The sequence below is a fragment of the Streptomyces sp. NPDC059355 genome (genome assembly GCF_042752335.1).
GTDB lineage: Bacteria > Actinomycetota > Actinomycetes > Streptomycetales > Streptomycetaceae > Streptomyces.
In genome coordinates this window covers 1-41,348 of record NZ_JBHYXN010000040.1, presented here as the reverse complement: position 1 = coordinate 41,348, position 41,348 = coordinate 1, and the positions used below count along the sequence as shown (strand labels likewise).

Here is a 41,348-nt window from a genome sequence, read left to right as displayed (position 1 = left end):
GGGCTCGTTGTGGCGGCACCGTTTGTCTGTTTTGTCACCACACAACCTACCCACCCCAGGGGCGGGGCCGGCCACCACACCCACCGCCCCCACCCCCGGGGTGGGGGGGGGGGCTGCCGGCCCCCCCCACCACAGGTGTCACGCCAGTGTACTGACCGGGCGTCAGCCGCCCGAGCCGGGGGAGAGCCGTCAGGGAGCCTGGCCCACGCCGGCGGCTCCGCCCGCGTCGACCTCGGCCACGTCCCCGGCGACGACCGCGCCGGTGCCCTTCCGCGACTTCCGCATCCGGCCTTCTAGCCAGGAGGCGAAGGTGGTGAGCGTGAAGTTCACGGCGATGTAGATCAGGGCGATCACGACCATGGTCGCGATGGTGTTGCTGTAGTTGGCGGAGATCTGCCGGTTCATCGACATCAGGTCGGCGAAGCCCAGGGCCGCGCCACCGAGTGCCGTGTCCTTGAGGATCACCACGAGCTGGCTGACCAGGGCGGGCAGCATCGCCGTGACGGCCTGCGGGACCAGGACGTACGTCATGATCTGGCCCTTGCGCATGCCGATCGCCTTCGCCGCGTCGGTCTGGCCGCGCGGCAGCGTCAGGATGCCGGCCCGGACGATCTCGGCGATGACCGAGGCGTTGTACAGGACCAGACCGGTGACCACCGCGTACAGGGGCCGCAGGTCGGAGCTGACCGTACCGAGCATCACGTACAGCGCGGAGCTGAAGAACATCAGCATCAGGACCGGGATGGCGCGGAAGAACTCCACGACCGTGCCGACCGGGACGCGGATCCACGCGTGGTCGGAGAGTCGCGCGATGCCGAGGAGCGCGCCCAGAGGCAGCGCGATCACCATGGCGATCAGGCCGGCCTTGAGGGTCTCGCCGAGACCCGGCAGCAGGAACGTCGTCCAGATCTGGCTGTCGGTGACGAACGGGGCCCACTTGTCGGCCTCAAGCTGGTTCTTCTCCGCCATGAGGGAGAGCGCCCACCACAGGGCCAGAGCGAGAACCACCAGGAAGATGCCGGTGTAGACCCAGTTGCGGGTTTTGGCCTTGGGGCCGGGGGTGTCATACAGAACGGAGCTCATCGCTTCACCGCCACTCGCTTGGCCACCCAGCCCAGCAGCAGGCCGGTGGGCAGGGTCAGCAGGACGAAGCCGAGAGCGAAGACCGCGAAGACGGCGAAGATCGCGTCCGCCTCGTTCTCCAGCATTTCCTTCATCAGCAGGGCCGCCTCGGCCACACCGATCGTCGCCGCCACCGTGGTGTTCTTGGTGAGGGCGATCAGTACGTTCGTCAGCGGTCCGACGACCGCACGGAAGGCCTGGGGAAGCACGATCAGGGTGAGCACCTGGAAGAAGCTCAGCCCCAGCGCGCGGGCCGCCTCGGCCTGTCCCACGGGCACGGTGTTGATGCCCGAGCGGATCGCCTCGCAGACGAAGGTTCCGGTGTAGGCGATGAGCCCCAGGATCGCGAGGCGGAAGCCGATGTCCTTGGAGCCGTCGCCGCCGAGCGTGATGCTCAAGGTCTGGTACAGGCCCAGTGAGCAGCCGAGGATCAGCAGAGTCAGCGGTGTGTTGCGCACGGTGTTGACGTACGCGGTGCCGAAGGCCCGCATCACCGGGACCGGGCTGACCCGCATCCCGGCCAGGAGGGTGCCCCAGATCAGGGACCCGACCGCCGAGTAGAGGGTGAGCTGAACCGTCACCCAGAAGGCTCCGAGCACGTCGTACTGCCCGGAATTAAGAAAGTCGAACACGTTGCCCTGCGCTCTCCCCAGGATGGCCGGTGAGGTGCGCCGCCGTCCGCGGCAGGCGGACGGCGACGCTCCTCACCGATGAATCAGCTGCCTTCGGTGATCTGCGGAGCCGGCTCGGCCTTGTAGTTGGCGGGGCCGAAGTTCTTCTCGACGGCCTTCCCCCAGGAGCCGTCCTCGACCATCTTCTTCAGCGCGGCATTGACCTTCGTCTGGAGGTCCTTGTCGCCCTTCTTCAGGCCGATGCCGTAGGGCTCGTCGCTGAGCTTCAGGCCGGTGAGCTTGAACTTGCCCTTGTTCTTCTCCTGCGCGGCGTAGCCGGCGAGGATCGAGTCGTCCGTGGTCAGCGCGTCCACGGCCTTGTTCTCCAGGCCGGTGAGGCACTCGGAGTAGCCCGGGAACTCCTGCAGGTCGGCCTCGGGGGCCAGCTTGGTCTTGACGTTCTGCGCGGAGGTGGAGCCGGTGACCGAGCAGAGCTTCTTCTTGTTGAGGTCCTCGGCCTTGGTGATCGAGGAGTCGTCGGCGCGGACCAGCAGGTCCTGGTGGGCCTTGAAGTACGGGCCGGCGAAGTCGACCTTCGCCTTGCGCTTGTCGTTGATCGTGTAGGTCGCGACGACCAGCTTCACGTCACCGTTGGCGATCAGGTTCTCGCGCTCGGCGCTGACGGCCTGCTTGAACTCGATCTGGTCCGGCTGGTAGCCGAGCTCCTTGGCGACGTACGTCGCCACGTCCACGTCGAAGCCCGTGAACTTGCCGTCCGGGGTCTTGAGACCCAGACCGGGCTGGTCGAACTTGATGCCGATGACGATCTTGTCCTTCTTGGCGCCACCGGACGCGCCGCCGTCACCGCTCGCCTTGTCGCTGCCGCCGCCGCAAGCGGTCGCCGTCAGGGCGAGGACTGCGGCAACGGCTGCGGCCGCACCGGCCTTGAAAACCTTCATGGTGAACTTCCCTCGGATGAGACGTTGTTGGACGACGAGCGACACGCGTGCTCTGAGCCGCCAGGGGATCACTACCAGAGCAGGACCGTCAGTGGTGCAGGATCTTCGAAAGGAAGTCCTTCGCTCGGTCACTGCGCGGGTTGCTGAAGAACTGCTCGGGCGCGGCCTCTTCGACGATCTTTCCGTCGGCCATGAAGACGACCCGATTGGCCGCAGAACGGGCGAAGCCCATCTCGTGCGTGACGACCACCATCGTCATGCCCTCCCGGGCGAGCTGCTGCATGACTTCCAGCACCTCGTTGATCATTTCCGGGTCGAGCGCCGAGGTCGGCTCGTCGAACAGCATCACCTTCGGGTCCATCGCCAGCGCACGGGCGATCGCCACGCGCTGCTGCTGGCCGCCGGACAGCTGCGCCGGGTACTTGTCGGCCTGAGAGCCGACGCCCACCCGGTCCAGCAGGGACTTGGCCTTCTCGAGCGCGGCCGCCGAGTCCGTCTTGCGGACCTTGAGCTGACCGAGCATCACGTTCTGCAGCACCGTCTTGTGCGCGAACAGGTTGAAGGACTGGAAGACCATGCCCACATCGGCGCGCAGCCGGGCCAGTTCCCGTCCCTCCGACGGCAGTTCCTTGCCGTCGACCGTGATGGTGCCCGAGTCGATCGTCTCCAGGCGGTTGATGGTCCGGCACAGCGTGGACTTGCCCGATCCCGAGGGACCGATCACGACGACGACCTCACCGCGGGCGATGCTCAGATCGATGTCCTGAAGCACGTGCAGCGCGCCGAAGTGCTTGTTGACGTTGCTCAGTACGACCAGGTCGTCCGCGGCCGGGGCCGCATCCTGCGCGTCCTTGGTCACTGATACTCCGCTCATCGGCTTCTTGCTCCGTCCTCCTCGGTTGGGAGGACAGTAGTGACGTCGTGCGCACACCGTCATTACATCTGAGGGAGAATTGAGCATAACGAAACGGCCTCGCTCCGATACGCTCCGTGCGCACCACGGCTACCGGGGCAGGATCGCCCGTACCGGGTGCATAACGGAAGACGCGCCGGACCGGAACCCCCTTGACGTGGGCCTCTTCATCGGCGTGGATGCAGGGTGGCCCTGACCGCGGGCCCTGATCAGGAAAACAGGAAAGGGGGACGCAATGAGACTGCTGCTCGTCGAGGACGACGACCACGTCGCCGCCGCCCTGTCCGCGATCCTCGCCCGACACGGCTTCCAGGTGACCCACGCCCGCAGCGGCGAGGAGGCCCTGCAGGCCCTGCTGCCCGCCGGAGCTCCCCCCTTCGGTGTCGTCCTCCTGGACCTCGGGCTGCCCGATCAGGACGGGTACGAGGTCTGCGGCAAGATCCGGAAGCGCACTTCGACGCCCGTGATCATGGTGACCGCGCGCGGCGACGTACGCTCCCGCATCCACGGCCTCAACATGGGCGCCGACGACTACGTCGTCAAGCCGTACGACACGGGTGAACTCCTCGCACGCATCCACGCCGTCGCCCGGCGCACCGGCGCCTCCGAGGAGGCCGCCGCCACCGGGACGGCTGCCCCCGACGTGGTCCGGCTCGGCCCCGTCAACATCGAGCTGGCGACCCGCCGGGTCAGCGTCGACGGCGCCGACGTACCGCTCACCCGCAAGGAGTTCGACCTGCTGGCCCTGCTCGCGCAGCGCCCCGGGGTCGTCTTCCGGCGCGAGCAGATCATCAGCGAGGTGTGGCGCACCAGCTGGGAGGGGACCGGGCGGACCCTGGAGGTCCACGTCGCCTCGCTGCGCTCCAAGCTGCGCATGCCCGCGCTCATCGAGACCGTCCGCGGGGTGGGCTACCGGCTCGTCACCCCGGCCGCGCCCTAGCGGGGCCCCGCCGTGCGCGCCCGCCTGCTCCCCCTGCTCGTCGTCCTCATGGCGGGCGTGCTGCTCGCCCTCGGCTTCCCGCTCGCCGTGAGCCTGGCCGCGGGGCAGCAGCAGCGCGTGGTCGTCGACCGCATCGACGACAGCGCCCGCTTCGCCGCCCTCGCCCAGTTCGTCATCGACGCCGAGGGGTCCGGCTCCTCGGGCGCCACCGAGCGCCGGGAGACGCTCCAGCAGGAACTCGCCCGCTACCAGCAGCTGTACGGCATCCGCGTCGGCATCTTCCTGCGCGACGACAACGCCATGGCCCGCGCCCCCGGCTGGTGGGAGCTTCCGGCGACGGAGGACGGCCGCCGCGCCTTCTCGGAGGCGCTCGCCGGGCGCCGCAGCCACGACCCCGCCCAGGTGTGGCCCTGGCAGTCCCACGGCAAGCTGCTCGTCGCCTCCCCGGTCGTCCTCGACGGCGACGTCGTCGCGGTCGTCGTCACCGAGTCACCCACCGACCAGATGCGGGCCCGCATCCTGGACGGCTGGCTGATCATCATCGCCGGGCTGGCGGCCGCGATGCTCGTGGCCTTCGGCGCCGCCCTCGTGCTCACCCGCTGGGTGCTCAAGCCCGTCCGGACCCTCGACGCCGCCGCCCACGGCATCGCCACCGGACGGATGAACTCCCGGGTCGCGGCGGCCGGCGGGCCCCCGGAACTCCAACGCCTGGCACATTCGTTCAACGAGATGGCCGACAACGTCGAAGAGGTCCTGGAGCAGCAGCGGGCGTTCGTCGCCGACGCCTCCCACCAGCTGCGCAACCCGCTCGCGGCGCTGCTCCTGCGGATCGAGCTGCTCGCCCTCGAACTGCCCGAGGGCAACGAGGAGATCGCCTCCGTGCGGACCGAGGGCAAGCGCCTGACCCAGGTCCTGGACGACCTGCTCGACCTGGCGCTGGCCGAGCACACCTCCGCCGAGCTCAGCCTCACCGACATCGCCGGGCTGACCGCGGAGCGGGTCGCCGCCTGGCGCCCGTACGCGGAGGAGAAGGGCGTACGGGTCACCGAGACGGGCCGGACCGCCGTCACGGGCTGGGCCGACCCGATCGCGCTCTCCAGCGCGCTCGACGCCGTGATCGACAACGCCCTCAAGTTCACCCCGGAGGGTGAGGAGGTGGAGGTGTCGGTGGCCTCGGCCGGGCCCTTCGTGCAGGTCGTCGTCGCCGACCGCGGCCCCGGGCTCACCGACGAGGAGCTCCTCCGCGTCGGCGACCGGTTCTGGCGCAGCGGCCGCCACCAGAACATCAAGGGCTCGGGGCTCGGCCTGTCGATCTCCCGGGCACTGCTCGCCGCGGGCGGCGGGTCCCTCGCGTACGAGAAGAACCCGCCGCACGGGCTGCGGGTGACGGTGGCGGTCCCGCGCAGCGATCCGCATACGTCCTGAGCGCCTGAGCGCTGAGCCCGTGAGTTCCTGAGCCCGTGAGCCCGGCCCCCCCGCCGGGGTCCGGTCGGGCGGTCAGGCCCAGGGGAGCGTCGTGCCCGCCGGGGCCGAGGCCGCGTACAGCTCGTCCACGGCCCGGACCTCGAACGCGGCCGCGGGCTCCCGGCCGGCCCGGGCGACGGCCGGGAGGTGCAGGGCCGTGCCGCAGGTGCCGCCGAGGAAGCGGCGGGTGCCGTCCGGGAGCAGCCGGTACAGCTCGTAGTGCCGGACCGCACCGGCCGCCCGGCGCCAGGACAGCCGGACGGAGGCCTTGCCGTCCTGCTGGGCCGAGGCGTCGACGGTCAGTGCACCCGGAGTCGCCGGGCGCCGCCGCGCGGTGTCGTCGCGTACCGATATCGCGCCGAGCCGCCAGGACACGGCTCTGCTCCCCTGCGCCGTGATCCGTACGGCAAGCCCGTACGCGGTCTTGCCCGCCAGGGCCGAGAGCCCGATCCGGGAGGTGTGCCAGGCGCCCTGGCCGGAGCCCGGCGCCCGCGTCTTCAGCCAGGTGTACGGGACGGGCTCGCCCGGGGCGGCCGGCTCGCGTGTGGCCACGCCGACCTCCACGGTGACCGCGCCCGCCTCGGTGGCGTGCACCAGCTCCAAGGCCGCGGAACCGGTCAGGGGCAGCCGGGTGCAGTGCAGGCCGACGACGGCCGGGGCGCTCAGGCCGCCGGACACGAGGACGCTGGAGCCGCCGCGCCAGGCCTTCGCGAAGTCCAGGGTGACCGACGGACGCGCTCCGGAGGACTCGACGGCCCAGCGGCGGCCCGGGAGCCGGTCCTGGAGCCCGAGGTGGTTCCACGGGGTGTCGGAGGTGACCTCGCCGTCCTCGTACCAGCGCTCCCCGTGCCCGGTGTTGAAGGCGCAGGCGAACGGCAGCGCGGTGACGGTGGACCGGTCCGCGACGGCGGTGGCGGGTGCCCGCCAGGTGCCCTCGGGCGCGGGGTGCGCCGGGTCCAGGGACTCGCCCGTCCAGAACCGGTCGTCGGCACGGTGGAAGGCGCCGGGGGAGCGGTCGGTGAGGTGGTTGCGGGTCCACTCGGGCCGGTAGAAGCCGAAACTGGCGACGTGGGCGCGGTCGCGCGGGATGATCGCGTCCCAGCGGACGCCGGAGTCCCAGCCGCCCGACTCCACGTCGAGTGCCGCCCACAGCTCGTGGCGGGAGCGGCCCAGCCGGTCGGCGAGCGCCCCCGAGGAGGCCAGGGTCTGCCGGGTCCAGCGGAAGTCGACGAACATCGTGTCCGCGACCCGGCCCGCCCGGTCCTCGAAGAACTCCTGGTTGAGCTGGTTGAGCGCGCCCTGCCAGCCGACCCGGCCGGTGCTGTTCATGGCGTCGTACCAGGTGATCCGCAGGCCGTACGGGGCGCCGGCCGCCCGCAGCGCGCGCAGGAACTCCCGCATCCGGGCGGCGAGCGAGCTGTCGCCGCCGTCGGTCTCGGCATTCACGAACCAGCCGTCGAACCCGTACGTCCGCGCCACCAGTACGAGCTTCTCGGCGATCGGGAACCGGCCGAGCGGGTCCCGCTGGACGAGGTCCCGGGTCCACTGGAGGTCGCCGCCGTACGCGACGGGCGGCAGGAAGATGTTGCCGAGCACCGGGACGCCGTTGCGGTGGGCGGCGTCGACGACGGGCGCGTTCGGGGCGAGCACGATGCCCTCGCCGGAGGAGCCGCCCCAGAACACCAGCTCGTCGAGGTACGCCCAGTGCGTGAGCGCGTAGTGGTCGGCGGTGGCGGAGCCCTGCGAGGGGTTCTGGGCGGTGGGCCCGAAGGAGACGAGCGAGGCGATCCGGGCCTGGCCGCCGCGGGCCGTCGCGTTCGGGGGCACGGGGGTGAAGCGGGGCGCGAGGGGCACGGTCGCGGTGTTGTACGCGAGGTCCCGATCGGACTCGGGGGTCCACTGCTTGAGGGAGCGCCACGTGATGCCGGTGCCGGGGGCGCCGTGGGGAAGCGAATCGGGGAACCAGTAGGAGGCGTACGGGGCCAGGTCGGCGGGGGCCGTCGGGGAGGCCGGTGCCGGTGCCGGGGCGGCCTGCGCGGCTCGCGCCGTGGTGGCGGCGCCGGTGATGCCGAGCAGTGCGGCGGCCCCCGCTCCGGCCCCGGCGGCGAGGACGCCGCGGCGGGCGGGCGGTGCCGGTGGCGCCGACGGCGCCGTGCGTAACGAGCGGGCGGTGCGTATCGAGCGGGCGGTGCGAGGGTCGGCGCCGTTGTCGGTCTCGGACATGCGGGGCTCCTTGGTGACGGGGGACGAGCGGTCGGGTTGCGGGTGGTCAGGTGACGTCGGGCACGCGCAGCACCTCCGTGATGCCGCGCGCCGACAGATGGGCCGCGTCCTCGGCGAGCTCCGCCAGGACCACCGCGGGGCGGACCCCCTGGGCCGTGAGCGCGGCCCAGGCCTCGAAGAACGCGCCGCCCGGGGCGCACACCGAGCGCCCCGGCGCCGCCTCCGCCCCGCCGACGTCCACGGCCAGCGCGGTGGACCGGACGGCCGGGCAGTGCTCCCGGCCCCGCCACTGCGCGGCGATCCGGGCGACGGCGGCCCCGGCGGGCTTGGCCCTGCGGTCGTTGGTGAGCAGACCGAGCCCGTACTCCAGCTCCGGGAAGTCCGCGAGCTCCCGGGACACGTCGTGCGAGCACCACCAGGTCACGCCCCACAGGTCCGGGCAGTCCAGCACGTTCGCCACCGTCGCCTCGGTGAACGCCGCCGCGTGCTCCGCCGGGATCAGCGGCGCGGGCGCCCCGACCTCCTGGAGCCACACCGGCCGGTGCGGGTCACGGGCCCAGGCCTTCGCCAGCTCGACCAGGTACGCGGCGTGGTGCTCGGTCGCCGTTCCGGCGCGGCCGTGACGCTGCGCGGTGCCGTTGAACACCCAGGAGTGCACGGCCGTGGCCGAACCCAGCCGGGCGGCCTGGGCCGGGGTGAAGGGGTGGCCGTCCCGGTACCAGGCGGCGTCGTACTCGGCGTGCACGTGGAAGCGGTCCGGCGCGCCCTTCTCGCACGCGGCGAGCATCCGCTCCAGCCAGCGCCCGGCCTGCTCCCGGGTGATCCGGTCCGGGTCCGGATGGGGGGCGTCGGAGAACTGGTTGATCTCGTTGCCGACGGTCATGCCGAGGAAGTTGGGGCGGTCGGCGAGGGCGGCGGCCAGCGTGCGCAGGTACTCCTCCTGTGCGGCGACGACGTCCGGGTCGGTGAAGATGCTGCGCCGGTGCCAGGTCCCGGTCCACGCGGGCAGGAAGTCGAAGCTCGACAAGTGCCCTTGCAGGCCGTCCACGTCGACGTCGAGCCCGCGCTCGGCGGCCGCGTCGGCGAGCGCGACGAGCTGCTCGACGGCGCGCGGCCGGATGAGGGTCCGGTTCGGCTGGAACACCGGCCACAGCGGGAAGACCCGTACGTGGTCCAGCCCGAGCGCGGCGACGGAGTCGAGGTCGGCCCTGACCTCGTCGAGGTCGAAGTCGAGCCAGTGGTGGAACCAGCCCCGGGACGGGGTGTAGTTGGCGCCGAAACGGAGCGGACGAGGGGTGGATCCGTCGTGCATGAGGGCGTCCTGGAGTTCTCGGGAATTCGCCGGGTGACGGACAACCTGCCGGGTGCCGGGAGGGAAGTCAACAGGGCCTCCGATGCCGGTACTTAAGCGCTTCAGTCCCGTTGACAGAAGGGTTTCGGCCGCTCAAGCTGATCGAACTAATGCGGTTTAGTTCCGGCGTTGGAATGTGTACGGAAAACGACCGGAGGAAGAGGCAGGCACGCCATGGCCCGCAGGCCCACGATCAAGGACATCGCCCGACGGGCCGGGGTGTCCGAAAGCGCCGTGTCCTTCGCGCTCAACGACCGGCCGGGCGTCTCCAAGGACACCCGCGCCCGGATCCGCCGGGTCGCCGAAGAGCTCGGCTGGCAGCCCAACAGCGCCGCGCGGGCCCTGTCCGGGGAGCGCTCCGGAGCGGTCGGGCTGGTGCTCGCCCGGCCCGCGCAGACCCTCGGCGTCGAGTCCTTCTTCCTCCAACTGGTCTCGGGCATCCAGGAGGTGCTCTCCGCGGGCCGGGTGGCGCTGCTCTTCCAGGTCGTGGACGGCATCGACGCCGAATGCGCCGTGTACCGCCGCTGGTGGGCCGAGCGGCGCGTGGACGGGGTCCTCGTCGTGGACCCGCGTACGGAGGACCCGCGGCCGGAGCTCCTCGCGCAGCTCGGCCTGCCCGCCGTGATGATCGGCGGGACGGGCGGGGGCGGGGGGCTGTCCTCGGTGTGGGCCGACGACGCCAGGGCCATGGCCCGGGTCGTGGAGCACCTGTACGGGCTGGGCCACCGGCGGATCACCCACATCGCCGGACTGCCCGGCCTCGCCCACACCGCCCGCCGCATCGCGTCGCTGCGCGCCGAGGCCCAGGCGCGCGGGCTCGACCCGGAGCACGTGCGCTCGGTGGTCACCGACTACTCCGACGCCGAGGGCGCGGCCGCCACCCGCCGGATCCTCGCCGAGCCCGGGCCGCCGACCGCGCTCGTCTACGACAACGACGTGATGGCGGTCGCCGGCATCGCCGTCGCCGCCGAGCTGGGCATCGCGGTCCCCGGCCGGATCTCCATGGTCGCCTGGGACGACTCGGCGCTGTGCCGGGTCACCCACCCCCGGCTCACCGCGCTCGTACGCGACACCGCGGGGTTCGGCCGGCTCGCCGCCGAGGAGCTGCTCGCCGTACTGGCCGGGAGCCCGCCCCGGGCCCGGGAGAGCGAGCGGCCGCGGCTGGAGCCCCGGGAGAGTACGGCCCCGCCGGCGGCCGCATACTGATTCCGACCCCTTCCTGGAGCCGCTTCCGTGACGAGTCCCACCTCCGCACTGCCCGCACCGCAGGCCACTGCCGGCGCCGACGGCGCCGATCCGGCGGCCGGCCTCACCGTGGCCGTCGACATCGGCGGTACGAAGATCGCCGGCGCTCTGGTGCACCCCGACGGCACGATGACGGCCACCACCCGCCGCCCGACCCCGCGCGATACGGACGGCGACACGGTCTTCGCCGCCGTCGCCGAGGTCGTCGCCGAGCTCGCGGGCTCCCCGCTGTGGCCGTCCGCGGTCCGTTGCGGCATCGGCAGCGCGGGCCCCGTGGACACCTCGCGCGGCACGGTGAGCCCGGTGAACATCGGGGCGTGGCGGGAGTTCCCGATCCAGGCCCGGGTCGAAGCCGAACTGGCCCGGCACGGCGCGGCCCTGCCGACCGTGCTCGCCGGCGACGGCGTGGCGATGACCGCCGCCGAGCACTGGCTGGGCGCGGCCCGCGGGCACGCGAACGCCCTGTGCATGGTGGTCTCCACCGGGGTCGGCGGAGGACTGATCCTGAACAACCGGCTCCACCCGGGCGCCACGGGCAATGCGGGCCACATCGGCCACATCAGCGTGGCTTTCGACGGTGAGCCGTGCGTCTGCGGGAGCTGCGGCTGCGTGGAGTCCATCGCCTCCGGCACCGCCATCGCCCGGTGGGCCCTGGCCCAGGGCTGGACCCCGGCGGACCCGGACGGGGACGCCTCCGCGGCGGGCGTGGCCGCGGCCGCGGAGGCCGGGCATCCCGTCGCCGTGGCCGCCTTCGACCGTGCGGGGCGGGCCCTGGCCGCTGCCATCGCGGCCACCGCGACGCTGGTCGAGACCGACATCGCGGTGATCGGCGGGGGCGTCGCCACGTCGGGGGACACGCTGTTCACGCCGATCCGCGCGCACCTCGCCGACTACGCCACGCTGTCCTTCGTGAGCGGGCTGCGGGTGGTCCCGGCGGCCCTGGGGACGCACGCGGGGCTGATCGGGGCGGCCGCGGCAGCGGTGATGCTGCTGCACGACACGACCTAGGGCTTGACCGAGCGGTAGTAGCGCTGCGCGCCCTCGTGCAGGTCGAGCGGGTCCGTGTAGATCGCCGTACGCAGGTCCACCAGCTGAGCGGCGTGCACCTCGTGCCCGATCCCGTCGCGGCTGCTGATCACCGTCCGCGTGAACCGCTCCGTCAGCTCCGGGTCCGTCGCCTCGGTCGTCACCAGCAGGTTCGGCACGGCCAAGGTCGCCACCGACGAGGTGTTCCGGGCCCGGGCGTAGGCGTCCTGCGGCATCACCGCCGCCCGGTAGTACCGCGCCGGGGTCCCGCTCGCCTGGAGCGATTCCACCAGGTCGCCGAGCTGCACGAGCCGGATGTCGTACCGCTCCGACAGCTCGCGCACCGCCTGCGTCGGCAGGCCGCCGGACCAGAAGAACGCGTCGATCCGGCCGGCCTGCAGTTCCGCGGGCATGGTGTCGATGCCGATCGACACCGGGGTGATGTCCCGCGCCGGATCCAGCTTGGCCGCCGTCAGCAGCCGCTCCGAGATCAGGCGCACGCCGGATCCCGGCTGGCCGATGGCGACCCGCTTGCCCTTCAGGTCCCGCGCCGACTGCACGCTCGAGCCGGCCGGCACCACCAGCTGCACGTAGTCGTCGTAGAGCCGTGCCACGCCCCGCAGCTGCTCCGCGCCCGGCTTCCCGTCCACCCGGTACTTGGAGACCGCGTCCGCGGTCGCGATGGTGAAGTCGGCCTTCCCGGTGGCCACCCGCTGGAGGTTCTCCTGCGAGCCCTCGCTGGGCTTCAGCGACACCTTCACGCCGGGCATGTCCTGGGCCAGGGCCTGTTCCAGCAGCTGGCCGTAGCGGTGGTAGACGCCGGTACGGACCCCCGTGCTGAAGGTCAGCCCGCCTTCCGGCTCCGGCTCCCCGAAGGGCCTCAGCCACCAGGCGAGCACCCCGAGCACCGCCAGTACGGCCACCAGCCCCCACAGGGCGGTGCGCCTGCGGATGCGGGGCGGTACGTGAGCCATGCGGCGATCCTGCCACCGTGGCGGGGCCGCTGTCACGGCCGGGCCCCGGCGGGAGGGGGCCGGAGGGGTTCCGGGTACCGCCTACCCTTGTCGTATGACCAGCAGCAGCGACCGGAGCACGGCAGTGGACGTCAAGGGAACATACGAGGTACGCACCTACGGGTGCCAGATGAACGTGCACGACTCCGAGCGGCTGTCCGGTCTGCTGGAGGGCGCGGGCTACACGCGGGCGCCCGAGGGCTGCGACGGTGACGCCGACGTCGTGGTGTTCAACACCTGCGCCGTGCGGGAGAACGCCGACAACAAGCTGTACGGCAACCTCGGCCGGCTGGCCCCGATGAAGACCAAGCGCCCCGGCATGCAGATCGCCGTCGGAGGCTGCCTCGCGCAGAAGGACCGCGACACGATCGTCAAGCGGGCCCCCTGGGTCGACGTGGTCTTCGGCACCCACAACATCGGCAAGCTGCCCGTCCTGCTGGAGCGCGCCCGCATCCAGGAAGAGGCGCAGGTCGAGATCGCCGAGTCGCTGGAGGCGTTCCCCTCCACGCTGCCGACCCGGCGCGAGTCCGCGTACGCCGCGTGGGTTTCGATCTCCGTCGGCTGCAACAACACGTGCACCTTCTGCATCGTCCCGGCCCTGCGCGGCAAGGAGGAGGACCGCCGGCCCGGCGACATCCTCGCCGAGGTGGAGGCCCTGGTCGCCGAGGGCGTTTCCGAGATCACCCTGCTCGGGCAGAACGTGAACGCGTATGGGTCCGACCTCGGCGACCGCGAGGCCTTCTCGAAGCTGCTGCGGGCGTGCGGGCAGATCGAGGGCCTGGAGCGGGTCCGCTTCACCTCCCCACACCCGCGCGACTTCACGGACGACGTGATCGCGGCGATGGCCGAGACCCCGAACGTGATGCCGCAGCTGCACATGCCAATGCAGTCCGGATCGGACACCATCCTGCGCGCGATGCGCCGCTCGTACCGCCAGGAGCGCTTCCTCGGCATCATCGAGAAGGTCCGCGCGGCCATCCCGCACGCGGCGATCTCCACCGACATCATCGTGGGCTTCCCCGGTGAGACGGAGGAGGACTTCGAGCAGACGATGCACGCCGTGCGCGAGGCCCGCTTCGCGAACGCCTTCACCTTCCAGTACTCCAAGCGCCCCGGGACCCCGGCGGCGGACATGGAGGGGCAGATCCCGAAGGAGGTCGTCCAGGAGCGCTACATGCGGCTGGTCGCCCTCCAGGAGGAGATCTCCTGGGACGAGAACAAGAAGCAGGTCGGGCGGACGCTGGAGGTCATGGTCGCGGAGGGCGAGGGCCGCAAGGACGGCGCCACGCACCGGCTGTCCGGGCGCGCGCCCGACAACCGCCTGGTGCACTTCACGAAGCCGGAGGGGGAGGTCCGCCCCGGTGACGTGGTGACCGTGGACATCACCTACGCGGCCCCGCACCACCTGCTGGCGGAGGGGCCGACGCTGTCCGTGCGCCGCACCCGCGCCGGTGACGCCTGGGAGAAGCGCAACGCGGCTCCCGCGCAGCCGCAGGGCGTCATGCTGGGCATCCCGACCCTGGGCGTCCCCGCCCCGGTCCCGCCGGCCGCCGCTTCGGGCTGCGCCCTGCCGGCGTCTTCCTGACAGCCCCGCGCGGCCCCCGCCGGGGGCCGCGCGGGCTAGGGTGCGGATCATGCTTGTTGCCGCCGCCGTGTGCCCCGCCCCGCCCCTGCTCGTGCCCGAGGTCGCCGCAGGGGCCGCCCCCGAGCTCGCGGACGCCCGTACCGCCTGCTCCGACGCGCTCGCGGTGCTCGCCGCCTCCCGCCCCGACCTGCTGGTCGTCGTCGGCACCGCCGACCAGGATCACCGCGGGCCCTACCCCCAGGGCTCCCGCGGCGGTTTCCACGGCTTCGGCGTCGAGGCCGGCGTACAGCTCGGCGACGGCGAGGAGGGGCCGCGCCTGCTGCCGCCGTCCCTGGCCGTCGGCGCCTGGCTGCTCCGGCACGCCCGCTGGGGCGCCGCTCCCGTCGAGGGGCTCGGTGTCGGGGAGCAGCGCGAAGCCGCGCGGTGCCTGGAGGCCGGCCGGGGCCTCGCGGCCCGCGAGGAGCGCGTCGCGCTCCTCGTCATGGGCGACGGCAGTGCCTGTCGCACCCTGAAGGCCCCCGGCTACCTCGACGAACGCGCCGCCGCCTTCGACGCCGCCGCGGCCCGCGCGCTCGCCGCCGCCGACGTGGCCGCGCTCGGCGCCCTCGACGCCGAGCTCGCGTACGAGCTGAAGGCCGCCGGGCGGGCGCCCTGGCAGGTGCTGGCCGGGGCGGCCGCGGGCGCGGGCCTCGACGGGCGGCTGCTGTACGAGGACGCCCCGTACGGGGTCGGCTACTTCGTCGCCGCCTGGTCCTGACGGCCTGGTCTTGACCGCCCGGTCCTGACGGCCTGTCCTGACCGGCAGGGGCACCGCCGGGAACGAGGAAGGGGCCCGGGTTCCGCTGAACCCGCGCCCCTTCCGTCGACCGCGTCAGGCGGACGGCGCCGCCGGCGGCGGCGTCCGCCCGCCGGGGGCGTCCTTGTGCGCGATCTTGCCCAGGGCGTCCTTCGCCTTGCTCGTGCCGGTCTCGATGTGACCGTGGTACTTGCCCTTGGTCTTGGAGTCCACGGCCTTGGCCATCTTGTCGAGATTCTGGCCGATCTTCCCCTCGTGCTGCTGCGCGAGGTCGCCGACCTTTTCCTTCGCCGGTGCGAGCTTGGCCTTCAGCGTGTCCAGCAGGCCCATGGGTCACCTTCCAGTGGCGGTAGCTACTTACGGGCGCCTTCGCCGGCCTCGCTGTCCGCGGCCTTCTCCGCCGACTGCTGCTTCGGGATCTCCACGCCCTCCGGCGCGGCGCTCTCCGACCCAGCCGGCGACGCGGCCTCGACCGCGGTCTCCGCCTCGTTCCCGGCGACCGCGTCCTCTGACTCCGTCGTCAGGGCCGCGGCGGCGGCATCCTCCGTGCTCGCTTCCGCGGCCTTGCGGCGAAACCGACTAAAAACGCCCATGTCTACTCCCATAACGTTACTCGTGCGGGTGAAGTTCCGCCTTGTGCGGCCCGGCCTCCGCCCGGCGTGCGCCCGGCGGAACCTCGCCAGGGCAACGACCCCGACACCACCCCGTCACGTAACTCGATCGGGTACATGCCGCGGCGTTTGCGAGACTGGGGCGGTGAGCAATGCAGCCCCCGCTCCGCGGGTCATCGCCGTCGTCGGTCCCACCGCGGCCGGAAAGTCAGATCTGGGCGTAGCCCTGGCCCGCCGTTTCGACGGCGAAGTCGTCAACGCCGACTCCATGCAGCTGTACCGGGGGATGGACATCGGCACCGCCAAGCTGACGACCGAGGAGCGCGGCGGAGTCCCGCACCACCTCCTCGACATCTGGGACGTGACCGAGACCGCGAGCGTCGCCGAGTACCAGCGCCTGGCCCGCGCCGAGATCGACAAGCTCCTCGCCCAGGGCCGTACGCCGGTCCTCGTCGGCGGATCGGGCCTGTACGTACGCGGCGCCCTCGACGCCATGGAGTTCCCCGGCACCGACCCCGAGGTCCGGGCCCGGCTGGAGGCCGAGGTCACGCTGCGCGGCCCCGGCGCCCTGCACGCCCGCCTCGCCGCCGCCGATCCGGCCGCAGCCCAGGCGATCCTGCCCAGCAACGGCCGCCGCATCGTCCGGGCCCTGGAGGTCATCGAGATCACCGGGAAGCCGTTCACCGCGAATCTGCCCGGCCACGACTCGGTCTACGAGACCGTGCAGATCGGCGTGGACGTGGCCCGGCCGGAGCTCGACGAGCGGATCGCGCTGCGCGTGGACCGGATGTGGGAGGCCGGGCTCGTCGACGAGGTCCGCACGCTGGAGGCCCGGGGCCTGCGCGACGGAATCACCGCTTCCAGGGCGCTCGGCTACCAGCAGGTGCTCGCTGCCCTCGCCGGCAAGTGCACCGAGGACGAGGCCAGGGCCGAGACCGTACGGGCCACCAAGCGGTTCGCCCGCCGCCAGGACTCCTGGTTCCGCAGGGACCCCCGTGTGCACTGGCTCAGCGGGGCCGCCGCGGACCGGGGGGAACTCGTCGGACTCGCGCAGTCGTTGGTCGAACGAGCGGTCACAGCCTGATCACGTGATGGCATCGGGACGCCCCTCGTGCCCGTTCGGGGCCCTGAGCCGTGCCATCATCAAATTCCGCGGGTGCGGTCACCGGCGGTGAACAACGGCGTACGAAGTCCGAGTGGGGAGGGCGCGTGGCGATGGAGGCCGGCCCTCGCGACACCGGGCAGGACGGCACGAGGCAGGACGCGGACCTCTGGGACGGTGATCCCGCGGTCGCCGAGCCCGAGGCTCTCGGCCTGCCCGCGGATCCCGCACGGCTGACCCCCGACGGCCCGGACGCACCGGACACCGCCGAGGCGGAGGCCGCCGCCGGTCCCGCGTTCGAGGTCGAGCTGCGCCCGCAGCGCCGCCTGCGCATCTGGCAGATCGCGCCGATCGTGATGCTGGCCGCGGCCGGCTCCCTGATGTTCGCCTTCCCGCTCGCCTTCGAGTTCGGCGACGGCGGAGCCGTGGTCGCCATGCTCGGCTTCCTCATCTGCTGCTGCGCCGGCGGCTGGGGGATGATGGCCGCCCGCCGCGTCGGATACACCTGGCCCGGGCTCCCGGCCCGCGGCAGCGGCCGCCGCCCCGACTGGCGCATGGCCGGGCTGTACGCCCTGGTCGCGCTGGCCGTCGTGGCGCTGGCCGTGTACCGGGTCGCGCGGCTGCGGTAGCCGCCGGCCGCCGCCTCGGCCGCGGCTCGCGCCGGTGCCGCCGACCTGCCCGAACGCCCGCTCGGTACCATGGGCGCGTGACGCAGACGAGCCTCTCCTTCCTCAAGGGCCACGGCACCGAGAACGACTTCGTGATCGTCCCGGACCCGGACAACGCCGTCGAGCTGCCCGCGACCGCCGTCGCGAAGCTGTGCGACCGGCGCGCCGGCATCGGCGCGGACGGGGTGCTGCACGTCGTCCGGTCCACCGCGCACCCCGAGGCGACGCACATGGCCGACGAGGCCGAGTGGTTCATGGACTACCGCAACAGCGACGGCTCCATCGCCGAGATGTGCGGCAACGGCGTCCGCGTCTTCGCCCGCTACCTCCAGTACGCCGGCCACGTCGAGCCCGGCGACCTCGCCGTCGCCACCCGCGGCGGCGTCAAGCGCGTGCACCTCGACAAGAGCGGCGACGTGACGGTCTCCATGGGCCGGGCCGTCCTTCCCGAGGAGCAGGTCACCGTCAGCGTCGGCGAGCGCGCCTGGCCCGCCCGCAACGTCAACATGGGGAACCCGCACGCCGTCGCGTTCGTCGACAGCCTCGACCACGCCGGGAAGCTGCTCGACCCGCCCCCGTTCAGCCCGGCCGAGGTCTACCCGACGGGTGTCAACGTGGAGTTCGTCGTCGACCGCGGCCCCCGGCACGTCGCCATGCGCGTCCACGAGCGCGGCTCCGGCGAGACCCGCTCCTGCGGCACCGGCGCCTGCGCCGTCGCCGTGGCGGCCATCCGCCGCGACGGCGCCGACCCGGCCGTCACCGGCGAGCCCGTCACGTACACCGTCGACCTCCCCGGCGGCACCCTCGTCATCACCGAACACCCCGACGGGCAGATCGACATGACCGGACCCGCCGTCATCGTCGCCGCGGGCGAGTTCGACGCGGCCTGGCTCACCGAAACGGCTTTCGGCTGAGGGTTCCCTCTAATGGGTGATCCGTTTCACGCTGAGCGAGAGGCGGACTGCGCCACGTGGTGGGGTCGGTAGCATCAGGCACCGGCCCTGAGGGCTCACCCCATGCCCGCCACCGCCGGTCGAAGCCGCCGGAGGTGCCCATGAGTGCAGAGGCCACGAACCCCGAAGCACGTCCCGAAGCGCGCCCCGAACTCAGCAGACGGGGCCGAACCCGCCTTGACCTGCGACGACTCGGGCGCGCTGCCCTTCTCGGACCCGCATCCCGAGACCGGCTCCCCGACGCCATCGGCCACGTGGCCGAGGCGCACCGCGCCCACCACCCGGACGCGGACCTGTCCCTCCTGCGCCGCGCGTACGTGCTCGCGGAGTCCTCGCACCGCGGTCAGATGCGCAAAAGCGGTGAGCCGTACATCACACACCCGCTCGCCGTCACCCTGATCCTCGCCGAACTCGGCGCCGAGACAACGACCTTGACGGCCTCTCTGCTGCACGACACGGTCGAGGACACCGAGGTGACCCTCGATCAGGTCCGCGCGGAATTCGGCGACGAAGTCTGTTTCATCGTCGACGGCGTCACCAAGGTCGAGAAGATCGACTACGGCGCCGCCGCCGAGCCCGAGACCTTCCGCAAGATGCTCGTCGCCACCGGCAACGACGTCCGCGTCATGTCCATCAAACTCGCCGACCGGCTGCACAACATGCGCACCCTCGGCGTGATGCGCCCCGAGAAACAGGCGCGCATCGCCAAGGTCACCCGCGACGTCCTCATCCCGCTCGCCGAACGGCTCGGCGTACAGGCCCTCAAGACCGAGCTGGAAGACCTCGTCTTCGCGATCCTGCACCCCGAGGAGTACGAGCACACCCGCGCGCTCATCGCGGCCCACGCCGGCGAGCGCGACCCGCTCCCCGCCATCGCCGAGTCCGTACGCGCCGTGCTGCGGGAGGCCGGCATCGCCGCCGAGGTGGTCGTACGCCCCCGGCACTTCGTCTCCGTCCACCGGATCGCCCGGGGCCGCGGTGAGCTGCGCGGCTCCGACTTCGGCCGCATCCTCGTCCTCGTCGGCGAGAACGCCGACTGCTACGCCGTGCTGGGCGAGCTGCACACCTGCTTCACACCGGTCGTCTCGGAGTTCAAGGACTTCATCGCCGCCCCCAAGTTCAACCTCTACCAGTCGCTGCACACCGCCGTCGCCACGCCCGAGGGGTACGTGGCCGAAGTCATCGTCCGCACCCGCCAGATGCACCGGGTCGCCGAGGCCGGCGTGGTCGCCCTCGGCAATCCGTACGCCACCGCCCCGGCCGCGGAGCCCGCCCCGGACTGCGACGAGGAGCGGGTCGACCCGACCCGGCCCGGCTGGCTCTCGCGGCTCCTCGACTGGCAGCAGTCCGCCCCCGACCCCGACACCTTCTGGAGCGTGCTCCGCGCCGAGCTGGCACAGGACCGGGAGATCACGGTGTTCCACGAGGACGGCAGGTCCTCCGGCACGCTCAGTCTGCCCGCCGGGGCCAGCTGTATCGACGCCGCCTACGCGCAGTACGGCGAGGCGGCCCACGGCTGTATCGGCGCCCGGGTCAACGGGCGCCTCACCTCCCTGGCCTCCCGGCTCTCCGACGGGGACACCGTCCAGCTGCTGCTCGCGCAGGACGCCTCCTCGGGGCCCGGCGCCGACTGGCTGGAGCACGCCAGGACCCCGGCCGCCCGGATCGCCATCGGCAGCTGGCTCCAGGCACACCCCGACATCGCGAAGCCCGCCGCGACGCCCGCCCGGGCACCGCTGTCCGTGGTCGGCGCCCGGGGCGGCGGCGGCAATGCCGTCGCCGATCTGCCGGACGCCACCGTACGGCTGGCCGGCTGCTGTACGCCCGTGCCGCCGGACGCCGTGGCCGGGTTCGTCGTACGGGGCGGGGCCGTCACCGTCCACCGCATTCACTGCGCGTCGGTGGCCCAGATGCGTGCGCTGGGGCGGACCTCCGTCGCCGTGCACTGGCGGGCCACGGCGGACTGCCGGGTCACGCTGCTCGCCGAATCGTTCGGCCGCCCGCATCTCCTGGCCGACCTGACCGAGGCGATCGCCCGCGAGGGGGTCGAGGTGGTCTCCGCGACCGTGGAACCGCCCGTCGAGCAGCGGGTCCGGCACACGTACACCCTGCAACTGCCCGACGCGACCGGACTGCCGGCCCTGATGCGGGCGATGCGGGACGTACCGGGGGTCTACGACGTGCGCCGGGCGTAGGGGGTGTCCTGCCGATCAAGCCGGGCTCGCGGTCCGGTCGCGAGGGGCCCGGGACCGGGCCGGGACTACGGCGGAAGGTCCCGTTCGGGTGGACCCGTCGCGCGTCGTGCCCGGCCGCGAGGCGGGCGCTGGTAAGCGGTGGGGGATGCAGCTCTCCTCACCGCGCCTGCGCGCCGCCCTGCTGGCCGCGGCCTCCCTCACCCTCGTCGCCGCCGTGCTGCCCCCGCCGAAGCCGCTGGGCATCGGCGACACGCTGTTCCCGGAGCTCGGGAACCCCGGGTACGACGTCCTTTCGTACGACCTGTCCTTCACGTACAAGGACAACAAGAGCCCACTCGACGCGATCACCGTCATCGACGCCCGCGCGCTGGAGGCGCTGGAGCGGATCAACCTCGACTTCAGCCACGGCACGGTGGAGTCCGCCCAGGTCAACGGCGAGCCGGCGCACTTCGAGAGCGCCGGCGAGGACCTCGTGCTCACGCCGGCGCGCCCGGTCACGGCGAACGTGCCGCTCCACATCGAGATCCGGCACACCAGCGATCCGCGGGGCATCGCCGACGGAGGCTGGCTGGCCACCGAGGACGGCCTGGCCATGGCCAACCAGGCCGACGCCGCCCACCGGGTCTTCCCGTGCAACGACCACCCCGCGGACAAGGCGTACTTCACCTTCCGGATCACCGCCCCGGCCGGCCTGACCGCCGTCGCCAACGGGGTGGCGGGCGCCCTCCCGGCCCCCCGCGCCGCGGGCGCGACCACCTGGACGTACCGGACCCTGCACCCCATGGCCACCGAGCTCGCGCAGGTCTCCATCGGCGACTCGGCCGTGGTCGAGGCCACCGGGCCGCACGGGCTGCCGCTGCGCAGCGTGGTCCCGGCCGCGGACCGCAAGAGGCTGGAGCCCTGGCTGCAGAAGACCGCCGGGCACGTGCAGTGGATGGAGCAGCGCGTCGGCAGCTACCCGTTCGAGAACTACGGGGTGCTGATCGCCAAGGCGAAGACCGGGTTCGAGCTGGAGACGCAGACGCTCTCGCTCTTCGAGAACGGCCTGTTCTCCGGGGCGGGCTACCCCGCGTGGTACGTCGAGGCCGTGATGGTCCACGAGCTCGCCCACCAGTGGTTCGGCGACAGCGTCACCCCGCGGACCTGGTCCGACCTGTGGCTCAACGAGGGACATGCCACCTGGTACGAGGCCCTGTACGCGGACGGCCTCGGCAAGTACTCCATGGAGCGGCGCATGCGCGAGGCGTACCAGCGCTCTGACCAGTGGCGGGCGGCGGGCGGGCCCCCTGCCGCGCCGAAGCCCCCGGCCGCCGGCGAGAAGGTCGGGCTGTTCCGGCCGGCGGTCTACGACGGGGCCGCGCTGATCCTGTACGCGCTGCGGCAGGAGATCGGGGAGAAGGCCTTCGACCGGGTCGAGCGGCGCTGGGTGGCGAAGAACAAGGACGCGACCGCCGGCACGGAGGACTTCGTACGCCTGGCCTCGGAGGTGGCGGGGCGTGACCTCACGGCCTTCCTGAAGCCGTGGCTTTACGGGAAGACCACCCCGGCGATGCCGGGGCACCCGGAGTGGGGCGGCCCGAAAAGCGTGTGACCCCCGGGGAACGGGCATGTCACCATCGACAGGGCCGGTCGACGGAGCCGCACGCCGGGGGAATCTCCCGGCGACGTGACGCGTTGGACGTGACAGAGTTAGGCCTCTCTCATGCCCGGCCACGGCCGTGCGTGAGAGTGCCGCATTCGATATCGACGTAAGGATCCAATGACCTCCTCTTCTTCCCCTTCCCAGGACGCGCGGGACGCACGTGACGTGCCGGACTCGCAGAGCTTCACCGAGAGCCTTCGGGCCGACGCCCTGATGGAAGAGGACGTCGCCTGGAGCCACGAGGTCGACGGAGACCGGGACGGCGAGCAGTTCGAGCGCTCCGAGCGCGCGGCACTGCGCCGCGTGGCCGGCCTCTCCACCGAGCTCGAAGACGTCACCGAGGTCGAGTACCGGCAGCTGCGCCTGGAGCGCGTGGTGCTGGTGGGCGTGTGGACCTCCGGAACGGTGCAGGACGCCGACAACTCCCTCGCGGAGCTCGCCGCCCTCGCCGAGACGGCGGGCGCCCTCGTACTCGACGGTGTGATCCAGCGCCGTGACAAGCCGGACCCGGCCACCTTCATCGGCTCGGGCAAGGCCCGCGAACTGCGCGACATCGTGATGGAGAGCGGAGCCGACACCGTCGTCTGCGACGGTGAGCTCAGCCCCGGCCAGCTCATCGCCCTCGAGGACGTCGTCAAGGTCAAGGTGGTCGACCGGACCGCCCTGATCCTCGACATCTTCGCCCAGCACGCCAAGTCCCGAGAGGGCAAGGCGCAGGTCGCCCTCGCGCAGATGCAGTACATGCTGCCGCGACTGCGCGGCTGGGGTGCCTCGCTGTCCCGGCAGATGGGTGGCGGCGGCGGTGGCGGCATGGCCACCCGAGGCCCCGGTGAGACCAAGATCGAGACCGACCGGCGCCGGATCCGCGAGAAGATGGCGAAAATGCGCCGGGAGATCGCGGAGATGAAGACCGGCCGCGACATCAAGCGGCAGGAACGGCGCCGCAACAAGGTGCCCTCGGTCGCCATCGCCGGCTACACCAACGCGGGCAAGTCCTCGCTGCTCAACCGCCTCACGGGCGCGGGCGTGCTGGTGGAGAACGCGCTGTTCGCCACCCTCGACCCGACCGTGCGCCGGGCCGAGACCCCCTCCGGCCGGATCTACACCCTGGCCGACACGGTCGGCTTCGTCCGGCACCTGCCCCACCACCTGGTCGAGGCGTTCCGCTCCACGATGGAGGAGGTCGGCGACTCCGACCTCATCCTGCACATCGTGGACGGCTCGCATCCGGCCCCGGAGGAGCAGCTGGCGGCGGTCCGCGAGGTCATCCGCGAGGTAGGCGCGGTCAACGTGCCCGAGATCGTGGTGATCAACAAGGCCGACGCCGCGGACCCGCTCGTACTGCAGCGGCTCCTGCGCATCGAGCGGCACTCCATCGCCGTCTCGGCGCGCACGGGACAGGGCATCACGGAGCTCCTGGCGCTCATCGACTCCGAGCTGCCGCGGCCCGAGGTCGAGGTCGAGGCGCTGGTGCCGTACACGCGTGGCTCGCTGATCGCCCGGGCGCACGCCGAGGGCGAGGTGATCTCCGAGGAGCACACCCCGGAGGGCACGCTGCTGAAGGCGCGCGTCCACCAGGAACTGGCGGCGGACCTGGCGCCGTACGTGCCGGCGAAGCAGTAAGCGGCAAGCGGTAGCCGGCACGCGGCTACCGGACGAGGCGGAGGGCCCCCTGCGGTGCAGGGGGCCCTCCGTTTCTGCGTGTGCCAAGGGGTGTCCGCGAAGTAGCGCCGTGCGCCCGGAGGGCGGTCCCGCGGCGTTCGGTGCGCCGAGAGTGCGTGCCGGGCGTCGCGGGGCAGACGGGACTTTACGGACACCCCTAGGGCGGGACTACTTGAACTTGGCGCTCACCGCGTCGAAGATCCCCTTGGCTTCCGGGCCGAGCCGGGGTCCGGCCAGCCAGCCCGCCTTGGCGGGGCCGATCGAGGTGTTCGACACCAGCGCCGGTTTGCCGTCACTGCCCGCGGCCACCCAGCCGCCGCCGGAGGAGCCGCCGGTCATCGTGCAGCCGATCCGGTACATCACCGGGGAGTTCGCGACCAGTGACAGCCGGCCCGGCCTGTCGGTGCACTGGAAGGCCTTCTGGCCGTCGAACGGAGCCGCCGCCGGGTAGCCGGTCGCCGTGATGCCCGCGACCTTCGGCACCGCCGGGGCGTTGAACTCCACCGGGAGCGCCGCGCCGACGGTCTCCTCCAGCGACTTGCCGGTGCTCTTCTCCGGGGTCACGTGCAGCACCGCGAAGTCGTACGGGGCGCCCGCACCACCGGTCGGACCGCCGTTCGCGATCCACTGGTCCGAGGTCTGCGCCCAGTCGCTCCACCACACGCCGTACGGGGCCACCTGCTCGCGCGGGGCGCCCTTGAGCTGGGCGGACGGCTTGCCCGCGTTGTTGTACGACGGGACGAAGGCGATGTTGCGGTACCAGCCGCCGGACTTGCCCGCGTGCACGCAGTGGCCGGCCGTCCAGACCATGTTGGACTTGCCCGGATGGGCCGGGTCCTTCACCACGGTCGCCGAGCAGACCATGGAGCCCTCGGGGCCGTCGAAGAACACCTTGCCGGATACGGGAACGCTGGTGTGGTACGGCGCGTTGGCGGCCTTGGCCTGCACCGGAGCCGGGGTCGGGTCCGTGACGCCCTGGTCCTTGCCGGCGTCCTGGTCGACGGCCGGGGGCTGCGGCGTCTTGTCGGCCTCACGCATCCGGTCCGGGTTCCACAGGTCCTCGATGATCGGGTTGACGTAGTCGCCCGCCTCGCGGAGCCAGTCCTCCTGCTTCCAGTTCTTCCACGCACCCCCCTTCCACTTGTCCAGGTCGAAGCCGTGCTGCTTGAGCCTCTCCTTGAGCTGGTCCGGGATCTTGATGGTCCCGTCGGCCTCGGTCGGGAGGCTCGCCGCCACGGTCGGCTTGGCGTCGCCGCCGGCCTCCCCGTCGCCGGGTCCGCAGGCCGCGGCGGTCATGGTGAGTGCCGCCGCGCACAGGATCGCGGTGACCGGTCGGTTCGGGCGCATGTCGTGAATCCCCCTGGTGATTCCGGGTGTCAGACGCGGTGCAGTTGAGGTACTAGGGACACGCGGGGTGCGTGTCCCGAGTTCAGCACCCCACTATGCCGCTGCCGTTGGGGACGGCACAGCCCGGGGCCGCGGTTCCGGAACCGGGGGACACAGCGAAGCCCGGGCGAATCCGGGGCGAGGTCCCGGCGGGACAAGGATCTTGCGGCCACCCGTGATCCGCCGCCGCCACCGTCGTTGGTACGTACGGGGGATGGGGGGCGGCGTTCATGTTCGAGGCGCAATCCGATGGAGCACTCCGTGCGGGAGGTCCGAGAGTCGTGGCTTTGACCGAGCAGGGCGCGGCTGCCGCGCAAGTGCAGCCGCAGGTGCCGCCGCAGGGGAGCCGGGCAGTGGGGCCCGGTGCGGTGGAGGGCATCCTGCGGCGACAGGCGATGCGGGAGTCCGCGGCCCGGACGTACGCGCGCTCGCTGCCCATCGTCCCGGTGCGCGCGCGGGGGCTGACCATCGAGGGCGCGGACGGGCGGCGCTACCTGGACTGCCTCTCCGGAGCCGGCACCCTCGCCCTGGGACACAACCACCCCGTGGTGCTCGAAGCCGTACGAGACGTGCTGGACTCGGGGGCCCCGCTGCACGTCCTGGACCTCGCGACCCCGGTCAAAGACGCCTTCACCACGGAGCTGTTCGCCTGCCTCCCGCCGGAACTGGCCGCCGACGCCCGGATCCAGTTCTGCGGGCCCGCCGGCACGGATGCGGTGGAGGCCGCGCTCAAGCTGGTCCGGACCGCCACCGGACGATCGGGACTGCTGGCCTTCACGGGGGCCTACCACGGGATGACCGCAGGGGCCCTCGGCGCCTCGGGGGGAGCGCCGGACGTGCGGGTGACCCGGCTGCCCTTCCCCCAGGACTTCCGCTGCCCGTTCGGGGTCGGCGGTCCCGAGGGCGCGCGGCTCGGTGCCCGTTGGACCGAGAGCCTGCTGGACGACCCCAAGGGCGGGGTGCCGGCGCCCGCGGCGATGATCGTCGAGCCGGTGCAGGGGGAGGGCGGGGTCTTCCCGGCCCCCGACGCGTGGCTGCGCCGGATGCGCGAGATCACGCAGGCCCGGGGCATCCCGCTGATCGCGGACGAGGTGCAGACGGGTGTGGGCCGCACCGGTGCCTTCTGGGGCGTCGACCATGCGGGGGTGGTACCGGACGTGATGGTCCTGTCCAAGGCGATCGGCGGCAGCCTCCCGCTGGCGGTGATCGTCTACCGGTCGGGCCTGGACGTCTGGGCCCCGGGAGCCCATGCGGGCACCTTCCGGGGCAACCAACTGGCGATGGCGGCCGGGACGGCCACCTTGGCGTACGTACGGAAGAACCGTCTCGCCGAGCGTGCCGCGGCCCTGGGCGAGCGGATGCTGACCGCGCTGCGCGGCCTGGCCTCCGCGCACCCCTGCATCGGGGAGGTCCGCGGCCGCGGCCTGATGATCGGCATCGAACTCGTCGACCCGGACACCGGGGCCGCAGCCCAGGCCCTCGCCGCGGCGGTCCGCCAGGAGTGCCTGAACCGCGGTCTGATCGTCGAACTCGGCGGCCGCAACTCCAGCGTCGTGCGCCTGCTGCCCCCGCTGACCCTGACCGACGACCAGGCCGCGGCGGTCCTGGACCGCCTGTCGGACGCCATCCCGGCGGCTGCCTCCCGCCACCCCCACTGACCACAAGGACCCCGCCATGCCCGAAGCTCCCCACTCCGCCACGACGACGGTGAACTCCGCGGCCGCCCACTGGCCCGCACCCGGTTCCAGCGCTCCGAGCAGCGCCGGCGGCGTGCTGCGGCAGCTGGACGGCGTGCCGCGAGCCCGGACCGGCGGCGGGGCCGGAGCGATGGCCGAGGTACTGGACCACCCTGATCCGGGCGTCGCCGCCGAAGGCGCAGCCGTGGAGAACCTGTTGAGGTGCTGGGTTCGGGAGAGCGGAACCGAGCGCCCGGCCACGGCTGCCGGGAGCCAGCTGCGCATCCCCCTGCCCGCGTCCGGGACCGCCCTGCTCGTCGTCGTCCGGTACTGGTCCGCCACCGGCTGGCACCGCTTCGGCCCCGCCCGGCTCGAAGGCGCGCCCGCCTACGCCCCCGTCCTGGACGCCGTCACCCTCGCCTCACTGCTCGCCCGCGAAGGCGACGCCCACGGCCGCGGTGGCGCCGACCTCGTCGGCCGGGTCGCCGATTCGGTGCGCCGAACCGCCGAGTTCATCGCAGACCGGCGCGAACGGCCCACCCCGCCCGCACCCGTCGCCGGTGACCTCTTCCTCACCGCCGAACAGTCCCTCCTCCTCGGCCACCCCCTTCAACCGGACCCGAAGAGCCGCGAAGGACTCTCCGAAGCCGAGATCCGCCACTACTCACCCGAACTCCACGGCTCCTTCCCCCTGCACTGGCTCGCCGTCGCCCCTTCCGTCCTCGCCACGGACTCCGCCTGGACCGAACGCGGCCGCCCCGTCTCCGCCGCACGGCTCCTCGGCCGGCTCACCCCCGGTCTCCCGCTGCCCGACGGCACGACCCCCCTTCCCCTGCACCCCTGGCAGGCCCGCGACCTGCTCCAGCGGCCCGCCGTCGCGACCCTCCGCGACGCGGGACTTCTGCACGACCTGGGCCCGTTCGGCGAGCCCTGGCACCCCACCTCCTCCGTCCGCACCGTCCACCGCCCCGGCGCCCCCGCGATGCTCAAGCTCTCCCTGGGCCTGCGCATCACCAACTCGCGCCGCGAGAACCTCCGCAAGGAACTCCACCGCGGCGTCGAGGTGCACCGACTGCTCCGCACCGGCCTCGCGGAACAGTGGCAGGCGGCCCACCCCGGCTTCGACATCGTGCGCGACCCCGCCTGGATCGCCGTCGACGCCCCGGACGGCACCCCCGTCCCCGGACTCGACGCCGTGCTCCGGCACAACCCCTTCCGCTCCCACGACGACGCCGTCTGCATCGCCGCACTCACCTCGTCCCGCCCGTGGCCGGGCAGGACCGCCATGCGTTCCCGGCTCGCCGAGACCGTCTCCCGGCTCGCCGCCGCCACCGGGCGCCCGACCGCCGCCGTCGCCGCCGAGTGGTTCCTGCGCTACCTCGACCACGTCGTCCTGCCGATCCTCGCCTTCGACGCGCTCGCCGGCATCGCCCTCGAAGCGCACCAGCAGAACACGCTGGTCCTCCTCGACCCGGCCGGCTGGCCGGTCGGCGGCCGCTACCGCGACAACCAGGGCTACTACTTCCGCGCCTCCCGCCGTGCGGAACTGGAACGCCGGCTCCCCGGTATCGGCAGTGCCAGCGACACCTTCGTCTCCGACGCCGTCACCGACGAACGCTTCGCCTACTACCTCGGCATCAACAACGTGCTCGGCCTCATCGGCGCCTTCGGATCCCAGCAACTCGCCGACGAGCGGGTCCTGCTCGCCGCCTTCCGCCGGTTCCTCGCCAAGGCCTCCGGAGTCGGACCGCTCCCCGCACGGCTGCTCGACTCACCCACCCTGCGGTGCAAGGCGAACCTGCTCACCCGCCTGGGCGGCCTCGACGAGCTCGTCGGCCCCGTGGACTCCCAGTCCGTCTACGTCACCATCGCCAACCCCCTTCACGATTGAGTGCCGATGCCCTCCACCGACACACCCACCTATGCGGCCACCTCCGCCTATGCGGCCACCTCCGCCTATGCGTCGACCGCCACCGCCACCGCAGACTCCGCCACCACCGGCGCCCGCCTCCCCGGTCGGCGGCTCACCGCCCGGGTGCTGCCGCTGCTCGCCGAGGCCGAACTGCTCGACTCCCCGTCCGGCTGGGGCGCTGCCGACACCCGGGCCGGGTCCTTCCGCCTCGAACCCGTACGGCTCGGCCGCGACCTGGAGCTGCTGGCCGGCTGGATGAACGACCCCGAGGTGGCCACGTACTGGGAGCTCGCCGGTCCCGCCGCCGTCACCGCAGCCCACGTACGGACCCAGCTCGACGGGAACGGCCACAGCATCCCCTGCCTGGGCCTCCTCGACGGCACGCCGATGAGCTACTGGGAGATCTACCGGGCCGACCTCGACCCGCTCTCCCGCCACTACCCGGCGCGCCCCCACGACACGGGTATCCACCTGCTCATCGGGGACGGCGCGAACCGCGGCCGCGGTCTGGGCACGGCCCTGCTGCGCGCCGTCGCCGACCTGGTGCTCGACAACCGCCCCCGCTGCACCCGCGTCATCGCCGAACCGGACATCCGCAACACCCCCTCCGTATCAGCCTTCCTCAACTCCGGATTCCGCTGTTCCGCGGAGATCGACCTCCCCGGGAAGCGGGCCGCGCTGATGATCCGCGAGCGGGCCCTGCGCAATCTCATCTGATCCATCCGAGCCTCCCCGTCCACGCCTCACCCTTCGAAAACTCTGCGTCGCGCAGCAAAGTTCCCGATCCCGAGGAGTCCCGTGCCGAATTTCCCCGCCACTCCCGACTCCGCCGGCCCCCAGTTCGCGGAAGCCTTCGTTCCGTCATCCCCCCAACACCCCTGCACGCCCCCCGAACTCACCACCGCCACCTGGGAGTCCGCCGCCCGACGGCTGCTCGCCAAGATGCTGGCGGAGTTCGCCTACGAGGAGATCATCAGCCCCCTCCAGGCCCCCGCCCCGGCCACCGCCGACGGCGACGCCTGGCAGCTGACCCTCGACGACGGCAGCAGCCTCGGCTTCCGGGCCCGCCGCCGCGCGTACGGCAGCTGGCACGTCGCCCCCGACACCATCACGCTCACGCCGCCGCCGCCGCCCCCGTCCACCGAGCCCCCGACGGCCTTCGGCGACCCGTACGCCTTCCTCCTGCGCACCCGGACCCTCCTCGGCCTCGACGGCTCCACCCTCGGCCACCTCGTCCGCGAGCTGAGCGCCACCCTCGCCGCCGACGCCCGCATCGACCACACCGCGCTCACCGCCGACGTCCTCGCCGATCTCGACCACGCCGAGCTCGAAGGCCACCAGACCGGCCACCCCTGGCTCGTCCTCAACAAGGGCCGCATAGGACTGTCCGCCGCCGACACCGCCTCCTGGGCCCCCGAGGCCCGCACCCGCCAGCGGCTGCCCTGGCTCGCCGTCCACACCTCCCTCGCCGCCTACCGCGGCACGGACGGCCTGGAGGACCCGGCGCGCCTCTACGGCCAGGAGCTCGACCCCGTCACCCGCGCCGCCTTCGACCGGACCCTGCGCGCCCGCGGCCTCGACCCCCTCGGCTACCTCTACCTCCCGGTCCACCCCTGGCAGTGGGACGAGATCGTGCTCCCCCTCTTTGCCCCGGCCCTGGCCTCGGGCGCCCTGGTCCCGCTCCCCGCCGACCCCGACCTACGCATCCCGCAGCAGTCGATCCGCACCTTCCTCAACCTCACCCGCCCCGACCGGCACAGCGTCAAACTGCCGCTCTCCGTCTTCAACACCCTCGTCTGGCGCGGCCTGCCCTCCGACCAGTCCGCAGCCGCCCCCGCCGTCACCGCCTGGATCCGCTCGCTCCACGACGCAGACCCCTTCCTCCACGAGGAATGCCGCGTGGTCCTCCTCGGCGAGGTCGCCTCGGTCACCGTGCGCCACCCCGTCTACGACGAGCTCCCCGATGCTCCGTACCAGTACAAGGAACTCCTCGGGGCGATCTGGCGCGAGCCGCTGACCGGCCGGCTCGCCCCCGGTGAGCGGGCCCGTACGCTCGCCTCGCTCCTCCACGTCGACGCGCGCGGCCGGTCCTTCACCGCCGAGCTCGTCGCCCGGTCCGGCCTCACCCCGGCCGCCTGGCTCCAGCGGCTCTTCTCCGCCCTGCTGCCCCCGCTGCTCCACTTCCTCTACCGCTACGGCACCGTCTTCTCCCCGCACGGCGAGAACACCACCGTGATCTTCGATGAGCGCGAGGTGCCGGTCCGGCTCGCCCTCAAGGACTTCGTGGGCGAGGTCAACATCTGCCGCGAGCCGCTGCCCGAGCTCGCCGGCGTTCCCGCCGAGGTGCGTGCCGCGCTGGGCGACAAGCCCGCGGACTTCCTGCCCCAGTACATCCACTCCGGTCTGTTCGTCGGCGTCTTCCGCTACCTCTCCGCCCTGTGCGAGGACCGCCTCGGTGTCCCGGAGCCGGATTTCTGGGCGCTCGTACGGGCGGAGATCCTGCGCCATCAGGCCCGCTTCCCCGAGCTCAAGGAGCGCCACGAGCTCTTCGACCTCCTCGGCGAGCGGATCGGACGGCTCTGCCTGAACCGGAACCGGCTGTACGAGGACGGTTACCGCGACCGTCCCGACCGCCCGCACGCGGTGGAGTACGGCAGCGTGCCCAACCCCTTGTACCACCCATGAATCACCGTCGTGGCGGTCACTGTCGGTGGCGCCCCGTAGGGTTGTCATTGCTATGACGAAGCCCTCCCTCCCCGACCTCCTGCACGCCGCCGTCTCCGCCGTCGGCGGCTCGGAGCGGCCCGGCCAGGTGGCCATGGCCGAAGCCGTCGCCGAAGCGATCGACGACAACACGCACCGGCTCATCCAGGCCGGCACCGGCACCGGCAAGTCCCTCGGCTACCTGGTGCCGGCTCTCGCGCACGGCGAGCGCGTGGTCGTGGCCACCGCCACCCTCGCCCTCCAGCGACAGCTCGTCGAGCGCGACCTGCCCCGGACGGTGGACGCACTGCATCCGCAGCTGCGCCGCCGCCCGCAGTTCGCCATGCTCAAGGGCCGGTCCAACTACCTGTGCCTGCACCGGCTGCACGAAGGCGCGCCGCAGGACGAGGAGGAGGGCCTCTTCGACCAGTTCGAGGCCGCCGCCCCCACCAGCAAGCTGGGCCAGGACCTGCTGCGCCTGCGCGACTGGGCCGACGAGACGGAGACCGGCGACCGGGACGACCTGACGCCCGGTGTCTCCGACAAGGCCTGGGCGCAGATCTCCGTCTCCTCCCGGGAGTGCCTGGGCGCGACGAAGTGCGCGTACGGCGCCGAGTGCTTCGCCGAGGCCGCCCGCGAGCGGGCCAAGCTGGCCGACGTGGTCGTCACCAACCACGCACTGCTCGCCATCGACGCCATCGAGGGCGCCCCGGTGCTGCCGCAGCACGAGGTGCTGATCGTGGACGAGGCGCACGAACTGGTCTCCCGGGTGACCGGGGTCGCCACCGGTGAGCTCACCCCCGGCCAGGTCAACCGCGCCGTGAAGCGCGCGGCCAAGCTGGTCGACGAGAAGACGGCTGACTCGCTCCAGACCGCGTCCGAATCGTTCGAGCGGGTCATGGAGCTGGCCCTTCCGGGCCGACTGGTGGAGGTTCCCGAGGACCTCGGGTACGCACTGGCGGCCCTGCGGGACGCCGCGCGCAATGTCATCTCCGCCATGGGTGCGACCCGCGACAAGTCCGTCCACGACGAGGACGCCGTCCGCAAGCAGGCCCTGGCCGCGGTGGAGAGCGTCCACGGGGTGGCCGAGCGGATCCTGCTCGGCTCCGAGTACGACGTCGTCTGGTACGAGCGGCACGACCGCTTCGGGGCCACCCTGCGGGTCGCCCCGCTGTCGGTGTCCGGGCTGCTGCGCGAGAAGCTGTTCGAGGACCGCTCCGTGGTCCTGACCTCGGCGACCCTCAAGCTGGGCGGCGACTTCAACGGGGTCGCGGCCTCGCTGGGCCTGTCTCCCGAAGGGGTCGAGGCGGAGGACGCCCCGGTCTGGAAGGGCCTGGACGTGGGCTCGCCGTTCGACTACCCCAAGCAGGGCATCCTCTACGTCGCGAAGCACCTGGCCACTCCCGGCCGGGAGGGCACACGGGGCGACATGATGGACGAGCTCGCCGAACTGATCGAGGCCGCCGGCGGCCGCACGCTCGGTCTGTTCTCCTCGATGCGGGGTGCCAAGGCCGCCGCCGAGGAGCTGCGCGGCCGGCTTGACAACCCGATCCTGCTCCAGGGCGAGGAGACGCTGGGCGAGCTGATCAAGGCGTTCGCGGCCGACCCGAAGACCTGCCTGTTCGGGACCCTGTCGCTCTGGCAGGGCGTGGACGTGCCCGGCCCGAGCTGCCAGCTCGTGGTGATGGACCGCATCCCGTTCCCACGCCCTGACGATCCGCTGATGAGCGCCCGGCAGAAGTCGGTCGAGGAGCACGGGGGCAACGGCTTCATGGCCGTGGCGGCCACGCATGCCGCGCTGCTGATGGCCCAGGGTGCGGGTCGGCTCGTACGGGCCACCGGCGACCGTGGTGTCGTCGCGGTCCTGGACCCCCGGCTGGCCACGGCCCGGTACGGGAGCTTCCTGCGGGCCACGCTGCCGGACTTCTGGTACACCACGGACCGCAACCAGGCTCGCCGCTCTCTGGCCGCGATCGACGCGAAGGCCACGGCCGACGGCAAGTAGCCCGTCGGCAGGTGGCACGAAAGCAGTCCGAGCGGTTCCGCCGCCGGCCCGGGGTACGAAACAACCCCCGGGACCGGCGCAGTGGGTCCCGGGGGCTGGCTAGGAAGCGGCGAGAGGTCAGACGCGGCGCAGTACCGCGACGACCTTGCCGAGGATGGTCGCCTCGTCACCGGGGATCGGCTGGTAGGCGGCGTTGTGCGGGAGCAGCCAGACGTGCCCGTCCTCGCGCTTGAAGCGCTTGACCGTGGCCTCGCCGTCGAGCATCGCGGCCACGATGTCGCCGTTCTCCGCGACCGGCTGGCGGCGGACCGTGACCCAGTCCCCGTCGCAGATGGCGGCCTCGATCATCGAGTCGCCGACGACCTTGAGGACGAAGAGCTCGCCGTCGCCGACGAGCTGGCGGGGGAGCGGGAACACGTCCTCCACCGACTCCTCGGCGAGGATCGGGCCGCCGGCCGCGATCCGGCCGACCAGGGGCACGTACGAGGCGGCGGGCTTGCCGGTGGTGTCCGTGGGCTGCGAGCTGGGCTGGTCGGAGCCGCGGACCTCGTACGCCCGGGGGCGGTGCGGGTCCCGGCGCAGGAAGCCCTTGCGCTCCAGGGCCATCAGCTGGTGGGCCACCGACGACGTGCTGGACAGGCCGACCGCCTGGCCGATCTCCCGCATCGACGGCGGGTAGCCGCGCCGCTGCACCGAGTCGCGGATGACCTCGATGACCCTCCGCTGCCTGTCCGTGAGCCCGGAGCTGTCGGCGCGGATGCCTGGAGGTCGGCCTGGCAGCGAGCGCGCGGGGCGCGCGGGCTCAGGCTCCGGGTTCAGACTTGCGTCGTTCATGGGATGCACCGGCTCGAGTCGGCTCTGGGAGCGGTTCTGGGCAGTGATGGTGGCACTGTCTGCGGTGGTGGTCACGTCGGCGGCCCCTCTCGAAATGTTCTCCCTAGCTGGACAACGGTAGTTGCTTTCGAAAGGTTGCGCCAAACACACGTTCGAGTGAAAAATTGCGGATCGTCCAACCTGGGCACATCAAGGGGTGTATGGACGATCGGTCCGCCGAACGCGGGTTCGGTCCGGCGTCCGCTGTTTACGGTACCCTTCCCGCTCGGATCGCCACCTTCCGGTCCTGTGCCCAGTGTGGCACCGGGAAGGCCTCCGTCCGGGCATCGTGCGCGGCGACACGCGGACCGAAGTAAATCCACCACAACCCAAGATCTAGTGGTTGGATGAGCGCTGCCGCCCAGAAGTTGTGGTCCCCGGTCCACCGAGGCCCTCGGCATCGCATATGCTGGTGGCTGCTTCGAGAGCCCCCGACCGAGACCCGTCCCGGTCGTTCAGGGGCTCCGCGAGGTGATCCGGTCGTGCCAAGAGGGAGGGTGAGGGAACCATGCACTGCCCCTTCTGCAGGCACCCTGACAGCCGCGTCGTCGACAGCCGCACAACGGACGACGGCACGTCGATCCGCCGGCGCCGTCAGTGCCCCGACTGCTCCCGTCGTTTCACGACGGTGGAGACGGCCTCGCTGATGGTGATCAAGCGCAGCGGGGTGACCGAACCCTTCAGTCGTACCAAGGTCATCTCCGGCGTACGCAAGGCGTGCCAGGGGCGGCCGGTCACCGAGGACGCCCTCGCCAAGCTCGGCCAGCGGGTCGAGGAGGCGGTGCGCGCCACCGGGAGCGCCGAGCTGACCACCCACGACGTGGGTCTGGCCATACTCGGCCCGTTGCAGGAGCTCGACCTGGTCGCGTACCTGCGGTTCGCGTCCGTTTACAAGGCGTTCGACACGCTCGAAGACTTCGAGACCGCCATCGCGGAACTCCGCGTGCCGCGGTCCCACCCCCAAGAGTGCGAGCCCAGGGGGACCGTTCCGGTCCCCGTGCCCGCCTCCGCCGCCGACTGACCGGGCGGCCGCAGCGCAGCGCGGCCGCAGCCCGGGACAGCCAGGCGAGGAAACGTAGATACAAGACAGGCCGTGCCGCGGAATAACGCTGGCACTTTAGGGCGTTTTTGCCCGCATATGGGAGGAAGCGGCATGACAGAGACGGCGAGCGGCTCGGCACGAGGTTCCCGCGCCAAGGGGACCAAGACTGCCAAGAGCGGCCTTCGGATCGAGCGCATCCACACCACCCCCGGCGTGCACCCGTACGACGAGGTGAGCTGGGAGCGCCGTGACGTCGTCATGACCAACTGGCGTGACGGGTCGGTGAACTTCGAGCAGCGTGGCGTCGAGTTCCCCGACTTCTGGTCGGTCAACGCGGTCAACATCGTCACCAGCAAGTACTTCCGCGGCGCGGTCGGCACCCCGCAGCGCGAGACCGGTCTCAAGCAGCTCATCGACCGCATCGTGAAGACGTACACGAAGGCCGGCGAGGACTACGACTACTTCGCGTCCCCCGCCGACGCGGAGATCTTCGAGCACGAGCTGACCTACGCCCTCCTGCACCAGATCTTCAGCTTCAACTCCCCGGTGTGGTTCAACGTCGGCACGCCCCAGCCGCAGCAGGTCTCCGCCTGCTTCATCCTCGCCGTCGACGACTCCATGGAGTCGATCCTCGACTGGTACAAGGAAGAGGGCATGATCTTCAAGGGCGGCTCCGGCGCCGGCCTGAACCTCTCCCGCATCCGCTCCTCCAAGGAGCTCCTCTCCTCCGGCGGCAACGCCTCCGGTCCGGTCTCCTTCATGCGCGGCGCCGACGCGTCCGCCGGAACGATCAAGTCGGGCGGCGCCACCCGCCGCGCGGCCAAGATGGTCGTCCTGGACGTGGACCACCCGGACGTCGAGGACTTCATCGCCACCAAGGTGAAGGAAGAGGAGAAGATCCGCGCCCTGCGCGACGCGGGCTTCGACATGGACCTGGGCGGCGACGACATCACGTCCGTCCAGTACCAGAACGCCAACAACTCCGTCCGCGTGAACGACGAGTTCATGACGGCCGTCGAGAACGGCACCGAGTTCGGCCTGCGCGCCCGCATGACCGGCGAGGTCATCGAGAAGGTCGACGCCAAGGCGCTCTTCCGCAAGCTGGCCGAGGCCGCGTGGGCCTGCGCCGACCCGGGCATCCAGTACGACGGTGTGATCAACAATTGGCACACCTGCCCCGAGTCCGGCCGCATCACCGCGTCGAACCCGTGCAGCGAGTACATGCACCTGGACAACACGTCCTGCAACCTCGCCTCGCTGAACCTGATGAAGTTCCTGAACGACGACGGCAAGGGCAACCAGTCCTTCGACGCCGAGCGCTTCGCCAAGGTCGTCGAGCTCGTCATCACCGCGATGGACATCTCCATCTGCTTCGCGGACTTCCCGACGCAGAAGATCGGCGAGAACACCCGCGCCTTCCGCCAGCTGGGCATCGGCTACGCCAACCTCGGCGCCCTGCTGATGGCGACCGGCCACGCGTACGACTCGGACGGCGGCCGCACCCTCGCCGCGTCGATCACCTCGCTGATGACCGGCACCGCGTACAAGCGCTCCGCCGAGCTGGCCTCCATCGTCGGCCCGTACGACGGCTACGCCCGCAACGCCGAGGCGCACAAGCGCGTCATGAAGCAGCACGCCGACGCCAATGCCGTCGCGCCGCGCACCGACGACCTGGACAACTCGATCTGGGCCGCGGCCACCGAGGCCTGGCAGGACGTCCTGCGCCTCGGCGAGAAGAACGGCTTCCGCAACTCCCAGGCCTCCGTCCTCGCGCCGACCGGCACCATCGGTCTCGCGATGTCCTGCGACACCACCGGTGTCGAGCCGGACCTGGCCCTGGTCAAGTTCAAGAAGCTCGTCGGCGGCGGCTCGATGCAGATCGTCAACGGCACCGTCCCGCAGGCCCTGCGCCGCCTGGGCTACCAGGAGGAGCAGATCGAGGCGATCGTCGCCCACATCGCCGAGCACGGCGTGGTCGTCGACGCCCCGGGTCTGAAGACCGAGCACTACTCGGTCTTCGACTGCGCGATGGGCGAGCGTTCCATCTCCGCGATGGGCCACGTCCGCATGATGGCCGCGATCCAGCCCTGGATCTCCGGCGCGATCTCGAAGACGGTCAACATGCCGGAGACGGCGACCGTCGAGGAGATCGAGGAGATCTACTTCGAGGCGTGGAAGATGGGCGTCAAGGCGCTCGCGATCTACCGCGACAACTGCAAGGTCGGCCAGCCCCTCTCCGCGAAGAAGAAGGAAGAGGTGAAGGTGGAGGTCACCGCCAAGGCGGAGGACACCATCCGCGCGGCGGTCGAGAAGGTCATCGAGTACCGCCCCGTCCGCAAGCGCCTCCCCAAGGGCCGCCCGGGCATCACCACCTCCTTCACCGTGGGTGGCGCCGAGGGCTACATGACCGCGAACTCCTACCCGGACGACGGCCTGGGCGAGGTCTTCCTGAAGATGTCCAAGCAGGGCTCGACCCTCGCGGGCATGATGGACGCCTTCTCGATCGCCGTCTCGGTCGGTCTGCAGTACGGCGTCCCGCTGGAGACGTACGTCTCGAAGTTCACGAACATGCGCTTCGAGCCGGCCGGCATGACGGACGACCCGGACGTGCGGATGGCGCAGTCGATCGTCGACTACATCTTCCGTCGCCTGGCGCTGGACTTCCTGCCCTTCGAGACCCGCTCAGCGCTCGGCATCCACACCGCCGAGGAGCGTCAGCGCCACCTGGACACCGGCTCGTACGAGCCGCTCGAGGAGGACCTCGACACGGAGTCCCTGGCCCAGTCGGCCCCGCTGGCCGCCGTCCCGGCGGTGCCGAAGCCGGTCGCGGTCGTCGAGATCCAGGCCCCGAGGACGGCGCACTCCAACGCCGAACTGGTCGAGATGCAGCTCGGCGTCTCTGCCGACGCCCCGCTCTGCTTCTCGTGCGGTACGAAGATGCAGCGCGCCGGCTCCTGCTACATCTGCGAGGGCTGCGGCTCGACCAGCGGCTGCAGCTGACACGGCTGAACGCCGCTTCTTGAGCGGCTGACGAAGCGGGGACCGGCACATCGTGCCGGTCCCCGCTTCGGCGTATTCCGTACGTCGTGCCGCGCGGCCGGCGCCGCGACGCCGGCCGGATCCTCCTCGGTGCGGGTTGGTGTGCGGGACGGTCATGGAGATCATGGTGTGGGCGGGCAAGCGCCGTCGCGCGGAATGTGCCGGGAGCCGAGAGGGCGGCCGGGGCGGAGGGAGACGGGGAGACATGTGGAGCGGTGAGCTGCTGGATCTGGATGCCTATCTGGCACGGATCGGATACGACGGACCGGTCGGGGAGGACGGGGAACTCCGGCCGGACCTCGGGACGTTGTACGCAGTGCACCGGGCCCACACCGGTGCCATCGCCTTCGAGAACCTGGACGTGCTGCTCGGCCGCCCCGTCGAGCTGGGTGTCAAGGCTCTGGAGGACAAGCTCGTGCACGGCCGCCGGGGCGGCTACTGCTACGAGCAGAACTCGCTGCTGGCCGCCGCCCTGGAGCGGATCGGCTTCGAGGTCTCCGGGCGCGGCGCCCGCAACCGCACCCGGGGGGACACCCTGCTCGCGGTGACGCACGCCGTCCTCGTCGTCACCGTCGAGGGCGAACCCTGGCTGTGCGACGCCGGGTTCGGCCACCAGGGGCCGCGCGAGCCCGTCCCGCTCACGCGGCCCGGAGCCGAAGTGGTGCAGGAGGAGTGGACGTACGCCGTCCGCGAGGAGGACGAGGGGATCCTCGCGCTGTCCATCCTGCGCGAGGGCATCTGGCGGGACCTGTACGCGTTCTCCCCGCAGCGCTACCACCCCGTCGACTACGTCCTGCTCAACCACTACAGCTCCACCCACCCCCGGTCCGTCTTCGTCGGGCGGGTGATCGTCCAGCACCCGGGCGACTCCGTCCACCACCCCGTCCGCCGGGCGCTCGTGGGCCGGGAGCTCAACCGGCTGCACGCCGACGGGCGGGTCGAGCGGCGCTTCGTGGAGCCCGACGAGCTGCTCGCGCTGCTCGACCGGGAGTTCGGGCTTCGGCTGTCTGGGCGGGATGCGGAGGAACTGGTGCGGATCAACCGCGCTGGGGACTGACCGGGGCCGCGCCGGGCCCGTACGATGGCGCGGTGCTGGTCAAGTGGATTCGCTGCACGGTGACGGACCGACGCGGGTTCGAGCGCGGGCAGCGTAAATGGGCGGGGCTGCCTGGCGAGCCGGGATTCCGGGGACAGGGCGGCGGTTGGAGCCGGGGGCGGCAGGGGGTCGCGCATGTCTTCGCGTTTTGGGAGAGCCGTTCCTTCTACGACTCCTTCATGGCCCGTTCGCACGACCGGCTGGCCGCGTCCCAGACCGGGACTTACACGAACGCGCGGGTCACGCTCTTCGACCACCGCTTCGACGTGAAGACCGGCTTCGAGCCGCGCTTCACCGACGCGGACGTCGTGCGGGTCGCCCACACCCGGGTGCGGGAGGGCCGCGTGGACCACTTCGCCCTCATGCAGGAGAAGGTGTGGAACCCGGCGATGGCCGGCTCACCCGGAATGATCCGGGGCCTGTTCGGGGAGGCCCCGGGCCGGGAGTTCCTGGTGCTCTCGATGTGGCATGCCGCCGCCGAACACGGCAAGTACCGGCAGGAGCGGGTCGAGCGGCTCTCGCTGCGCGCCCAGACCGAGGCCGACGTGGAAGCCCTCACCGGGGACGTCGTCGACCTCGAACCCTCCTGGACGGTATGACCGTACGACGATCGGCGGGCCGACCGGCGAGCCCGGGTGCTCGGCCCGCCGGCCGCCGCATAGGGTCGGGGGATGGCACGACCACGGCGCATCGTCCTTGTCCGGCACGGGGAATCGGAGGGCAATGCCGATGACACGGTGTACGAACGGGAACCCGACCACGCCCTCCGGCTGACCCACCAGGGTCGCGGGCAGGCCGCGGAAGCGGGCGAACGGCTGCGCGAGCTGTTCGGGGACGAGGCCATCAGCGCGTACGTCTCCCCCTACCGCAGGACCCTCCAGACCTTCCGGGAACTGCGGCTGGACCCGGCGCGGGTCCGGATGCGCGAGGAGCCGAGGCTGCGCGAGCAGGACTGGGGGAACTGGCAGGACCGCGACGACGTACGGCTGCAGAAGGCGTACCGCGACGCGTACGGGCACTTCTTCTACCGCTTCGCGCAGGGGGAGTCCGGCGCGGACGTCTACGACCGGGTCGGGTCGTTCCTGGAGAGCCTCTACCGCAGCTTCGAGGCCCCGGACCACCCGCCGAACGTGCTGCTGGTGACGCACGGGCTGACGATGCGCCTCTTCTGCATGCGCTGGTTCCACTGGTCGGTGTCCGAGTTCGAGGCCCTGTCCAACCCCGGGAACGGTGAATTCAGGGTGCTCCTGCTGGGTCCGGACGGCCGCTACCGCATGGACCGCCCATTTGAGAGGTGGACCACACCGGAGCCTTATGACCTGGACGGCTAAACTGACGCGGGATGACCGCTGACTCCGTTTCCGAAAGGCGCTATGCACGCGCCATGGCCAGCCTCCGCGGGCTGGCCCTGGGTGACGCCCTGGGCTCCCAGTACTTCGTCCCCGTGAACTACCCCCTCCTCAAGCGCCGCGAGCTGCCCGTCGGCGGCGAGACCTGGCAGTGGACCGACGACACCGAGATGGCCTGCTCGGTGG

34 protein-coding genes are annotated in these 41,348 nt (G+C 71.9%); 23 read left to right on the top strand and 11 right to left on the bottom strand.

Going from position 1 to position 41,348, the window contains the following annotated elements:
* Positions 1-189: 189 nt before the first annotated feature.
* From ACFXGI_RS29845 to ACFXGI_RS29830, 4 genes are all read right to left on the bottom strand, one after another.
* Positions 190-1,083, bottom strand: coding sequence for an amino acid ABC transporter permease (locus ACFXGI_RS29845; protein ID WP_384713181.1), 894 nt, complete (start codon positions 1,081-1,083; stop codon positions 190-192).
* A complete protein-coding gene (locus tag ACFXGI_RS29840; RefSeq protein WP_384713178.1) occupies positions 1,080-1,754 on the bottom strand; it encodes an amino acid ABC transporter permease in 675 nt (224 codons plus the stop codon). The genes ACFXGI_RS29845 and ACFXGI_RS29840 overlap by 4 nt, the downstream gene beginning before the upstream one ends.
* A gap of 83 nt (positions 1,755-1,837) precedes the next feature.
* Positions 1,838-2,692, bottom strand: coding sequence for a glutamate ABC transporter substrate-binding protein (locus ACFXGI_RS29835; protein WP_384713175.1), 855 nt, complete (start codon positions 2,690-2,692; stop codon positions 1,838-1,840).
* Between the two features lie 88 nt (positions 2,693-2,780).
* Positions 2,781-3,566 carry an amino acid ABC transporter ATP-binding protein gene (locus ACFXGI_RS29830; protein ID WP_030859665.1) on the bottom strand — a complete coding sequence of 262 codons (786 nt, stop codon included), beginning with the start codon at positions 3,564-3,566 and terminating at the stop codon, positions 2,781-2,783.
* 274 nt (positions 3,567-3,840) lie between these two features.
* On the opposite strand from ACFXGI_RS29830, the gene ACFXGI_RS29825 reads away from it, so the two are divergent.
* Positions 3,841-4,545: a response regulator transcription factor gene (locus tag ACFXGI_RS29825; protein ID WP_384713172.1), complete on the top strand. Its 705-nt coding sequence runs from the start codon at positions 3,841-3,843 to the stop codon at positions 4,543-4,545.
* Between the two features lie 12 nt (positions 4,546-4,557).
* Positions 4,558-5,970 carry an ATP-binding protein gene (locus ACFXGI_RS29820; RefSeq protein ID WP_384713169.1) on the top strand — a complete coding sequence of 471 codons (1,413 nt, stop codon included), beginning with the start codon at positions 4,558-4,560 and terminating at the stop codon, positions 5,968-5,970.
* 72 nt (positions 5,971-6,042) lie between these two features.
* On the opposite strand, the gene ACFXGI_RS29815 is transcribed toward ACFXGI_RS29820, so the two are convergent.
* Both ACFXGI_RS29815 and ACFXGI_RS29810 read right to left on the bottom strand, forming a co-directional pair.
* A complete protein-coding gene (locus tag ACFXGI_RS29815; RefSeq protein ID WP_384713166.1) occupies positions 6,043-8,232 on the bottom strand; it encodes an endo-beta-N-acetylglucosaminidase in 2,190 nt (729 codons plus the stop codon).
* Between the two features lie 46 nt (positions 8,233-8,278).
* Complete coding sequence (locus tag ACFXGI_RS29810) at positions 8,279-9,544, bottom strand: glycosyl hydrolase (protein WP_384713163.1); 1,266 nt, start codon at positions 9,542-9,544, stop codon at positions 8,279-8,281.
* A 213-nt stretch (positions 9,545-9,757) separates the two neighbouring features.
* Here ACFXGI_RS29810 and ACFXGI_RS29805 point away from each other — a divergent pair, with 213 nt between their 5' ends.
* Both ACFXGI_RS29805 and ACFXGI_RS29800 read left to right on the top strand, forming a co-directional pair.
* Positions 9,758-10,789: a LacI family DNA-binding transcriptional regulator gene (locus ACFXGI_RS29805; RefSeq protein WP_384713160.1), complete on the top strand. Its 1,032-nt coding sequence runs from the start codon at positions 9,758-9,760 to the stop codon at positions 10,787-10,789.
* Positions 10,790-10,837: 48 nt separating this feature from the next.
* Positions 10,838-11,836 carry an ROK family protein gene (locus ACFXGI_RS29800; RefSeq protein ID WP_384713246.1) on the top strand — a complete coding sequence of 333 codons (999 nt, stop codon included), beginning with the start codon at positions 10,838-10,840 and terminating at the stop codon, positions 11,834-11,836.
* Here the strand turns inward: ACFXGI_RS29800 and ACFXGI_RS29795 are convergent.
* Positions 11,833-12,828 carry a TAXI family TRAP transporter solute-binding subunit gene (locus ACFXGI_RS29795; protein WP_384713157.1) on the bottom strand — a complete coding sequence of 332 codons (996 nt, stop codon included), beginning with the start codon at positions 12,826-12,828 and terminating at the stop codon, positions 11,833-11,835. The two genes, ACFXGI_RS29800 and ACFXGI_RS29795, sit on opposite strands and share 4 nt — an antisense overlap.
* Positions 12,829-12,922: 94 nt before the next feature.
* Between ACFXGI_RS29795 and miaB the strand changes: the two genes are divergently transcribed.
* Positions 12,923-14,452, top strand: coding sequence for a tRNA (N6-isopentenyl adenosine(37)-C2)-methylthiotransferase MiaB (gene miaB, locus ACFXGI_RS29790; protein ID WP_384713154.1), 1,530 nt, complete (start codon positions 12,923-12,925; stop codon positions 14,450-14,452).
* 49 nt (positions 14,453-14,501) lie between these two features.
* On the top strand, positions 14,502-15,209 hold the full coding sequence (locus ACFXGI_RS29785; protein WP_384713151.1) for a class III extradiol dioxygenase subunit B-like domain-containing protein: 708 nt from the start codon (positions 14,502-14,504) through the stop codon (positions 15,207-15,209).
* A gap of 114 nt (positions 15,210-15,323) precedes the next feature.
* On the opposite strand, the gene ACFXGI_RS29780 is transcribed toward ACFXGI_RS29785, so the two are convergent.
* Both ACFXGI_RS29780 and ACFXGI_RS29775 read right to left on the bottom strand, forming a co-directional pair.
* Positions 15,324-15,578, bottom strand: coding sequence for an antitoxin (locus ACFXGI_RS29780; protein WP_384713148.1), 255 nt, complete (start codon positions 15,576-15,578; stop codon positions 15,324-15,326).
* A 23-nt stretch (positions 15,579-15,601) separates the two neighbouring features.
* Positions 15,602-15,841 carry a gliding motility protein gene (locus ACFXGI_RS29775; protein WP_384713145.1) on the bottom strand — a complete coding sequence of 80 codons (240 nt, stop codon included), beginning with the start codon at positions 15,839-15,841 and terminating at the stop codon, positions 15,602-15,604.
* Between the two features lie 163 nt (positions 15,842-16,004).
* Between ACFXGI_RS29775 and miaA the strand changes: the two genes are divergently transcribed.
* From miaA to hflX, 6 genes are all read left to right on the top strand, one after another.
* Positions 16,005-16,943: a tRNA (adenosine(37)-N6)-dimethylallyltransferase MiaA gene (gene miaA / locus ACFXGI_RS29770; protein ID WP_384713142.1), complete on the top strand. Its 939-nt coding sequence runs from the start codon at positions 16,005-16,007 to the stop codon at positions 16,941-16,943.
* A 131-nt stretch (positions 16,944-17,074) separates the two neighbouring features.
* The gene (locus ACFXGI_RS29765) at positions 17,075-17,590 is read left to right on the top strand and encodes a hypothetical protein (RefSeq protein ID WP_030859643.1); all 516 of its coding nucleotides are present in this window, start codon (positions 17,075-17,077) and stop codon (positions 17,588-17,590) included.
* 77 nt (positions 17,591-17,667) lie between these two features.
* Entirely contained in the window at positions 17,668-18,543 is an 876-nt protein-coding gene (gene dapF, locus ACFXGI_RS29760; RefSeq protein ID WP_384713139.1) for a diaminopimelate epimerase, read from the top strand.
* Positions 18,544-18,683: 140 nt separating this feature from the next.
* Positions 18,684-20,777, top strand: a complete 2,094-nt coding sequence (locus tag ACFXGI_RS29755; protein ID WP_384713136.1) for a RelA/SpoT family protein — start codon at positions 18,684-18,686, stop codon at positions 20,775-20,777.
* 145 nt (positions 20,778-20,922) lie between these two features.
* Positions 20,923-22,368: a M1 family metallopeptidase gene (locus ACFXGI_RS29750; protein WP_384713133.1), complete on the top strand. Its 1,446-nt coding sequence runs from the start codon at positions 20,923-20,925 to the stop codon at positions 22,366-22,368.
* A 168-nt stretch (positions 22,369-22,536) separates the two neighbouring features.
* Positions 22,537-24,042, top strand: a complete 1,506-nt coding sequence (hflX, locus tag ACFXGI_RS29745; RefSeq protein ID WP_384713130.1) for a GTPase HflX — start codon at positions 22,537-22,539, stop codon at positions 24,040-24,042.
* A 207-nt stretch (positions 24,043-24,249) separates the two neighbouring features.
* On the opposite strand, the gene ACFXGI_RS29740 is transcribed toward hflX, so the two are convergent.
* A complete protein-coding gene (locus ACFXGI_RS29740) occupies positions 24,250-25,428 on the bottom strand; it encodes a hypothetical protein (protein WP_384713127.1) in 1,179 nt (392 codons plus the stop codon).
* Between the two features lie 320 nt (positions 25,429-25,748).
* Between ACFXGI_RS29740 and ACFXGI_RS29735 the strand changes: the two genes are divergently transcribed.
* The 5 genes from ACFXGI_RS29735 to ACFXGI_RS29715 all read left to right on the top strand — a co-directional run bounded on the left by ACFXGI_RS29735 (position 25,749) and on the right by ACFXGI_RS29715 (position 33,763).
* Positions 25,749-27,125 carry a diaminobutyrate--2-oxoglutarate transaminase family protein gene (locus ACFXGI_RS29735; RefSeq protein WP_384713124.1) on the top strand — a complete coding sequence of 459 codons (1,377 nt, stop codon included), beginning with the start codon at positions 25,749-25,751 and terminating at the stop codon, positions 27,123-27,125.
* Between the two features lie 16 nt (positions 27,126-27,141).
* The gene (locus tag ACFXGI_RS29730) at positions 27,142-29,034 is read left to right on the top strand and encodes an IucA/IucC family protein (protein ID WP_384713121.1); all 1,893 of its coding nucleotides are present in this window, start codon (positions 27,142-27,144) and stop codon (positions 29,032-29,034) included.
* Positions 29,035-29,040: 6 nt separating this feature from the next.
* A complete protein-coding gene (locus ACFXGI_RS29725) occupies positions 29,041-29,772 on the top strand; it encodes a GNAT family N-acetyltransferase (RefSeq protein WP_384713118.1) in 732 nt (243 codons plus the stop codon).
* 81 nt (positions 29,773-29,853) lie between these two features.
* Complete coding sequence (locus ACFXGI_RS29720) at positions 29,854-31,740, top strand: IucA/IucC family protein (RefSeq protein WP_384713115.1); 1,887 nt, start codon at positions 29,854-29,856, stop codon at positions 31,738-31,740.
* Between the two features lie 52 nt (positions 31,741-31,792).
* Positions 31,793-33,763 (top strand): ATP-dependent DNA helicase, encoded by a 1,971-nt coding sequence (locus ACFXGI_RS29715; protein ID WP_384713112.1) that lies wholly within the window; start codon positions 31,793-31,795, stop codon positions 33,761-33,763.
* Positions 33,764-33,880: 117 nt separating this feature from the next.
* Here the strand turns inward: ACFXGI_RS29715 and lexA are convergent, their stop codons facing one another.
* On the bottom strand, positions 33,881-34,672 hold the full coding sequence (lexA, locus tag ACFXGI_RS29710) for a transcriptional repressor LexA (RefSeq protein WP_030859621.1): 792 nt from the start codon (positions 34,670-34,672) through the stop codon (positions 33,881-33,883).
* Between the two features lie 472 nt (positions 34,673-35,144).
* On the opposite strand from lexA, the gene nrdR reads away from it, so the two are divergent.
* The 6 genes from nrdR to ACFXGI_RS29680 form a co-directional block, all read left to right on the top strand.
* Positions 35,145-35,657: a transcriptional regulator NrdR gene (nrdR, locus tag ACFXGI_RS29705; RefSeq protein WP_384713109.1), complete on the top strand. Its 513-nt coding sequence runs from the start codon at positions 35,145-35,147 to the stop codon at positions 35,655-35,657.
* A gap of 132 nt (positions 35,658-35,789) precedes the next feature.
* Entirely contained in the window at positions 35,790-38,678 is a 2,889-nt protein-coding gene (locus tag ACFXGI_RS29700) for a vitamin B12-dependent ribonucleotide reductase (RefSeq protein WP_384713106.1), read from the top strand.
* A gap of 244 nt (positions 38,679-38,922) precedes the next feature.
* Complete coding sequence (locus tag ACFXGI_RS29695; RefSeq protein WP_384713103.1) at positions 38,923-39,774, top strand: arylamine N-acetyltransferase; 852 nt, start codon at positions 38,923-38,925, stop codon at positions 39,772-39,774.
* Positions 39,775-39,806: 32 nt separating this feature from the next.
* Positions 39,807-40,412 (top strand): YdbC family protein, encoded by a 606-nt coding sequence (locus tag ACFXGI_RS29690; RefSeq protein ID WP_030859610.1) that lies wholly within the window; start codon positions 39,807-39,809, stop codon positions 40,410-40,412.
* Positions 40,413-40,484: 72 nt separating this feature from the next.
* Positions 40,485-41,144, top strand: coding sequence for a histidine phosphatase family protein (locus tag ACFXGI_RS29685; RefSeq protein ID WP_384713100.1), 660 nt, complete (start codon positions 40,485-40,487; stop codon positions 41,142-41,144).
* Positions 41,145-41,155: 11 nt separating this feature from the next.
* Positions 41,156-41,348, top strand: a 193-nt coding sequence (locus tag ACFXGI_RS29680) for an ADP-ribosylglycohydrolase family protein (protein ID WP_384713097.1), incomplete at its 3' end; no start/stop codon positions are given.

Excerpts from the sequence above, each read along its gene's own strand:
- ACFXGI_RS29795 (WP_384713157.1), bottom strand. The coding sequence starts at position 12,828 with ATGGCTCACGTACCGCCCCGCATCCGCAGGCGCACCGCCCTGTGGGGG.
- ACFXGI_RS29845 (WP_384713181.1), bottom strand. The coding sequence starts at position 1,083 with ATGAGCTCCGTTCTGTATGACACCCCCGGCCCCAAGGCCAAAACCCGC.
- ACFXGI_RS29695 (WP_384713103.1), top strand. The coding sequence starts at position 38,923 with ATGTGGAGCGGTGAGCTGCTGGATCTGGATGCCTATCTGGCACGGATC.
- ACFXGI_RS29685 (WP_384713100.1), top strand. The coding sequence starts at position 40,485 with ATGGCACGACCACGGCGCATCGTCCTTGTCCGGCACGGGGAATCGGAG.
- ACFXGI_RS29730 (WP_384713121.1), top strand. The coding sequence starts at position 27,142 with ATGCCCGAAGCTCCCCACTCCGCCACGACGACGGTGAACTCCGCGGCC.
- ACFXGI_RS29835 (WP_384713175.1), bottom strand. The coding sequence starts at position 2,692 with ATGAAGGTTTTCAAGGCCGGTGCGGCCGCAGCCGTTGCCGCAGTCCTC.
- ACFXGI_RS29725 (WP_384713118.1), top strand. The coding sequence starts at position 29,041 with ATGCCCTCCACCGACACACCCACCTATGCGGCCACCTCCGCCTATGCG.
- ACFXGI_RS29755 (WP_384713136.1), top strand. The coding sequence starts at position 18,684 with ATGAGTGCAGAGGCCACGAACCCCGAAGCACGTCCCGAAGCGCGCCCC.
- ACFXGI_RS29700 (WP_384713106.1), top strand. The coding sequence starts at position 35,790 with ATGACAGAGACGGCGAGCGGCTCGGCACGAGGTTCCCGCGCCAAGGGG.
- ACFXGI_RS29815 (WP_384713166.1), bottom strand. The coding sequence starts at position 8,232 with ATGTCCGAGACCGACAACGGCGCCGACCCTCGCACCGCCCGCTCGATA.
- ACFXGI_RS29830 (WP_030859665.1), bottom strand. The coding sequence starts at position 3,566 with ATGAGCGGAGTATCAGTGACCAAGGACGCGCAGGATGCGGCCCCGGCC.
- ACFXGI_RS29715 (WP_384713112.1), top strand. The coding sequence starts at position 31,793 with ATGACGAAGCCCTCCCTCCCCGACCTCCTGCACGCCGCCGTCTCCGCC.
- ACFXGI_RS29785 (WP_384713151.1), top strand. The coding sequence starts at position 14,502 with ATGCTTGTTGCCGCCGCCGTGTGCCCCGCCCCGCCCCTGCTCGTGCCC.
- ACFXGI_RS29780 (WP_384713148.1), bottom strand. The coding sequence starts at position 15,578 with ATGGGCCTGCTGGACACGCTGAAGGCCAAGCTCGCACCGGCGAAGGAA.
- nrdR (WP_384713109.1), top strand. The coding sequence starts at position 35,145 with ATGCACTGCCCCTTCTGCAGGCACCCTGACAGCCGCGTCGTCGACAGC.
- ACFXGI_RS29825 (WP_384713172.1), top strand. The coding sequence starts at position 3,841 with ATGAGACTGCTGCTCGTCGAGGACGACGACCACGTCGCCGCCGCCCTG.
- ACFXGI_RS29810 (WP_384713163.1), bottom strand. The coding sequence starts at position 9,544 with ATGCACGACGGATCCACCCCTCGTCCGCTCCGTTTCGGCGCCAACTAC.
- miaB (WP_384713154.1), top strand. The coding sequence starts at position 12,923 with ATGACCAGCAGCAGCGACCGGAGCACGGCAGTGGACGTCAAGGGAACA.
- ACFXGI_RS29775 (WP_384713145.1), bottom strand. The coding sequence starts at position 15,841 with ATGGGCGTTTTTAGTCGGTTTCGCCGCAAGGCCGCGGAAGCGAGCACG.
- ACFXGI_RS29750 (WP_384713133.1), top strand. The coding sequence starts at position 20,923 with ATGCAGCTCTCCTCACCGCGCCTGCGCGCCGCCCTGCTGGCCGCGGCC.
- ACFXGI_RS29805 (WP_384713160.1), top strand. The coding sequence starts at position 9,758 with ATGGCCCGCAGGCCCACGATCAAGGACATCGCCCGACGGGCCGGGGTG.
- ACFXGI_RS29740 (WP_384713127.1), bottom strand. The coding sequence starts at position 25,428 with ATGCGCCCGAACCGACCGGTCACCGCGATCCTGTGCGCGGCGGCACTC.
- ACFXGI_RS29765 (WP_030859643.1), top strand. The coding sequence starts at position 17,075 with ATGGAGGCCGGCCCTCGCGACACCGGGCAGGACGGCACGAGGCAGGAC.
- hflX (WP_384713130.1), top strand. The coding sequence starts at position 22,537 with ATGACCTCCTCTTCTTCCCCTTCCCAGGACGCGCGGGACGCACGTGAC.